Origin of the sequence: Halorhodospira sp. M38 (genome assembly GCF_022227985.1) — a bacterium.
In the GTDB taxonomy this organism is placed as follows: domain Bacteria; phylum Pseudomonadota; class Gammaproteobacteria; order Nitrococcales; family Halorhodospiraceae; genus Halorhodospira; species Halorhodospira halophila_A.
Genome location: NZ_JAJNQP010000002.1, coordinates 167,777 through 225,447, shown reverse-complemented (window position 1 = coordinate 225,447; position 57,671 = coordinate 167,777). Strand labels below are relative to the sequence as shown.

Below are 57,671 nucleotides of genomic sequence, written 5' to 3'. Positions count from 1 at the left end.
CGCGGTGGAAGTCGGTTACCCGCGCAGCCGAGAAAGCCCCGGGGTGGCCGCGTCGATGCCACTGGGCCTTGTGCAGACGGCACAAGTCCCGGAACCAGGTCCGATGCTGCTCGGGGGAGCTTGCTATGGAGGTCTCGAGTGCGCCGCGGCCGCCGTAGGCACGCATTGACCGCCGGAGCTGCTGCCGGGTGTTGCGGCTCCGGCTAGCCAGGTAATCGTCCAGGTCCGTGTAAGCCGACAAATCCACGTAGTAGTAGGGAGTGCGGCCGGCCTCGTGCATTCGAACCGGGAGATCATTCAAGTGCCTCGGAAGCCGTTCGGCCAGATGGGCGTCCATCCAGCCGAGCGAGAACTCATCCCAGTCGCGCCGGTCTTCCAGCAAGTGGACAATCAGTCGTCGCAGGGCCTGAAGCTCACCGCCCGCCGGGCATAGCGGAGCGTTGTGCTCAGGCAGCAGTTGGCACAATTGCGGATCGCCGCTTTCGTTCAACCATAGCGTTCGGGCCCGGAATAGGCTGCGCCGCCGCCCGGGCCCCTTGCCGAGCATGGCCATCGTCGGCTGACCGCCTTCCAGGGTGAGCCAGGTCGGCAGGGTCTCTACCGGGCTTGTCTCGGCCAGGGCCTGTTGCCAAACAGGGTCGAGAAAGGGTGAGCAGCCCGAACGGTTGGCCAGCGCGGCCCAGTCGTCCGCCACGGCCGCCCAGCCTCCTTCGGTGGACGTCGGGCTAGTGTCCACAGATTTCGCTGCCAGTGCCTTCAAGCCCTTCCCCCGACCTGTTCACCCCGGCCGCCCGGGTGATGAACGGCCCTACCTGAATATAGATCGGTGCTACGCTTTTGCTTAGGAACCCTCCGAGGTCTGTCTGATGACACCCTCCGTCCCGCGAGTTTCTGTGGTCATGCCGGCCCGTAATTGCTCCCCTTTTATCGCCGAGGCCATCGACAGTGTCCTGAGCCAGGAGGAGGACAGTCTGGAGGTTCTGGTCGTTGACGACGGCTCAACGGATGAGACCGCAGCGATCGCGGCCTCGTACGGCGAACCGGTGCGGGTGCTGCATACGTCGAAGCCGGGTTCCGGGGCCGCCGCAGCCCGCAACGTTGGCTTACGGGCTGCCGCCGGGGAGTGCATTGCCTTCCTGGACGGGGACGACGTCTGGTTGCCGGGTAAGCTGGCGTGGCAGCAGCGGGTGCTGGCCGACCACCTTTCAGTCGAGCTCGTGTGCGCCCGCGGTGCGCGCTGGGAGGTTGAAGATGCCGCCGCCGGTTGGCGGCCGTGTATCCCGCCAATGCAGGAGCTGCGTTATTACCCGTCCGGGTGGCTCTACACCTGGCTACTCCTGCGCCCGGCTTGGGTTTGGACCTCGACCGTGATGCTGCGCCGTTCCCTGTTCGAGCGGGTCGGGTACTTTGACGAGACCCTGCGCCTCGGCCAGGACTACGACTACTGGTTGCGCTGTTCCCGGGAAACGCCGATCCGCCGGATTGCCCATGTCATGGCCCTGTATCGCCAGCACCCGGGCAACGCCACCCGCACTCCGCGCGCGCGGAATTTCGAACTGGAGATCCTGGAGCGCGCCCTGGACCGGTGGGGGCCTACAGACGCGGAGGGAGGGGCGGTGGGGGCGGGTGCGCTGCGTCGCCGCCGCGCCGCCCTCCATTTCCGTTTTGCTTACCAGCACTTCTGGGCTGGTAATGCGCGCCTGGCAGCTCCATCTTTCTATCGAGCCCTGATAGGCAATCCCATGGCTTGGCGGGTATGGTGCTATGCGCTGCTTGCCACGGTATCGCGGCTGGTAGGGTGGTGCCCCTCACGCTCCGGCGTGACTTGACCTATATGAGGATCTCTCGCGCGTGCGGGTGGCCGAGGAACCCGGTCGGGCTGGCGGACAGCCCGTAAGCCCCCGATTGGAAGACGGCGACTAGGTCGCCGACCTGAGCTACGGGGAGCTCGACCCGGTCGGCGAGGATGTCCAGCGGCGTGCATAGCGGGCCTACCACTGATGCGATTTCGGCTTCCGGCTCCCTCATGCGGGTGGCAATGGCCACGGGATAGTTCTTGCGCAGGACTTGGCCGAGATTGCCGGAAGCCGCCAGGTGGTGGTGCATGCCCCCGTCGGTGACCAGGAAAACCTGTCCGCGGGAACTCTTGCGGTCAATGATCCGGGTCAGGTATACCCCGGCTTCCCCAACCAGGTACCGACCCAGTTCGAGGATGATCCGGGCCTGCGGCAGACGTTCCCGGCAAACGGCCATGCGTCTGTGAAGATTTTCGGAAATGGCCGCCAGATCGACCGGTTGCTCACCGGGGAAGTAGGGGATGCCCAGTCCTCCGCCGATGTTGAGCAGGCGCAGAGGGCCCGGGGCCTGGTCGGCCAGGCGGTAAGCCAAGTCAAAGATAGCGTCCTGGGTGGCGATCAGCGCCTCGGCGCGCAGGCTCTGGGATCCGGCGAAGATCTGCAGGCCCTGGAAGTGGGCGCCCGAGCCGGCGACTTCGCGCAGCAGATCCGGCATCTGTTCGGCATCGATGCCGAAGGGCCTCGCCCCGCCGCCCATACGCATACCGGACGACTTAAGTTCGAAATCCGGGTTCACCCGCAGGGCGATCTGCGGTGTGATCCCCAAAGTGTCGGCCTGAGTCAGGATACGACTGAATTCATTTTCGGATTCGACGCTCAGGATCACCCCGGCGCTAATCGCCGCGGCAAGCTCCGCGTCGCGTTTCCCCGGCCCTGCGAAGCTGATATCCCGTGCGGGGATTCCGGTAGACAGGGCGAGTTTCAGTTCGCTCAGTGATGCAACATCCAGCCCATCGACACGCCGACCGAGGTGCTCGACCAGTCCGGGTAACGGGTTGGCTTTGATCGCATAATGGAGATGCACGTCCTCGGGGAGATGGGCTCGCAGCGCGTCCACGCGCTGGTCCACCATGGCCCGGCCGTAGATGAAAGCCGGTGTCCCGCCCGCCTGCGTGACCAGGGTCTCCACGTCGGTACCGCCGACGCACAGGTGGTCATTGACGACGGTGAAGATCTCCATGCAGGCGAGGTCGCTGACATGGGGGGTCATGACCGTTCTCCGGCAGCCGGTGGGTTAGCGTTCAGTGTTTGACGTAGACCGGCACGGTCGATCTTGCCGTTGGCGTTGCGTGGCAGGGGGGCGGTCTGCAGGCGTATCTGGGTCGGCACCATATAGGCAGGCAGACGTTCGCGGCAACGCGTGAGGATCTGCTCCGGCGTGGCTCCCGCCGTCTGGCCGACCAGCGCGATGGCTTCGCCGAGCCGATCGTCCGGGATCCCCAAGGCTGCATGTTCCCCCAGCCCCGGGAGGCCGTCCAGGACCTCTTCAATTTCCAGCGGGCTGACGCGGAAACCGGAGGTCTTGATCATCTCGTCGCGGCGGCCGACGAAGTAAAGAAAACCGTCGGCGTCGGCGTATACGGTGTCCCCGGACCAAACGGCTAGCTCCGCCAGAGGCGCCTGAGCGGGCCGTCCGGGTGCCGGGCGAAAACGTGCGGCGGTCGCCTCCGGGGCGTTCCAGTAGCCCTGGCTGACCAGTGGGCCGCGGTGAACCAGTTCCCCGGGCTCGAGGGGCATGCACGGGGAGCCGTCCGGGCGGACGACCCCGATTTCTGCGTTGGGGATGGCTCGACCCATGGAGCCGGGACGTTGATCGATCTCCTCCGGGGGCAGGTAGGTGGAGCGAAAGGCCTCGGTCAGCCCGTACATCAGGAAGGGGCGGGCGCCGGGAAGGCGGGCACGCAGTTTGGCTAGGGCTGAGGTCGGCAGCGCCCCGCCGGAGTTCGTGAAATAGCGCAGGTTCGATGCCGCTTCGGCGGGCCAGTCCAGCTGCGCCAGCTCGACCCATAACGGAGGCACAGCGGCTAGACCGGTAATGCCGTGGCGTGCCACTGCGCAGACGACATCCCGGGCCAGCAGGTGATTGAGCAGCACCGCTTCGGCACCGACGGCCAGGGCGGTAGTCAACTGGCTCAAGCCGTAGTCGAAGCTCAGCGGCAGTACACAGAGGATGCGGTCCTCGGCGGTGTTCTCCAGGTATTCGCTGACACTCTCGGCACCGGTCACTAGGTTGCGATGGTTGAGCACCACGCCCTTGGGGCGGCCGGTGCTGCCAGAGGTATAAAGCAGCGCAGCCAGGTCCGTTTCGATCCTTTGCGGGCAGCAGCCACCGGTGGGCCAGTCTCCCCAGGGGCGGATCGCGGGCAGTGATGGTTCGGTTTGATCGCTGCGCGGCTCGGTAAGAAGCGCATGGCGAAGGTGCGTGCAGGCTTGCAGCGCGTCCTTGAGCTCCTGGTAGCGAACGCCTGAGGTGACCAGCACGCTCGCCCCGGAGTCCTTGACGACATGTCGAACCTGGGCTGGACGGAGCTGGGGGTTGATCGGGACCGCGATGCCTCCGGCTGCGCTCGCTGCGAACAGCGCGACTACCGACTCGGGCCGCTTTTCGAGGAAAATTGCCACCCGCTCGTCCCGTCCCAGACCCAGCGCGTTGAGCCCGCGTGCAGCGTACTCCACCGCTGTGGCCAGCTCGGCGTAGGTCCAGCGCTGCGCGCCCTGGCGCAGCGCCACGGCCTGTGGATTCAGAGTCGCGGTGTGCAGGAGCAGATCGTGGAGCAGGCGGGGCATGGGTCAGGCTCCGAGTCGCTCGGTGGTAGGTAGGGATGACGGCGCTGCAGCGGGCACCGGCATGGTTGCGGAGCTGCGGTCGTCACGCAGCTCGCGGCGCAGAATGATGGCCGCGGCGACGAAGGCGAAGTAGAGGTCGAAATAAGCCAGGCTCAGGAATGCCCCGGCCACGGCGTAAGCAACAATGCCGAGTCCGATGGCCCAGGCCCACTCGGCAATCCAAAGCGTATGCGTTGCCCTGCGCGCCTCAAGGAAGATCCGGGTCAGGCTCCAGAGGGTGAACCCGAGAATACCCAGGAACAAAGCCAAACCGACGAATCCCAAGTTGCCGAGGGTCTGGAAATAGATGCTGTGTACGGCCCGGCGTTGGACATCGGGGTTGTCACCGCTGTAGTAACTGAGCCAGAGGGCATCGGGCAGGCGCTGGGTGCCGAATCCGGAGCCGGTCAGGGGCGCCTCCTTGGCGATGTTCCAAGCAACGTTCCAGGCTTCGATGCGCCCCTGTGCCGAGGCGTCTTCTTCGTAGTGGACAAGCCGCTCCCATTGAGCAGCCATTCGATCGGGTACCGTGACGCCGACGACGCCTACACCGAAGACCGCCAAGGCGACCATGGTCAGCTTGAAGCGCATGCCAAGAAAGAGCAGAGGGGCGACCACCGCCAGAGCCACCCAGGCGCCCCGCGAGTGGGTGCCCACGACCGCCGCAGCAGTTAGCCAAAAGCCGGCGTAGAGCGCCAGCCCGATGGGGCGCCGAAGTCGCTCCCAGCCGGGGACCCGGATGGGCAGGGCAAACCGGCCCTGGTAGACCTGGCGGGCGAGGATAAGCAGCAAGGGCAGGATCATGGCCAGGGCTAGGCCGATGTCGGTATTGCCGCCGATGAAGGTCCCGGCTGGCCCGAGCACCATGTCCGAGAAACCGGTGCGCAGGGCGAACAGCCCGCCCTTGATTCCGTAGTAGCCGACCGACAAAGCCAGAACGGCCATGAGCGCTGTGGTCCGCTCGCGGCCGGTGACCAAGATGATGGCCACCAGGGTCATGAGCATGATCTTGATGCGGATGTCCCACAGCATGTAGGCGTCGTCCGGCAACCAGGAGAAGAGGAAGGTCACGATCGTGAAGTGCCCGATGAACAGCAGCAGGAGCACCATCTCCGGCGTAGCCGGGGGGAGGCGTCGCTCTCGGGCGTAGAGCATGGCCACGAGGGTCACGCTGCCGACCAGCATGGCCAGGGGCGCATCGGCCAGCGGCCCCCAGCTGATGCGGTGCGGGTTCATGAGACCCACCCAGTACCAACCCAGTACACCGGTCCAGGGCCTGACCAGAATCACTGGGATCAGGCCGGCGAGAATGGCGCCGAAAATCAGATCGCGTAGCGGAATGACGGTCGCTCCTCGATGCCGGCCGGCACTCGGGCGCGGCTGCCCTGCCCCGGGCCGGGTCGGCACGGATGCGCCTTGAGTAAAGATAGGACAGGAATCCCGCTGCGGTGGTCTATCTCTCGACTAAGCTTCCCAGTCATGGGAGCGCTGCGCAGGCTCATCGCCGCTGTGCCCCCTCGTGAGGCCGCAGGCCGAAGAGGAAAGCCTTTGTATGCACTCGATCCAGCGGTGTCTGCTCTCTCTGACCACACGCCGTGAACGCTGGCTGGCCGCGGCGCTATTCGGTGCGGTGGTGGTCAACTCCTTGGTTCAGGCAGTCAGTGTGGCGTCGGTGATGCCGTTCCTGTCGGTGCTCGGGGATCCATCGGTCATTGATCGCAACGAGTGGCTCGGGCGGGCTTATGACGGGTTGGGGTTTGCAGACCCCCAAGTGTTCCTGGTTTTCCTTGGTGGCGTTTCGTTCCTGCTGATCATGGTCGGCAACGCGCTGCAGGCGACGACCGTGTGGGGGACGACGCACTTCTCGCACAGCCTCCAGTACGCGCTTTCGCAGCGTTTGCTGGGCGATTTCCTGTGTCGTCCCTACGCGTTTTTTCTCGGGCGTAATTCGACCGAGCTCTCGAAGTCCGTGCTCGAAGAGACCCGGCAGGTGGTGGAAGGGGCGGTTCTGCCGGCGCTGCGGGTTGCCAGCCAGTTGGTGCTTGTGGTGGCCATGGTGCTGCTATTGCTGGTTATCGATCCGTGGCTGGCCATGATCGTGGCCGCCGCGTTCGCCGGTATCTACAGTGGCATTTACATGGGTGTCCGGGCCTGGCTAAGGCGTATCGGAGACGCCCGTCTGGAGGCCAACCGGCTTCGCTTCCTGGCTGTGGGGGAGGCGTTCGCTGGTGCCAAGGAAATTCGTCTGCTCGCGCGCGAGCCTGTCTACCTCGAGCGCTATCGCGATGCCGCCCGGGACTATGCCCGGCACCAGGCCAACGCCAGCGTGGCTGCCGATCTTCCACTTTACGCCATCGAGGCCATTGCTTTCGGTGGCGTGATCCTGCTGGTGCTCTACCTGCTGGGCGGTGAGGGGCTTGCGTATGCGCTACCCGTTATCGGTGTTTATGCTCTGGCTGCCAAGCGCCTGGTGCCGGCGTTCCAGACGATCTTCCACGGGGTCAGTCGGATCCGCTTTACCATGCCGGCCGTTGAACGGTTGCTTGCCGAGCTGGGTGAGCGCCCCGACACGGTGCCGCTCCTTCGATCCGGGGACGAGTTGCACCCCCTCGTCCCGGGCAGTGCAGTCAGGCTGGTGGGGGTGACGTACCGTTATCCCGGCGCAAACCGGCCGGCGGTGGAGGACCTGAACCTAGAGGTTCCGGCTAACGCGACCGTCGGTCTGGTTGGGCCGTCCGGGGCGGGCAAGAGCACAGTGATCGACCTTTTGCTCGGTCTGCTCGAGCCGCAGACCGGTCAGCTCACCGTCGACGGGGTGCCCGTGACCCCCGGGAATCACCGCTGCTGGCAAGCTGCCGTGGGCTATGTCCCGCAGCACATCTTTCTGGCCGACGACACTGTGGCGGGGAACATCGCCCTGGGCGTGGCCCCGGAGGCCATTGATCCGGAGGCGGTCGAGCGGGCATCGCGCCTGGCGAATCTGCACGAATTCGTCATGACTGAACTGGCTGACGGCTATGCCACCCGGGTCGGTGAGCGTGGCATGCGTCTGTCCGGGGGGCAGCGACAGCGGATCGGTATTGCCCGTGCCCTCTATCGGGACCCGCCGGTGCTGGTTTTCGACGAGGCCACCAGCGCTCTGGATAACGCCACTGAACGGGCCGTTATGGAAGCCGTCCATAACCTCGCCCATCGCAAGACGATCATCTTGGTAGCTCACCGACTCTCAACGGTTAAGTCTTGCGAGTGCATTTTCGTACTCGAGCGTGGCCGCGTGGTGGAAGCGGGTACCTGGGAGGCCCTAAGTCGGGAAGGGGAACGGTTCCGGAGACTCGCCGGTGTGGGGTAGTGCACCGGCACGTCCGCCCGCCCGCCCGCCGGTTCGAATGCCGGGATTGATCGGGGCCCTGCGCCCGATGGCGAGTCTGCTTGCCCCAGGCGGATGGCGCGGTCGCTTGTCGATCCTCGTCTATCATCGCGTGCTTCCCTCAGCGGACCCGTTGCGCCCGTACGACCCGGAGGTGGCTGCTTTCCGGAGTCAGATGGAGCTGGTCTCGACTCTGTTCCAGGTGCTGCCCCTGGCCGAGGCGGTGCGTCGGCTGCGTGCGGATCGGTTGCCGCCACGAGCGCTGTGTATCACCTTCGACGACGGCTATGCGGATAACTGCGAAGTGGCGTTGCCAATCCTGCGCGAACTGGAGCTGCCTGCCACTTTCTTCATTGCCGTGGGGTATCTGGACGGCGGCGTGATGTTCAACGACCGGCTCATCGAAGCCTTCAGGGGGGTTCCGGTAGGGCCTTTGGATCTCTCGGCCGTGGATCTTGGGCAACGGGTTCTCCTTGAGGGGGATGCAGATCGTCTTCGGTTAATCGGGGAAGTGATCCAGGCCGTCAAGCACCTCGACGACGATGAGCGCAATGAGCGGGTCGAGGCCCTCGTAAAAGGGCTGAGCGGAGTGTCGGTGGCCAGTCCCATGATGGGACGGGATCAGCTGCGGGCGCTGGTAGGCGCAGGGATGGAGGTTGGTGGACATACCCGTAACCATCCGATCCTGAGCCGGGTGAGTCGTACCCGGGCTAGGGCGGAGATCGGTCAGGGGCGGGAGGAACTGGAATCGATCCTGGGCTGCCCCGTACGCCTGTTCGCCTATCCCAACGGTCATCCAGGCCGGGACTATGGGCCCCACCATGTGGCTATGGTCCGGGCCTGTGGCTTCGAGGCGGCGGTCTCGATGGTCGCGGGGGTCTCGGGTCGGCGCACGGACCCCTATCAGCTGGCCCGTTTCACCCCTTGGTCGCGGCACCCGGCAGCATTCGCCGGCCGTTTGGTGCACAATCTCACGCGACTGTACGTTCCCTGACCGCAAGGCGCGTTCTCCGGGCGTTGTAGGGCGCCGGGCGGGGAGCCGGCGTGGTGTTAGGGTGTGCTGCGAGGAGGTGCTGAGCCGCGTTCATGGGAAAGCTTCCCCCGTCCCCGAGGGTGCTCGCCTGGTGCGCCTGGCTGTCCCTGGCCGGGATCCTCTATCTAACGCTGTTGCCGTTCCAGTTCGGTGAGGTCTCGCTGGCAAGGGCCTGGGAGATCTACCTGAGTATCTCGGTGCCCGAGCCCGCCAGTATCAACTACCCGCAGTGGTTCGCCAACGTCGTCATGTTTTTGCCATTGGGCTTCTTCTGGGCGGCCTGGCTCGGCTGGCGGGTACGTCGGCGCGTAGGCCGCCTGGTGGTGGTGGCAGGGGTCGCCCTGTTGGCACTGGCCGTGACGTGCGTGGTCGAGTTTCTGCAGATCTGGTTGCCGTACCGGTATCCGGCAATCGCCGACATCTCTGCCAACTTCCTTGGTGGGGTGCTGGGCGGTGTGCTCTGGCTGCTGCTGTGGCCCCGTTTCGAGGCTGCGGTCGCCGCAGGCCGGACCGCTCAGGAGGGTCGCCTCCGCCGTCAGCTATGCCACGCGGCTGAGGGCGTCGAGCGCGCTCGCGAACCGCTGCGCAGGGCGCTGGTCTGGATCTGCCCTGGCTACATACTGCTCCTGGTGGCTTTTCATCACGGGTTCGGGCCCTACCATCTTGAGGGAGAGTGGGCCTGGGAGCGTCGCTCCGTGATCCGCTGGATACCGTTCTACGCCCACTACCACGTGTCGGAGTGGGCCGCTCTGCGCAGCGTCCTTGCACACTTGGCCCTCTACATCCCCGTGGGGGGAGCCGTATGGCTGCTCAGCCGTCGCCCCGCTCAGCGATTCGGACAACTCGGCCTGATGGCAGCGCTCTGTGCGGGGTTGGTAGCCACCGGTATGGAGGCGGGCAAACTCTTCCTCGTCACCGGGCGTCCGGACACCTCGGGGGTGGTGATTGCGGTGGTGGCAGCGGTCACCACGGCTTGGTTGCTTGGTGCGCTGTCGCGGCAGAACCCAGCGCTCAGGGGTGGATCGCCTCCGGGGGGGCGGTCAGACCGGTGAAGAGCACCCCATGACGGCGTTGTAATTCCGCTTCCAGGCTGCAGGGTACATCGGTCTTGTACTCTAGGGCACCGATATCCGCCGGTGCCCGACGTGGTCGGCCGCAGAAGTCGTGGTCCGTGATCAACGTTGATGAACCGCGGGCGACGATCGGTGATTCGTCGAGCAGGGCGAGATTGCCGAAAGCCGGCGCCACCATCCAGTTCTCGAATCGGGCGAGGCCCTTGGCCGGGCGCCGCTCACCCATCCAGTCCAGGCCGGTAAGGGTGCGCTCCACGAGCCACTCGGCCCCGTGGCCCTGCGTTTCAGGCAGGCGATTGCGAATGCTCGGGAGATAGTTGGCTACGCCGAGCTGCCCGCTGTATAGGTTGTGGCTCTCCTCTAGCTGGGCCCCATCCCGCGACCAGACCGTGCCGGTGAGCAGGTTGTGTGTGATGTGGGCTCGGGTTTGGGGAAAGCGGGCCTGGATCCCGTAGGCGTCATAGATCGTGTTGTGGGCAATCAGCACGTTTTCCGAACGGGTCACATAGACGCCGGGTCCATTGGGGCAATTGAGGATGATGTTGTTGGTCATCCGGCTGTCCCGCACCTCGGGGCAGTCATTGTCTGCGCAGAACTCCAAGCCGCGACGATCGAAGAAAGCCTGTTCGGTGCCGCCGCTGCCGAAGGCCAGGCCCAGCCGCTGTCCGCCCTGGTGGCGCCATTCACAGATCACCACGTTCCGGTCGAAGACCGCCTGCCGGGCGCCGCCCTTGACGAAGGCCGCCGTGGAGTTGCGCCCGCGCCGTTCCGCCACATGGCCAATGTCAGTTATGAAGTTCTCGGTGATCTGCCACCCCTTGCCCCCGACGACGTCGATGGGGACGAGCGGGTAGCGTGTATTCCGCGGACCGTCATTGACGAAGATGTTGCGGTGGATCCGGACGTGGTCCGGGAAACGGCGTGGATCCCCCTCGCCGTTGCCCTTGATGGCAGCGTGGAAGTTCTGGAAACGGTTGCCCTCGACGACCGTGTGATCGGCACCGGCAACGATGTGCAGCGCATGATTGGCCTGCGCGCCGCCTTGGAAATCTAGATCGCGAAAGTGCCAGTGGGCCCCGTAGACCTTGAACTGGGTGACGCCGTCGGCGCGAATCTGTGCCCCCCCGGGAAGCAGGGCCTGGACCGTGATCGGGGCCTGCTCGCTGCCGCTCTGTCGCAGTGTCTGGCGGCTTAGGGAGTACTCGCCGTCGCGAAGCACGATGGTGTCGCCGGCAGCGGCACTGCGCAGCGCGTCGGCGAGCTCTTCTCCGCTGGTAACCGTGCGCAGTTCGGCCTGGCAGAGGCCGGCGGCCAGCATCAGGGGGGCAACCAATGCCCAATGTAACCAATCCCGCAGGCCCCTGGCCATGGTGCTTCCCCCGAGGTTGTCGCCCTGCAGGAACTGCGTGCCGGGCAAGGTGTTGGCGAGCTGCTTCAATGAGGAGGTTAGGTGCCGATCGGGGGGGGCGCAAGGCGATGGGTGCGGAAAGGGATGAGTTCTCGCTGCGGTGGTATCGCCGCTTCACGGCCCGCGGGGCGGCTCTGGATGATGATGCCGGCATTGCCGGCTGGACCCCCACCGGCCTGGCAGCGCGCAGTCGCCAGTTCCGCGCCCACTGGTCGCTCGTCCAGCCGCCGGGCGAGCGTTGGCTGGATATCGGCTGCGGTGCCGGGACGTACTGCCGGCACCTGCACAACGAGGGGCGGGAGGTCGTCGGCGTCGATTATGCCGAGCCCTCGCTGCGCAAGGCGCGGGATCGTGCGCCAGCCGGGGTGGGGTGGCTGGTTGCCGATGCCCGCGCCTTACCGTTTCCGGCGGCGACCTTCGACGGCGTGCTCTGCTTCGGGGTTATGCAGGCCCTCTCGGTGGCGGGCCGTCGATGCGCCCTGTCGGAGATGGCAAGAGTCGTTCGTCCCGGTGGTGAGGTCTGGGTCGATGCCCTGAATGGAGCCTGCTTTCCGCACGTGTGGGCGGAATGGCGTCGGCGGCTTCAGCGGCGTGCGCCGCATTTGCGCTACGACCGCCGTGCCGGGCTGCGCGAGGCAATGGTCGCGGCGGGGCTCGAACCCCTGGAATGTCATTGGTTGCCTTTGCTGCCGCCATCCTGGGCACGTGGGCAGGAGTGGGTCGAGGGGGCATGGTTGCGCAGGCTCTTGGATGCTTCGCCGCGTCTGGCGAGTCGCCTCAGCCACTCCTACATCCTCCGTGCCTGGGTGCCGCGGTAAGGGTGCCGCTGTCGAGAGGGTTTACAGCGGGATATCGCCGCCCCGGGGTATGTTTGAAAGAGCTCGAAAAATCATGGGCCTATCCAGGGCTATTAACCTGGCATAAGGATTGCTAAAAGGTGTCCTAGGAGTCTCCCGGCGGGTGCGCCTTGCGGTGGGTCGGTGTCCCCCAGCCGGGACGTACTATAGTTCGGCAAAGGCCGTGATCGAATCCGGCTGAGAGCCGTTCGGCGGTGGTTTTCCGCTCAACCCTGAGGAGCTTTCCAGATGGTCGATCGTGTCCCTCGTGACTCTGTGCAGTCCCCTGAAGACCAGGGGCTTGGCGGTGCAGGGCGGAGCCGAAGGCGGTTCAACAAGGCGGCGCTCGCCAGTGCCCCGCTGCTGTTGACACTGCACAGCCAGCCCCTGCGCGCAGCGGCTAATTGCACGATCTCCGGCTGGGTCTCCGCCAATGTCTCCCGCCATCCGGACGGTCCTGAGCCCTGCGGCGGCTACACCCCGGGCTACTGGCAGGGACCGGCCTCGGCTCGGCAATACCCGGAGTGGGGCGAGCAACGGGAGGAGCTGATCAATTCCTCGTTCGGTTTCCCCGGGTTGCCGTCCTATACCCTGATCGCCGGTGGCGGACCGGGGAGAGGTGGCGGTTTCGAATACCTGACCCTGCACGACGCCGTGCGGGGTCCGGGGCAGAGCCGAGTTGCCGAGTTCAATGGTATGACTGAAAGGCAGCTGCTGCGCTTTGGTACGGCGACGCTGCTCAATGCCCGCTACCTTATGGATTTCCCCCTGACCGAGGCGCAGGTCATCGACATCGTAACGACCACGCTGTTGACCGGCTCCTATACCACCGCTGCCGGGGATACGCTCACCGCCCCGCAGGTCCACTACTTCCTGGAGAACACCATGGATGGCCAGCAAAGCTGGGGCAGTTACGCGTGACGGGGGAGCGCCAGGCTGGGTGCTGGCCGGCGTTGAGTTGGAGATGCGGGATCTGGGCGGTGAGGTGGTCATCTTCCACGCTGGGTCCGGACAGACCCATTGCCTGGCCGGGTTGGTGGCTCGTCTGTTCCGGATTCTGGCCAGAGAGGAGCGACCTCGGGGCACCGAAGCGCTGATGGCCACACTCCGTGGCGTCGATGATCCGCCCTTTGCAGATGCCGATGCGCTTGAAGCCCTGGAGTGGCTGCGCGCGCGGGGCGTGATCAGGGGGGAGCGGGGATGGAAGTAGCGCGGATGCCGGCCGCTGAGGTCCGACAACGCCTGTCCGGGCCGGGGCTCGACCTGCGGACCGGCTCTCTGACCCTGCGGATCCGCTCATCCATCTCCAGAGTCGCGGAGGGAATCCGGCAGCTCTACGCCGATTTCCCGGTGGCGGACGGGGGTGGTTTCGTCGACTTCCAGTGCCAGATCCGCGCACCGCACGGGGTTCGACGCTTCTACCGTCGCCAGGTGTGCTTTCTGTTCGAGCACCGTGAGGTCTTCCGCCCGCTGCCCTACGCCCAGGCCTTCCCGATGCTGGAGTGGGGCATGAATTGGTGCATGGCGACCCAGATCCGGCACCAGCTGGTTCTGCACGCTGCAGCGTTGGAGCGCGATGGTCGTGCGCTGGTGCTCACGGGTCCTCCGGGATCGGGTAAAAGTACTCTTTGCGCAGCCCTCAGCCAGCGCGGCTGGCGGCTGCTCAGCGATGAAACCACGCTGCTCGATCCGGAGACGGGTTGCGTTACCGGACCAGTGCGTCCGATCAGCCTCAAGAACGCCTCGGTGGAAGCAATCCGCGCCTTTGCGCCGCATGCCTGGTTGAGTGCGCCGTGCCACGACACCCTCAAGGGGACGGTGGTTCACATGCGTCCGCCGCCCGAGAGCGTCACCCGCATGACCGAGTCCGCCCTGCCGGGTTGGGTGATTTTCCCTCGCTACCGTGCCGGCGCAGCCACGCGCTGGCGGATTCGCAGCCCCGGGCGGGTGCTGCTGGGACTCGCGGCCAATGCGTTCAACTACCCCGTCCTGGGAAGGCGCGCTTTCCATGCCCTGGTGGACGTCGCCGAACAGGTCGATGCCTGGGATCTGACCTACAGCGACTTGGAGCAGGTCGTGGGGGACATCGATGCCCAGACGGCCTGAACCGAGTAAATGGCTCTGTCGCGGTCTCGGCAACCCCCGATGCCTGCCGGAGTGGTCGGAAGCCCGATGGTCTGGCGTCATTGCGGCCGGCCGCGAGACCGCGCTACTCGGTGCGCTCTGGGAACAGGCCCGGCGAGCGGGGGTGGCGGAGCGGTTACCCCCTTCGGTGGTGCGTCACCTGCGTGGTGCCGGGTGGGCTGCCGAGACACAGGCCGAGGCCCTGCGCTGGGAGTTGCGTCAACTCGAAGAGGGGGTTCTGCAGGGGCTGTCACCGCCCGTGGCGCTTAAGGGGGCGGCCTATCTCATCGCCGGCCTGCCTCATGCCGCGGGCCGGGTCTGTCACGACATCGATCTGCTCTTTCCCCGCGACAGCGTCGAGCGTGCCGAGCAATTGCTCTTCTTCGAGGGCTGGCAGAGTGGTCACCACAGTGAATACGACGATCGCTACTACCGGGAGTGGATGCACGAGTTGCCACCCCTGGTTCACGGCCGTCGCGGAACCACGCTCGACCTGCACTACAATATTCTCCCCGAGACCTTTGCAGTGCGGGTCGATCCCCGGCGGCTGTTCGACCGAACCGAGCCAGTGTCCGGCTGGCGAACGCGTATCCTGGCGCCGCCACACCTGGTCCTGCATGCGGTCGCCCACCTCCTCGCCGAGACCGAGTGGGAGGGTGCCTTGCGAAACCTTTACGACATCCACGCCCTGCTGGTGCATTTCGAAGCCGAGGTCGGTGCGCCCTTCTGGGCAGATCTGCTGGAGGAGTCCCGGGAGCTGGGCCTAGCGCGCTTGCTGGAGGCGGCCCTCGTTGCGGTGCAGGACTGGTTCGCCACACCGGTGCCGCCATCGGTGAATACCGCGATGGCTGCCCACAGGCCGGCCTGGCCTTATCGCAGTGCATGGCGCAGGCTGCTCCGCACTGGTCTGCGCACACGCGCTGACTCCGTTCCGGGCAGGCGCGCCGTGGCGGGCTGGTTGTTATTCCTGAGGGGGCACTGGCTGAAGATGCCGCCGCTGTTGCTGCTGCGCCACCTGCTGTATAAGGCGCGGCAGGCGCGGGCGGAAACCCACCTACCCCCACCGGTCCCAGATGCCGAAAACCACGGGTGATACTGCCATGTCCGCTAGCGCCGGAAGCATCTCTGCTTCAACCATCTTCGACCGACGTCGGGCCGTGATCCTGGCCGGCGGGTCGGGGACGCGCCTGTGGCCATTATCCCGTAGCACCATGCCCAAGCAACTGCTCGCCCTGACCAGTGAACGCACGCTGCTCCAGGAGACCGCTGCCCGCCTTTTGCCCGCGGTGTTGGCTCGGCACATCACCACGGTCACCCACATGGATCACCGTTTCGAGGTCATGGGTCAGCTGCATGAACTTGACCCCGTCCTCGCTGACGGTGTGCTCACCGAGCCGGTGGCGCGCAATACACTGCCAGCCGTGGCCTGGGCCGTGGCGCGCATCGCCGTCGATGAGCCGGATGCGGTGGTCGGGGTGTTTCCTTCCGATCATCGAATCGCCGACCTCGAGGCGTTCCGGCACGCCTGGTCGGCTGCCGAGCAGGCAGCCGATGCCGGCGGGCTTACGCTGCTCGGGGTAACCCCAACCGGTCCGGCCACCGGCTTCGGCTACATCCAGACCGGCGCGCCGGTCCTGCCTGGGGTCCGGGCCGTTGCACGGTTCGTCGAAAAACCGGATGCAGAGACCGCGGCTGGTTTCCTGCAGGAGGGGGGGTATCTCTGGAACGTCGGCGTGTTCGTCTTCCGTGCCGATCGCTTCCTCGATCTGCTCGCGGTCTATCAGCCGGAGCTGACAGCGGCCGTTTTGGATTGGGCGCAGCGCGGAGCCGCTCCCGAGCCCCGCTGCTACGCTGCCCTGCCGGATCTTTCGGTGGATTGCGGCGTGCTCGAGCCTGCCGCGGGCGCCGCGCTTGTCGTCCCCGTGGATCTCGGTTGGAGTGATCTCGGCAGCTGGGAGGCGCTCTATCAGGAGCGACCCAAGGATGAGGCCGGCAATGTGGCCCACGGCGCGGTCCTGCCCGTCGAGACCCGGGACAGTCTGCTCTGGAGCAATGACGGCACCCTAGTGGCCTCCTACGGGGTAACCGGACTGGCCGTGGTGCAGACACGCGACGCCACCCTAGTCTGTCCACGCCAGCGCCTTTCGGAGCTCAAGGCGCTGGTAGGACGGGTGCGTGAGACCCGCCGCGAGCTCACCGAGGCCCACGTCACCGTAGCGCGGCCCTGGGGCAGTTATACGACCCTGGAGTCTGGACACCGCTACAAGCTCAAGCGGATTGTTGTGAATCCGGGCTGTAAGCTCTCGTTGCAGATGCACCACCACCGCTCGGAGCATTGGGTCGTCATCGCCGGTACGGCCCGGGTCATCAACGGCGACGAAGAGATGTTCCTTGAGGAGAATCAGTCCACCTATGTCCCGGCGACGCGCATCCACCGCCTCGAGAATCCGGGTCGGATCCCGTTGCAGATCATCGAGATCCAGACCGGTCCGTATCTGGAGGAGGACGATATCCTGCGCTTTGAGGATATCTACGGGCGCCTGCCGCCGCTTCCTGCCGCGGCCGGTTGAGCCCCGGCCGCGTTTCCTGGGCGGTGGGTCAGCCGCGGGTGATGGCCGCGGGAGTCGCTGCGCTGCCGCTCTGCCAGCGCCAAGTGTCGCGCATCATGGCGGACAGATCGCGCCTTGCCCGCCACCCGAGTTCCCGCTCGGCCCGGGTCGGATCGGCCCAGCAAGCGGCGATGTCACCAGGTCGTCTGTTGACGATCCGGCACGGGACTTGGCGGCCCGAGGCTTGCTCGAAAGCCGATACGATCTCCAGGACCGAGTAGCCCTCACCCCGGCCCAGATTCCAGATGCCCACACCGGGGCGTCGCGCAGTGGCCTCCAGTGCCCGGAGGTGGCCCTCGGCCAGATCCATGACGTGGATGTAATCGCGGACTCCGGTTCCGTCCGCGGTGGGGTAGTCGGCGCCAAAGATCGATAGGGCAGGGCGCAGACCGGCTGCCACCTGGGAGACGTAGGGGAGAAGATTGGCCGGCTCGCCGCCCGGATCTTCACCAATCTGCCCGCTCTCGTGGGCCCCGGCCGGGTTGAAGTAGCGCAGGATGCCGATGGCCCAGCGCGGATCGCTTTGCGCAAGGTCGAAAAGCATGTGTTCGACCATGTGCTTGCTACGCCCGTAGGGGTTGGTGACGGCGCCGGTGGGGGCATCCTCGCGGACTGGGACCTCGGCCGGATCGCCGTAGACCGTTGCCGAAGAGCTGAATATGAGCCGAAATACGCCGGCGGCCTGCATGGCCTGGCACAGCTGCAGGGTACCGAGAACGTTGTTGTTGTAGTAGGCGAGGGGCGCGCGGGTGCTCTCGGCAACGGCCTTGAGCCCGGCGAAGTGCAGGACGGCGTCGAAGCGGCGGGTTTGGAGGCAGCGGGCGAGCGCCGTTCGGTCGCGCAAGTCCGCGCGGACGACCTCCACGCGCTCGCCGGTGATAGCAGTGATGCGGGCGATCGTAGTCGGGGCGCTGTTCGTGAAGTTATCGAGGATCGTGACCCGGTGACCCGCCTGCAGGATTGCCACGACGGTGTGGCTGCCGATGTATCCTGCTCCACCCGTGACCAGGAAATGCATGACTCCATCCCTCCGGGACGTCCACTTTTGGCAGAAGCTTAGCAGCGCCGGTGGAAAATGCCCGGGCGAAATAAAATTGCCGGATCGCGTGGCAAGGAGGGGATCCTTGTGCTCAACTTAATTCAGCGTCGCGTATGAACGCGGCTGACAGCATGAGGATCTCTCCATGGGTTCACGGTTTCGGGCCCGTCCCACGCTCTGGCTGGCCGTATTGCTTCTCGGTGCCTCGCTGACCGCCTGTGGTGGTCCGGGCAAGGCACCGCCGGTGGTGGCCGATCGGACACTGGATCAGTACATCATTGGCCCCGGGGACACTCTGACGATCTCGGTCTGGCGCAACCCCGAGCTCTCCATGAGTGTGCCGGTCCGTCCGGATGGGCAGATCTCCACGCCGCTGGTGGAGGATCTGCAGGCCAGCGGGGTGACTCCTACCCAGTTGGCCCGGGCTATGGAGGATGAGCTGGCCAATTACCTTCGCGATCCCGTAGTAACCGTCATCGTTACCGGTTTTGCCGGGCCGTACGAGCGGCAGATCCGGGTCATCGGCCAGGCGGCTCAGCCGCAGGCCCTGCAGTACCGAGAGAATATGACGGTCATGGACGTCCTGATTGCCGTGGGAGGCATGACCGATTTCGCGGCTGGTAATCGAGCAGTGATTGTTCGGCAGGAAAACGGACGCCGGACGGAGTACCGGGTGCGGCTCGATGACCTCCTCAATGCTGGGGATATCCGCGCCAATGTCGATATGGTTCCCGGAGATATCCTGATTATCCCAGAGCGCTTCTTTTAGTTTCTGGAAAGTGCCCGATTGATGCCGGGCTTTCTTCGTTCAGCGTAAGGGCGGCGGTTTGCCCGGGGGATTGCGGTGAATGTATTTGGTCATACCGTACCGCGCCACGTCCTGACCCTGGCCGGCCTCGAGGCGGTGGTACTTCTGCTATGCCTCTATCTGGCTTTCCTGCTTCAGCCCGAGCTCTGGAGCGTGGAGGGCGTGGCGCGTTTTCAGGTGGAGATGGCCGTGGTGGCCGCCGCCGGTGTCTTCCTTATGCTCCTCTTCGGGCTCTACGACCCCGAGCAGATCGGCATGAATCAGGGCCTGCTCATGGTTGCCCTGCGACTGGCGGTGGCGCTGCTGATACTTGGCGGGGTTATGTGGGTCGCACTACGCGCCTTCCCGCAACTGGCGGTCGCCAGCCATGCGGTGGCGCTCGGGCTGGGGCTCGCTTTCGTGGGGCTCTTGGCCAAGCGCAGCATCTATCGGGAAATCGTCCGGGTTACCGCGCGGAACCGACGGGTGCTGGTGCTCGGGGCAGGCAGCCGAGCCGCGACGGTGCTGGAGCCGCTGGCCGATGGTGGCACCGGTGCGTTGCCTTACCGTGTGGTTGGCTTCGTGGCCGGGTCTGCGGTCGGCTCCGTCGCCGTCGACGAGGGGCGGCTCCTTCGTCTGGCTCCCGGGCAGCGACTCCTCGACCTGGCGATCGCCCATGGCGCCAACGAGGTCGTCGTTGCCGTGCGCGATCGGCGCGGTGGACAGCTACCTATCAAGGAGCTGCTCGACTGTAAGCTTTACGGGCTGGGTGTGACCGACCTGTCCACATTCCTCGAGCGTGAGCGCCGTCGCCTCTATCTGGACTCGCTCAACACCAGCTGGTTGGTATTCGGGCGAGGTTTCCGCCAGGGATGGGGGCGCGCGACCATCAAGCGGGGGTTCGATCTCGTCGCAAGCAGCCTGCTACTGCTTGTCACCCTGCCTGTGATGTTGGTGACGGCGGTGGCGATCAGGCTCGACAGCAGAGGCCCAGTCTTCTACCGCCAGGAGCGGGTCGGGCATCGCGGGCAGGTCTTTCAGGTCTACAAGTTCCGCAGCATGCGTCCGGACGCCGAAGGGGACGGGGTGGCCCGCTGGGCCCGCGCCGACGACGATCGCGTGACCCGTGTGGGCCGGCTGATCCGTACATTGCGCATCGATGAGTTGCCGCAGATCTATAATGTCCTTCGCGGGGATATGTCCTTTGTCGGCCCACGCCCCGAGCGCCCGAGTTTTGTCGAACAGCTCAGCGAACAGATCCCGTATTTCCCGGCTCGGCAGAGCATACGCCCAGGTATTACCGGCTGGGCGCAGGTCTGCTACCCCTACGGTGCGTCGGTGGAAGACGCCCGGGAAAAGCTACAGTACGATCTGTACTATCTGAAGAATCACTCGTTGTTTCTCGATCTGGTGATCCTGATCGAGACGGTACGTGTCGTACTCTTCGGCCGCGGCGCGCGGTAGGCGGTCATCGAGCCAATGCCTGTCTTCAGCCCCCTGTCAGCAGCGATCGCCTTTCTGGCGCTGGCGGCTATCGTGGCATGGCGCTGGCGCTTGCGCCCCGGTGCTCCTTGGCTGGTCCTTGCCTCTCTGGTGACCGCACTCTGGGCCGCGGAGATCGCCTACAACGCCGCTCAGGGCGGGGGCGAAGGGATCCCGATGGGCGGGGTGCTGGAGCTTGGCCGGGGCCTGAGCTGGGTGGTGGTGCTCTTTGTGTTGCTGCTGGGATTGCGCGCCCAACGCCAACAGGTCTCCCTTCGGATCCGCGGTCTACTCTTCGCCGGGGTGTTGGCTATCCTCTTTCCCGCGGTCTGGCCCGGGGCGGATTACGGCGGGAGCTGGCACGCCGTGGCGGTGGTGCTGCTCGCCGTCAGCGGGCTGGTGTTGGTCGAGCAGCTCTACCGCAATACGCCCCTGCAGCGGCGCTGGGAGATCAAGGGGGTATGCCTGGCGCTGGGCGCGATCTTCGCTTTTGACCTGTTTCTGTTCGCTGACCTGGTGCTGTTCCAGGGGGCCGACCCGGTGATCTGGCACGCACGCGGTGCGGTCAATGCCCTGGTGGTGCCGCTGCTCGCCCTCTCTGCAGGCCGTATCACACCGGGTGAAGCCACTCCCGCGGTGTCGCGGCGACTGGTTTTTCACACGGTCGCCTTGCTCGGGGTTGGTGTCTACCTGCTCGGTGTGGGCGTGGCCGCCTATTTCCTGCGCCATATCGGTGGCGACTGGGGGGGGCTGCTGCAGGTGGTGCTGCTCTTCGGCGCTGGACTGCTCTTGGCGCTGATCTTTCTTTCCGGCAGTTTCCGTGCTTGGTTGCGGGTGATTTTGGCCAAGTACCTGTTCCGCTACCGGTACGATTATCGCCATGAGTGGCTGCGCCTGACCCGGGCGCTCAGCGAGGGGGATGCCCGAGAGCCCTTTGCCCCTCGGGCGGTGCAGGCCATTGCAGAGACGGTCGACAGTCCGGGAGGCCTGCTCTGGGTCGAAGACCGCGAAGGACACTATGCGTTGGAGGGGGCGTTCAACGCCGGGAATCCGCATTATCCGCCGGAACCCCCGGATGGCCCTCTGGTGCGTTTCATGGCCGAGACAGGATGGGTCATTGATCTGCCGGAGTACCGTGCCGACCCTTCGATTTACGGCGACCTAACGCTGCCGGATTGGCTGGATAAGGGGCAACGGCACTGGGCCGTGATCCCGCTGCTGCTCAATGAGGCACTGATCGGTTTCGTGGTGCTGGACAGGCCCCGGGCTCCGCGGCCGATCGACTGGGAGGATCGCGATCTGCTCAAGACCGCCGGTCGGCAGCTGGCGGTTTACGTGGCGTTGATCCGCAGCGACGAGGCGCTGCTGGAAGCGCGTCAATTCGAAGCCTTCCACCGCCTGTCGGCGTTTCTCGTTCACGACTTGAAGAACGTCTCCGCTCAACTGGCGCTGATTCAGTCCAACGCGGCCCGGCATCAGGACAATCCGGCGTTCGTGTCGAGCGCCTTCGCCACCGTGGGTCATGCCCGCGAGCGTCTTGAACGAACCCTGTCGCAGCTGCGCAACGGGCGGACGGAGTCGATCGGGCGCCTGCAACCGGTGGAGCTGGGAACGCTCTTGGCCGAGGTGGTATGCCGCCGTGCCGAGCGGCAGCCGGTGCCGGAGCTGACCGTGGCGGAGCCTGTGACGGTTATGGCCGAGCGCGAACGGCTGCTGGAGGTGCTGGAACACCTGGTCCGCAACGCCCAGGAGGCGACCCCTGTGCAGGGTTGGGTCCGGGTTGAAGTGGGTGGTCTGACGGATTGGGCCTATATTGCTATTCAGGACAGTGGGGTCGGGATGGATGATGCGTTCCTGCGCGAACGGCTGTTTCGGCCATTCCAGACCACGAAGGGTAACGCCGGGATGGGCATCGGCGTGTACGAGGCGCGCGAGTACGTCCGGCGGATCGGTGGACGCATCGAGGTTCAGAGCGCCCCCGGGCGCGGGAGTTGCTTCACCATCCGTCTGCCGGCCCGCAGGGTGGGGGCGGCGGTGCAGATGGCTGGCTAAAGGTTCAGGGGGGAGAAGGGAGATGAGAGGCAGGGAGCAGTGCAAGCTTCTGATTGTCGAGGACGACGCCGGGCTCCAGGATCAGCTCCGCTGGTGTCTAGATGGCTACGAGGTCCTGCAGGCGCAGGACCGGGCGTCGGCCATGGAGCTGGTGCGCCGCTGCCGGCCGGCCCTGGTCTCGCTGGATCTGGGGTTGCCACCCGACCCGGCCAATGCCTCCGAGGGGCTGGCGTTGCTCGACGAGATCCTCGTCGAGGCACCGCAGACCAAGGTGGTCGTGGTGACTGGCAATGGCGAGCGTGAGAATGCCCTGCGGGCGGTGGCCCGGGGTGCCTACGACTTCTATGTCAAGCCAGTGGACGCCGATCTGTTGCGTCACATCCTCGATCGCGCGGCCCGCCTGTACGCACTGGAAGAGGAGAACCGCCGCCTGTCGGCCCGTATCGGTGCCGGGCTCGACGGCGTGATCACCGGAGATCCGGGCATGCTGCGCGTCTGCCGGACCATCGAGCGGATTGCGCCGGCCGAGGCGACCGTGCTGCTCCTCGGCGAGAGCGGGACTGGCAAGGAGGTGCTGGCCCGTGCCCTGCATCAGCACAGCACCCGCCATGCGGCGCGGATGGTGGCCATCAACTGCGCCGCTATCCCGGAGAATCTTCTGGAGAGCGAACTCTTCGGCTACGAGCGCGGCGCCTTTACGGGCGCAACCCGGCAGACCCCGGGGCGGATCGAGTGCGCCGACGGCGGCACCCTCTTTCTCGACGAGATCGGCGACTTGCCCTTGAGCTTGCAGGCGAAAATGCTGCGGTTCCTGCAGGGACGCACCGTTGAGCGCCTCGGTGGTCGTACAGAGATCCCCGTGGACGTCCGTGTGATCTGTGCCACCCACCAGGACTTGGTCGGCATGATCCGTGCCGGGACGTTCCGGGAGGACCTGTACTACAGGATTGCCGAACTGGACGTGACGATTCCCCCGCTGCGCGAGCGGATTGGGGATGCGGCGTTACTGGCACATACCCTGCTCGAACGTTTCGCCCGCGAACACCGCAAGCGCATCCGGGGCTTCACCGCGGAGGCGCTTACCGCGCTGGAGGCCCATCCGTGGCCCGGGAATGTTCGAGAGCTCGAGAACGTCATTCGCCGGGCGGTGATCCTCAGCGATGGTGCGCGCATCGACAGCGAGGCGCTCGGCCTCGACGAGGGGATGGCCGCAGACGATCACGGTCTGCGCCTGCGCGCCGTTCGTGATGAGGCTGAGCAACAGGCGTTGGCCCGGGCGCTGGGCCGCTGCAATGGCAATATCGCACAGGCTGCGGGGGTACTGGGCATAACCCGGCCGACCCTTTATAGCCTCCTGGACAAGTACGGGCTGAGGTAGATGAGCATGGCGTGGCGAAAGGGTGGGTGGCGGACGATGGCGGCGGCGGGCGTGCTGACTCTGGGGCTGGCGGGCTGTGAGGGCATCGGTACTGTGAGCGAAGCCGAGTACCTGGAGCGGGCTGAACGCCACCTGGAGGGAGGGCGATACGAGTCGGCAGTGATCGAATACCGCAATGCCCTCCAGCAAAATCCTGCCCCGGAAACGCGGGCTCTGCTGGGGGTGGCGTACCTCGGTCAGGGGCGACTGGACGCGGCCGCGGGGCACCTGATGCGGAGCCTGGAAGATGGAGTCGACCCGGACCGCTATAGCATCGATACCGGTCGCCTGCTCCTGGAGCTGGGGCGGCCGGCGGAGATCGCCAGGCTTCCCCGTCCGACGCCGGAGGCCGACGATGAAGCCCGTTGGCAGGCGCTTCTGGCTCTAGGGGCCTTCGCCCAGGGCGACACTCTGGCTGGTCGGGATCTTCTGCAACGGGCCGAGGACGCCGCGTCGTCCGACGAGCCGGCCGAACTCGCTCTAGCGTACGCCTATGCGGCGCTCTATGCCGGTGACCCGGTATCGGCGCAGGCGGCCGTGGACCGAGTCCTCGCCGGCGATAGCCGTTTCGCCACGGCCTGGGCCCTCCAGGGCGATCTGGCCCACTGGCGGGGCGAGCGCGAGGCAGCGGCGGAGGCTTACCAGCGCGCAATTGACCTGCGGCCGGCGCGGGTGATCGAGCGTTACAAACGGGTCATGGTGCTGATCGAGGATGGTCAACTGGATGAAGCGGAGGCGGCGGCGCGCGATCTGACTGAGCGGGCTAGCGCTTATCCGGGCGGGCATTTTGCTCTTGGGCTCGTCCACTTCGAGCGCGGCCAGGCGCTCGAGGCGCGGCCGCATCTGGAGCAGGCCTTGGCCCGGCACCGCAATTTCCGCCCCGCGATGCCGTACCTGGCTGCGCTGCACATCCAGTCCGGCAATTTTTCGCAGGCTGAGCACCATCTTGAGCGGTTCGCCGCCGCCGGCGGACACACGGCCATGTCCTATGGGCTGCTGGCCGAGTTGCGGGTGGCGCAGGGTCGCCCGGAAGAGGCGCGCGAGATCCTGCGCCGCGCCGTGGCCGAGCGGCCGGGTCTGATTGATGCCTTTGCCCCCGTGCTGGCTGCCCTCTACCTGGATACCGGAGAGACGGAGCGCGGGATCGATACGCTGACCCGGGCGATGGAAAACCGGCCGGAGGCGCCGGCTCTCCAGCAGCTGCTCGGTGTGGCGTTGCTGCGCTACGGCGAGCCGGGCCAGGTCCGCGGGCTGCTGGGGCCCGCGGCCAGCGAGGACGCGGAGGGTATCGAGGCTGCCCTGGCTCGGCAGCGGCTGGAGGACGGCCGTTTCGCCGATGCCCTGGCCCTTGGCCAGGCCGTGCGCGATCAGGCCCCGGATCGCTCTCAGGGCTATACGCTGGTCGGTGCCGCCCATCTGGGTATGGGACAGGAAGAGGAGGCTCTGGCAGCGTTCGCCGACGGGCTGCGCCGGATCCCCGGCAATCCGGCGCTGGGAATGAATCTAGCCATGTTGCAGTTGCAGCGGGGTGAAGTGGAGGCGGCGCGCAGCGCGTTACTTGAGGTCCAGGAGCACCACCCGGGGCATCCGGAGTCAGCTCTCCAGCTAGCGCGCATGGAATCCGAGGTCGGTGGTGACGAGGCTGCGGGTCGGGACTGGCTCGAGCGGGCCGTAGCGGGGCACCCGGAGGCCCTTGAGCCGCACTTGGTGTTGGCTCGCCACCATCTGCGGGCGGGGGCCCCGGAAAAGGCGGGCGCCGTCCTGGATGCTGCCCGGGATCACCATCCAGCCCGGCCGGAGTTGCTCTTTGCGCGCGCTGATGTCTTCGAGCGGGCTGGCGACTACCGAGCCGCCGTGGCAGCTTTTGAAAGGCTTATCGACGCGGTGCCGGACCACAGTGCGGCTCATTTCCGGGTGGCGCGCAACCTCAATCGCCTGGGGGAGTTGGATGCCGCCGAGGCGCATATGCGTGCCTGGCTCGACCGTGCCCCGGAAGATGGACGGGCGCGGCATGTGTTGGGCTCCATGCTCATCGCAGCCGAGCGCTTCGCCGCTGCCGAAGCGATCTACCGCGAGCAGGTCGCTCGCGAGGGGCGTGACACCGTGGCCCTACACAATCTCGCCTGGCTACTGCGTGAGGCCGATCCGGAGGAGGCCGTGGGCTATGCCGAGCAAGCCGCCGCATTGGCACCCGGCGCTGCGAACGTCATGGAGACCTACGGTACGCTGCTCTACCGGCTTGCCGACCACGAGCGGGCAGCGGAGGTCCTCGGGCGGGCCCGTGAGCTTGCTCCGGACGCGCCGCGGATCGGCGTTCAGCTGGCACGGACCTACCAGGCCCTCGGTGATCTTGATCGGGCTGAGGGGCTTCTGCGCGGCGTGCTCGAAGAGCATGCCGAGTTCCCTGCGCGTGCCGAGGCCGAGGCGCTGCTTGAATCCCTCGGCTCCGCTGGTTGATTGCCCCCGTCTAACCTGGAGCGCAATGCGCTCCCGCGAACGCCCCCGTCTTTAGGGGGCGTTTTCGTTGGGGTTGTCGGACGCCTTTACAGGCGGCCATTCCGATTCCCGCGAAGAGTCGGGATGGCCGCGGCCTTTCGATAAAAACACTTCAGGAACAATCGGCTAACGGGTCCGTGTGGCCGGGTGCCCAGATGGCACGCCTTCTGCATTCAGGATGTGGGCGACCCCGTTCGCCCCCTTGAACAGGAGATTAAGCCGTGAAACTGCAAAGAGCGTTTCTAACTTCAGTACTGGGTCTAGCGCTGGCGGCGCCGGCCTGGGCCGGGGATCCTTTCATCATCGATGTCGGTCAGGATTTCTCCGGCAATGACCGGACCACCACGGGCCAGATCCGGACCCTGGCGGTCAGCGATAGCCTGGCGACGTCGTTCTACTTCGTTGAAACCGCCGATGAGCCTGTCCAACCCTTGGGAGCTTCAATCGAATCCGGCACCCGGGTCGCTGATACGAATATCCAGAGCCTCATGGACAGCTACGGCTTCCAGGCCGGCACCTTCACCGCCATCGACGGTACGACAGAGGTAGAGTTCCGCAATCCCGATCCGTCTCAGGACCGGAACGTGGTGAACCTTAACTTCCTCACTGGTGAGGGTGGAATTCAGGGTCGCAACGGCTTTTCCTCGGAGGACTGGTTCATCGATGGAGAAGGCTGGGGTCTGACCTATGACTATCAGATCTTCGGGCAGGTGACCAATGGTGGAGTCTTCTACGACGACGGCTTCGTGAACGTCTACTACGAGGACGGCGACAGTGGGGACCGAACCCAGGTGCTGCGCATGCTGGTCGAGCGTTCGGACCTGCAGCTGGGCAACCTCGATATCTTCGGCCGGGTCGTGTACGAAGACTTCGACTTCAGTGAAGAGTTCGTGCAGAACTTCTTCCGGGATGTTGGCACCGGCAAGACCTTCTACGAGCTGGCGTCCGAGGAAGAAGGCCTGATGATCCCGGTCAGCTGGCGCTTCGACGGCAACATCGATCCGCCGCTGCCGACCGACGATCAGCTGGTGGCTTTCGAGTCGGAGGATGGCACCTCGGTGCTGGTCCGCCAGTCCGAACAGGACGGGACCTTCCGCTACGAGGTTCCGGAGCCGAGTGTCCTGCTGATGATGGGCTCGGGACTGGTGCTGCTCGGCCTGGCGCTGCGGGTCGGGCGGCGCGAGGACGAGGAGGTGGCGTACTGATCCTCGCAGGTCCTCCATCTTCAACAAGGCGATAAACGGCCGCCCCCAGGGGCGGCCGTCTCTTCAATCAGCCCCGCGGTCTTGCCCGGCGGTGCGACAGGGCGATCAACAATGCTGGAAGCACCACCAAATCCACCAGCCAAGCAATAAGCAGACCGAAGGCGGTCAACAGTCCAAAGGCCTGGGTCGGTTGGAAATCGGAAAGGCCCACCAGCAGGAACTGACCCACCAGCACCACGGTGGTCGCTGTGACTGCGCGGCCGGCCTGCCGGCTACTGCGTGCAACCGCCCATACCGCGGAAGCCCCGGCCCGTCGGCGTCGCAGATAGCCGTGCAGTAAATGGATGGTATCGTCCACCGCGATGCCGACCGCAACGCTGGCGATCATGGCCGTGGCCATGTCCAGCCAGATACCCAGCAGGCCCATCAACGCAAAGATCAGGGCCAGGGGCGCCAGATTGGGCAGCATGCTCAGGGTGGCCAGGCGCACCGAGCGCCACATCAACCACATGAGCCCGAAGATCAGCACGACGACAGCCAGCAGGCTGTGCAGCTGGCCCTGGATCAGAAGACGCTCCTGGTCGGCGAAGAGTCTTCCCATACCGGCCAGGTCCCACTCGAGGTCGGCCGGAGGGTTCGTCGCTAGATGGGCCTCAAGGTCGTCGATCAGGGTGTTCAAGGCGCGGGCGCCGTGGGCATTGAGGTTGAGCAACAGACGCGCTTGGCGCAGTTCGGGGTCGACGACATCGAACAGATCCCGGCCGTCATGGATGAACAGGTACTGCGCAATGAGCCGGTGGTCGTCGGGTAGGCCGCGGTAATCGGGGTCGCCGTCGTGGAAGGCCCAGTGCATCTCCGCCACGAGATCGGGCAGAGACAGGCTGTAATCCACCTCCGGGCGGTCGTCCAGCCAGGTCTGGACATCTTGAATAGCCCGGAGACGCTCGGGTTTGGTGAGAGCGTCCGGTGCTTCGGCGCGGAAGACCACCTCGAGCGGCATGACTCCGGAGAGCCGGGTCTCGATGCGGGCCGTGGCGCGGCTGATCGGGTGGTCATCGGCGAAGAAAGCGTAAAGGTCGGTCTCGACGGTCACGTGGCGGATCTGGGGCAGGGCCAGGGCGAACAGCAGCACGGCGCCCGCCAGGACCCAGCCCGTGCGGCGGACAGCTAGCCGGGTGGTGGCCGCCGTCCATCGGTCAAGCCGGGGCAGGGCGCCGCGCTGGTGCCAGGTGCCCCGATCGAAGCGGAGGATGAGCGGCGGAAGCAGTCCGAGCACGCAGAGCGCGGCAACGATGATCCCGGCGGCGGCGATCAGACCGAAGCTGCCGACGGGCTGAATGGGGCTGACCCCCAGCGATGCCAATCCGGCCGCGGTGGTCAGGGCCATGAAGCCGATCGGGCGCCGGACGCTGGCCAGGGCTGCCTCCAGGCGCGCCGAGCCGGTGAGCCCACGGCGGGCGTAGTGGGCCACGGCATTGAACAGGTGCATCAGCATCGCCACGGTCAGGGCGGTGAGTAGCGGCGGGACGATGGCCGTGATCAGCGTGAACGGCTTGCCGAGAACGGCGAGGAGGCCGACGGCCAGGCCGGTTACGGCACTGATGGTGACGGTGGCGAGGATCAGCACGAGGTGGCGACGGAAAAGCCACCAGAGCAGCATCAGGCCAATACCCAGTGTCCCGGGTATGAGCAGGGCCAGGTCGCCAGTCATGGCTCTTAGCTGGGCTACGTCGAGGGCGATGTGGCCGCCTACTGCGGTTAACTCGTCAGATAGTTGGTGGTGATCGATCGCCTCGCGGACGGCACGTTCTAGGTTCAGGCGCTGCAGGCTGTTATCCAGGGCATGGGGTCGGACCACCAACGCCAGGGCCCGGCCGTCTCGCGAGATGAGCAGATCCGGTGCAAAAGGGTCGTCCAGCGCGCGTGTCTGCCAGGCCTCGGGCGGCCCATCAGCAAGCTGGTTGACCGGGATCAGCCGTTCGACGGCGAAGCCCCCCTCAATGGGCCGGATGTGGTCAGTGCTCGTCACCCCAAGGACGCGCTCCACGGCATTTATGCGTTCCAGGGTTTGACTCAGCCTATGGAAGCCTTCGAGGAAACGGGGCGTGAACAGGGCCTCACCCTCGAACAAGGCCACCAGAACCTGTTCCTGCGGGAAGGCTTCGCGCACCTCTCGATCGAAGACCACTGCAGGTGCATCGGCTGGAAAGTAGGCCTCCGGTGCGTTGTCCAGCTCCAGGTGCCATAGCAACGGTGCGGGCAGGAGCATGAGCAGACCCAGCAGGGCCAGGGCGACCCGGGGGTGGTGAAGCATGCTGAAGTTCATAGGCGTGTTCTCCAGCCGAATACCACCATCCGGCGGTCACGGTAGAAACCGCCCAGACTGTCTTCGTCGCCATCGAACCAGTGCACGCCCAGGTAGGGTTCGTGGGGCTCAGCTGCGATCCAGGCCAGTTCGGGGTTGAGATAGAGGTCGTGGCGATCGAGGCCGACAACGCCACGCAGTCGGGCACGCAGGCGGTTGTACAGGTAAAGGTCCTCGATCTCGCCGGTGAGGTAGTAAGCCGCCTTGCGGTCCAGCACGCCGTCGGCCTCCAGTAGGTGCTCGCCGCCGAGTTGTGCGGTGACCCGCAGATCCCGGCCGCCGGGGAAGACCTCGGTTCCTGCAACCCAATCGAACCCGGGGACCGTGTCGTAGCGCAGGGCGCCGGGGCTCGGGCGTCGGGTGACCGGGACCTCGCTCAGCCACGCCCCCTCCAGTCGCCACGTCCAGCCGCCGCGAACCCAGGCGAGATCACCGCCGGCCACCCAGGTGCGTGGGTAGGCAGCCTCGAGGGTGCCGCTGCCCGGGTCATCGTCGCGCCAGCGGTAGTAAGGCTGCGAGTGGCGCACGCGTTGCGCAGTGGCCGCGTAGTCTGCTCCGCGGCCTTCGCGGCTGATGCGTACACCCGTGCCTGCGCCGCTAGTGCTCGCCTCTCTGAGCCGCGCATTACGGACTTGCTCCGGCGGCAGATCATTCGGCGAGGTGCCGAGGATGCGCCCCCGGGTCCGGTCCACGGGATGCCATATGCTGTCTCGTGCCGGGAGTTCCGCCGGTCGGAACGCAGGAAGGAGGGCGACGTCGAGCTTCCATGGCCCCTGGAAGCCTTCCCAGCGCACTGCGAGGCTGGCTCGGCGGCGCTCGGTCTGCTCATCCAGAGCGAAACGGGTCAGATCCTTGGTGCTGAGCCGATCGGTGGGCGGGATCTCGTCGACGCGGCCCCAGAGGACGGTCTGGGTGCCGACCGTCAGGCGCCAGTCGTCGGCACGATAGCGCAGCCAGGTCTCGTCGTAATCTGCATCCGCGCGCGCAAAACGGGTGTCGTCGCCGCCGCCGCCTTGTGCTGCGGCGTCGATTCGGGCCCCCAGCCGCAACTCCCAGCGCGCCCCGAGGGGTCGTTCGGCGCTGGCTACGGCACGTCCCGTTAGGATGGCGTCCGTCCCCCGGTGGCTGCTGCCCAGCACACCAGCCTCGGCCCAGGCGGGGTCGAGGCGCAGGCGCCAGGGTGAAGGGGCAGGCGGCGGGAGGTCGGCTTTCTCCTCGGTGGGAGCCGTTCCATCAAAGCGCAATGTTTCCGCCGGGGTCGGCGAAGGCGCCGAGATCAGCATGATCGCCAGCGCCAACGGAGCTAGGGGGCGGTGTGACCGGTTAGGGGCGGTAGCGTCTCTCCCGGGCCGGGTCAGCCAGAGCCCGGGTCCGGAATAGCTCGCGGGGCAAACCCTGGTCATAGATCACTTCCTCCACGCTGAGGGTCGTGGTCGTGCCCCGCTCCAGGTGTTGCATGGTGCTCTCGGTGACGGTCCAGTAGCCCTGGATGCGCTCGATGGCCTGGACCTCGAAACGTTTCATGGGCGTATCGCTGCCATCGCCGAAGAGGTCGATGCGCAGCGGGATCAGGATCTCCGGGTGCACCCAGCTGAGACGGCGGGTGTAGACCGAGTTGTCCGGGGAAACCGGGATGCTCTCGAGGAGCTTGACTGGCGTCCCCTGGTATAGATCGTCACCGAGGAGCCGGTGTGTGTCCTTTTCCGGTGGGCGGTCTTCCAGATCCTCGAAGAACAGATCGGACTGGACGAAACTGCCGCCTCGGTTCTCGCTGCTGATGCGCCGGACCCGGTCCGCAGCGGGGAGGTAGAGCCACTGATCGGTGCTGCCGTCAGCGTGGTTGTGAACCAGCAGTGCTGTGCCGTCGATATTCGCCGGGCGGGTGAAGCGGATCAGCTCCAGGCGCTCACCGTCGCCAGGGGTTAGCCGATACTCGTAACTCTCGCGGACCCGTTCGCGTCGCCCGCCGCTGAGGGTCATCGTCCCGCGCGTGACGGCGTCGGCGCCTTCGGGCCTCTCATGGACCGCCGTGGCCAGCTCGTGGCCGGCGTCCTCGTCCGTCCAGGCCGGTGCGGCGGTGAACAACCCGAGGGTCGTGAACAGGACAAGGCAGGCGATGCGGGGCCATAGCGTGCATTCAAGGGCGCTGGGCATGGTCGTCTCCGATGCTAGAAAAAGAGGAGGCCCGCGAGCGCGCCAGATAGCGCCGTGCCAGGTGCAGCTTCAGGCGCTGCCAGGGGTGGCGATTGCCGCCGGGACGCCAGGTACGCGCAAGGCGCTGACGGTACGCGTCATATTGCGTGCCGCGGGGTGCCCAGCGCAGCGGGCCGCGTCCGAGCAGGACCTTGAGTACCTCCGTGCCCATGACGCCGGCGCACAGCTGGCACGCCATCGCGGTCGACGGGCCGCGTCCGGCCCCCAGATTCACCGCGCCGGCGTCGGCCAGATAGCCCATGTGCAGCCCTGCAGGGGCCAGCCCCACCATGAATCGAAGCGCCTGCTCTTCGAAGTCCAGATGGTCTCCCAAGTCGAAATAGGCATCGAAGGGCATGCTTGCCGGATGAAAGTTGAGCAGGGCTACGCCCATGCCCAGCGGGGCGGCGGTCAGCGCGGGCACGCCGAGCGCCGCTGCCCGGGAGAACGTTTGGCGCCGTATGTCGAAGGCGAAGAAGTCCAGCCCGTCGACATATACATCGGCGTCGGTGAGGAAGGCGTCCAGGTTGTCGGCATTCACTCCCGCGGGGAACAGATCGATCTCTAGTTCCGGATTGATCTCCCGGGCCAGCTCCGCGAGCACTTCGACCTTGGTCCTGCCGAGTGCCGGCAGGGTGGCACCGACCTGGCGGTTGAGGTTGTTTTGCTCGAACCGGTCCGGATCGGCGATCCGGAAACGGGTGATCCCGAGACGGGTCAGCGTGAGCAAGTGAGCACCGCCCACCCCGCCGAGGCCGGCGATCGCCACCCGCGCCCGGCGCAGCTGCTGCTGTTCCTCCGCAGTCACCCAGCCAAGCGTGCGCTGGAAGGCCGTCGAGTAGTCGAAGACGGAGGGTTCGTCAGCCGGCTGCATCGCAGGATCCTGCCGAGTGATTGGCGCACCGCTTCGGCGAAAGTCCGTGCTCGGCCATGCGGTAAAGAGGAGCCAGAATTCGTGATGCCTCGATAGTGGCAAGGACCTCGGGGCGATGGATGTAATAGGCGGCACGTCGCCCGCGGTGCTCGAAATCGTCGCTGATGCGGCGGAAGTGGAGTCCGTAGCGGGCCACGAAGTGAGCCAGGCGCGGCTCCATGATGGCGAAGACGTGATCACGCCCGAGCTGTCCGGAGAGGACCGCCGCTGCTGTGAACAGGCTGGCCGAGATCAGCGGGAAGGTCCGTCGTTGAACCATCGGAAACTGCAGGGCATCGATGTCCCCAAGCGGTGTGCGTGGCTCTCCGGTGCGCCTACGAAAGTGGCGGTGAACGGCCAGTCTCGATACCTCGCAGACGCGCTCAGGTGGCAGTCGACCGGGGTGCAGTGGCGTGTCGTGCAGCGCTGCGGTACAGGACGGCTCCATCGGTAGATTGGGTCGCCGGGGATCCGGCTCGCCGGGGATGACCCGCACGCAGCCGGCTACCCTGCCGCTTGGCCTGTGCCACAGCAGGGCGTGGCAGGCGCGGGCGTCATAGGCATCACGCTCCTCGCGCTCGGGGAACCGCTCTGCGGCCTCAAAACCGAACTCCTCGCAGTAAACCTGGTAGCGCAGGCGTGCGATCGCTCGTCGGCGGTTTTCGGTATCGGCTGTATGGATATCGAAGTAGCGCGCAAAGGCCCGGCATAACAAGGACCGGTTCATGGGGCTCCCTTGGTCAAGGCGTCGCTGCGGCGCCGGGCGTTCGGCGCGCCTGCGCCACCGGGCCTCGGTCAGGGGCAATCTGCACCGCTCCCCGTTAACAGGATGTTAGGGCACGGCGGAATTCGTTGCCACTTCTATACTGCTTGCTAAGGCGATCCGGAGGCGGGGGCTTGGTGGTGCCCCCGCCGCGTTCACGGGAGGGGAGGGGGGGCATGGAACAGTTCTACCAGGAGACCCTGCAACAGCTGCGCGCGGTCTGGCGACGCCGCTGGTGGATTCTGCCGGTGGCTTGGCTGATCTGTCTTCTGGGCTGGGCGTACATCTACACCCTGCCTGACAGCTACCAGGCATCGAGCCGGGTCTTCGTGAACTCGCAGACGGTCCTTGATCCATTGCTGCGCGGCATGACGGTTCGGCCAGATACCGAGCAGCGCATGCGGATCATGAGCACCACGCTTCTCAGCGACGACAATCTGGCGCAGATCGCCCGCCAGGCGGATCTGGATATCCTGCTCGGCGGCGAGGACAGTGCCGAGCTGACCCGGTTGCTGCGCAGCGGGATCGAGTTCCGCAGCGGTAATCGGGACAATATCTACAGCATCTCTTACAGCCACAACAATCCTGAGGTGGCCTACCGGGTCGTGCGCGAGACCGCCAACCTCTTCATGGAGCGCGGCCTCGGGGATTCGCGGATCGATCTGCTCAGTTCCCGGGAGTTCATCGAGCGTCAGCTGGAACGTTACGAGGCCCAGCTGCGCGACAAGGAACGGGAGATCGAGCAGTTCAAGCGCGACAACGCGGCTCACCTGAGTAGTGGCGGTGATTACTATGCCCGACTGGAGCGTGCGCGGGAACAGCTCAATCAGGCGCAGCTTGAGCGCGACGAGGCGGTTCAGCGGGTCGAGACGCTGCTCGGTCGCCTCCGGGGCGGTGGCGCCGAGTTCGCTAATCCCCAGCTTGATGAGCGCATCAACCGGTTGGAAGGGCAGCTCGATGAGCTGCGTCGCGCCTACACGGAACGCCATCCGGACGTCGTGCAGACCCGGCGCATTCTGGCGGAACTGCTGGAGCAGCGGTCGCAGGAGGCCAGTGAGTTCGCGGTGGGTGGGGTGCCGATGGCAGGGACTGATTCGCCGTTTCAGCTGGCCCTGGCCGAGGCGGAGAGTCGGGCCGCTTCGCTGGAGACCCGAGTCCGTGAGCATCGGCGCCGGGTGGACGCGCTGGAGTCGGCGGTGGACCGGGTGCCGGCCGTGGAATCGGAGTATACCGCGCTGACCCGGAATTACGACGTTCTGCGTCAGAACCACCGGGAGTTGCTGGCGACCCGCGAACGGGCGGTGATTACCGGGTCGGTGGAGACCGAAACCGACGCCGTGGATTTTCGCGTTCTGGAGCCGCCGCGGCTGCCGACCAGCCCGGCTGCCCCGGACCGCCCCGTTCTGGCCAGCGCCATCCTGCTCTTGGGGTTGGCCGCAGGTAGCGGCTTCGCCTTCCTCCTCGCCCAGTTACGCGGGACGGTCAGCAGTACCGCGCAGCTTGCCGAGCTGGCCGGGCGCCCGGTACTCGGGACGGTCAGCCGCGTCTCGACCCCGGAGCGTCTGCAACGCCGGCGCGCCGAGTTGCTGGTCTTTTTCGCCGCAATGGCCGCGCTCTTGGGTGTTTACGGGGTGGTTCTCGCCGTCTTTCTGACCGTCTAAGGGGGGCACACACGGATGAGTATTATCGAGCGGGCGCTGGAGAAGCGGCGCCGATCCCATGGCGGCGCAGGTGTCGAGCCGCCGGCCTTGGCGTCCCTCCACGCGAGGGTGGGCACCGAAGAGCCCGTCGCCCAATCAGGCGTCGCCGACCGCCCGAGTCCGGCGCCAGCAAATCCTGACGTTACGCTGGATTTCGCCTGGCTGCGACGCCAAGGCGTCATGGTGCCTGGGGAGCAGCGCAGCGGGCTGGCGGAGGAGTTCCGTATCCTGAAACGCCCCCTACTGGACAATGCCTTCGGGCGGGCCGGCGAGCCCATGGTCGACAAGGGTCGTTTGATCATGGTCACCAGTGCCGTCCCCGGCGAGGGCAAGACCTTTTGCACCATGAACCTGGCGTTGAGCATGGCTCTGGAGGTCGATCGCACGGTTCTGCTGGTCGATGCCGATGTTGCGCGGCCCAGTCTGCCCAGGTGCCTGGGTATACAGGCGGATCGCGGTCTTATGGATGTCCTTACGGAACCTGGGGTGGGGCTCGGTGATGTGCTGCTGCGCACTCAGGTGCCGAATCTGACCATTCTGCCCGCCGGTCGTCCCCACGGGCGATCCACGGAGCTGTTGGCCGGGCAGGGCATGCTGGATCTCCTGGACGAGCTGTACCACCGGTATCCCGACCGGGTCATCCTCTTTGACTCGCCGCCGCTGATCGCCACCAGCGAGCCCAGTGTCCTGGCGCGCAGCATGGGACAGATCCTGCTGGTGGTGGAGGCCGAGCACACCCCCCGCGTCGCAGTGGCCCGGGCTGCGGAGCTGCTCGCTGGCTGTGACGTGGTGCTGACGATGATGAACAAGGCAAGTCCGACGCCGGGTGCCGGGTACGGCGGCTACTACGGCGGGTACGCAGCGGCTGGCGGCAGCGATCCCCGTGGGCGTTAACTACCGCATCCCGGGCGGGCCACTCGGTTGCGTGCTAGTGATGTCGCTGCTGCTGTCGTCGGCCGGGGCTGCTGCCGAGGGGGTGTGGAGCTTCACGCCCCGTGTGACTATCGGTGCCGAGATTACCGACAACGCTCGGTTTGCCCCCCGGGGTGAGGAACGCGGTGATGGTATCGGGGTCCTGGAACCCGGCCTCTCTTTGAGCGGGGAAGGGGCGCGCACCAGCCTCGACCTGGATTACGCCTGGGACAATCGGTACCGGATCCGGGATACGGAACGGGATCGCAGTGTCCACAGCCTCCGCGGGCGAGGGCGCTATGAGGTGCTTGCCGATGCAGTTTTCATCGAGGGGGCCATCTTCCGCGATATCCAAGCTGATTCTCTGCTCGAGCCTATCAGTTCGGAGAACCTGGAGGAGCGCACCCGGTATCGGCTCAGCCCCTTTTGGCGGGCCCGTTACGGCAGCTTGGCCGAACAGGAGCTGCGCTACATCTATGAAGAGCTCCGCTATCACCAGTCCGATCGTGAGGGTACCCAGGCTCACCGTGGGCGCTACCGGCTGAGCAGTGGTAGTGCCTTCAACCGGCCGGACTGGTCGCTGATGCTCTCCTATGACGAAAACCGTTACGACCGCAGTGCTTCGGTCGAGCGCTACGACGCCGCCTTCAGCGGCGGCTATCGCCTCGGCCGTGCCGTGCGCCTGGGCGGGACAGTGGCGCAGGGCCGCATTAATTCGGCGGATCAGGAGTTTGATGTCGATTCCTGGCGAGCGGAGTTTGGCTGGCGGCCCACCCGAGCCACGGGGATCGGTGCCAGCTACGGCGAGACCCGCTTTGGGGATGCCGATGCCCGCGAGGTGCGGGGCCTGAGTGTCACGCATCGTACCCGCCGCGCCACGTTGCTTCTTAGCTACGACGAGGGCGTGACCGACTTTGGCCAGACGCTCGACGATGATCTGTTGGCGCTGCTGGAGCGCCGCGGGCAGTGGACGGATGCGGAGCGGCGCGAGCTAGATCGCTTGCTGGAGATCATCGATCCGAATCTTGCCCGGATCCTGCGCGAAATCGATGAGCTGATCGTACCCGAGGTTGCTTTCACCGAGACCTGGCGTGCGCGTTGGCTGTACGACACTGGTCGTTCCACGTTCGCTCTCGGCTTGCGTCAGCGGGAGATCGATGACCGTTTCATCTTTGATAGCCGGCCGGATGAGCGGCTGGAGCAGGAGCGTTCCGTCGACGGCTCCTGGGTCTGGTCCCTCGGTCCGCGTACCGATCTGACCGCCCGGCTCGGTGTTGCGCGCACCGAGGTGGCTCGTGCGCAGCAACCTGACACTCGCCTAGACGAGTGGCGAGCCGGGGTTGGGTTGAACCGCGAGCTCGGGTCGCGTGCGACCGGTCGGGTCGAGTACCAGTATCGACATAACGAGCGCAGTGGGGCCTTCGACGACGAGCGGCGTGAGAACCGCTTGTTGACCCGGCTGCGTATGGAGTTCTAGACCGCATGTACGAGGACTTTTACGGATTACGCGATAAACCCTTTGCTCTCAGTCCCGATCCCCGTTTCTTCTACGGCAGCAAGGGCCACCGGCGGGCCATGGCGTATCTGGAATACGGCCTGCAGCAGGAGGAGGGGTTCATCGTGATCACCGGAGAGGTGGGGGCCGGCAAGACCACGCTGGTGCGCAGCCTCTTCCAGTCTTTGAGTGGCAAACCGGTGGTGGCCGCCCAACTGGTCAGCACGCAGCTCGATGCCGACAGCCTGCTGCGCGCAGTGTGTCTGGCGTTCGGGCTGGAGGTGCCCGGCGGCGATAAGGCGCTGCAGCTACGCCAGCTGGAGCACTTCCTGCACCGAACCCGCGCCGACGGGCGCCGGGCGCTGGTGGTCGTCGATGAGGCACAAAATCTGGACATGCGGGCGGTTGAGGAGCTGCGCATGCTCTCCAATTTCCAATCGGACCACGGTGCGCTGCTGCAGAGCTTCCTGCTCGGTCAGCCGGAGTTTCGCCGGATCCTGCGTAGTTCGCAGATGCAGCAGCTGCGTCAACGGGTGATTGCGACCTACCACCTCGGGCCGATGGATGCGGGGGATACTCGGGCCTATATCGAGCACCGGCTAACGCGCGCCGGCTGGGTCGGTGATCCGCAGCTGCGAGACGACGCATGGGTGGAGATCCACGCCTATACTTCCGGCATTCCGCGGCAGGTCAATACCTTCTGTGACCGCCTGTTGCTCATGGGATACATGGAGGATTGCCACGACTTCGGAGCCGAGCAGGTCCGCTCCGTGGTGGCCGAGATGCAGGACGATCTGGGGGGTGGCCGTGCCACCGATGCGGCCGAGGCGGGTGCGGCGGCGGGCGACTGGGCGACGGCACCGGAGGTCGTGACGGAGGGGGTCGAGGAGCGGTTGCGACGGATCGAGCGGTACCTCGGCATCAATTACAAGCTGCTGCAGCAGTCAGTGAACGTCCAGCGTGAGGATCAGAAGCGCCTGGGCGAGCGGCTCGAGAGACTGGAGCGATACTTGGTATCGAGCCATCGGTTGATGCGCCAGGTCGGGTCAACGATCAAAAAAGCACTGGGTGTGCCTCGAGAGCTGTCGTAAGGCGGTGCCCGGGCGGGGAGGGGGGATGGATCGGTCTGCGGGAGTGCTTAACGCCCTGACGGTGGATGTAGAGGAATATTTCCAGGTGCTGGCCATGGCACCCTATGTTCCGCGTGCCCGTTGGGAGACCTCCCCGTCGCGGTTGGCCTGGGCCCTGGAGCGGGTGCTGGGTCTCTGCGCCGAGGTGGGGGTCCAGGGGACCTTTTTCACGCTGGGGTGGGTGGCAGAACGGCATCCGGACCTGGTCCGGCGGATCGTGGCTGAGGGCCACGAAGTGGCCAGCCACGGCTACGGCCATCAGCGGGTCGGCGACATGACGCCGCGCGCCTTCCGAAGGGACGTGCATTACGCCAGGGTGTTGCTCGAGGATATCGTCGGTGAAGCGGTCATCGGGTACCGTGCCCCGGCCTTTTCGCTTGGACGGCATACGCCCTGGGCGGTGCCCATCCTGGCCGAGACCGGGCACCGATACAGTTCCAGTGTGTATCCGGTTCGCCACGACCACTACGGCGATCCCGATGCGCCGCGCTGGCCCTATCGCTCCGGCGAGGAGCAACCGCTGCTCGAGGTGCCCCTGACAACCCTGCGGCTCTTCGGTCGCAATTGGCCGGTGGCCGGCGGCGGCTACTTCCGTCTGCTGCCGTATGCCGCGTCACGGGCCGCGCTGGGACGGGTCAACGCCACCGAGGGCAAGCCGGCGGTCTTCTATATCCACCCCTGGGAGCTCGATCCAGGCCAGCCGCGTATCCCCGGGGTCGGAGGTCGCACGCGCTTTCGTCACTACCTGAACCTGCACCGCACGGAGAACCGCTTGCGACGCCTGCTTTGCGAATTCCGATGGGGGCGCATGGATCAGGTGTTTGCTCGGGAGTTGGCGCGCATTCCCGGTCCGCCGGGGCGCGCGGCAGCAGCCGCCGCCAGGGCGGCTTGACTCGTGGTCCAGCCAACCGACGGTGGCCCGCTCCGGGTGGTGCCTCTGGACGAACAGCGTTTCCCTGACTGGGACGCCTTCGTCGAAGGTCATCCGCAGGCGACGTTCTTCCATCGTGCCGGGTGGGCACGGGTGCTGAACCAGGTCTTTGGTCATGAGCCCCATTACCTGCTCGCCGAGCGCGATGGTCGGGTGGAGGGGGTCTTGCCCCTGGCTCGTGTGCGGAGTCGGCTCTTCGGCGATGCGCTGATATCGACCCCGTTCTGCGTTTACGGCGGCCTGGTCGCGGAGAATGAGGCGACTGTCGCGGCCCTGGATCAGGCCGCCTGCGAGCACGCCGAGGCGCTGGGGGTGGATCACCTGGAATACCGGCATACCCGGCGCCGCTTTCCCGCGCGTCCGGCGCGCACGGATCTTTATGCCACCTTTCGCCGGCCGATTGCCCCTGATGCCGAGAGCAATCTGCTCGCCATACCGCGCAAACAAAGGCGAATGGTGCGTCAGGGTATCAAGTCCGGCCTGCGCAGCGACTGGGATGCCGATGCCTCGCGGTTCTATCCGATCTACGCCGGCAGCGTCCATCGGCTTGGGACGCCGGTTTTCCCCCGCAGGTACTTTCGGATCCTCAAGGAGGTGTTCGGCGAGGACTGCCGCATCCTGACCGCCTCCAAGGGGCGGGAGCCGCTTGCCAGTGTGCTTGCATTCTATTTCCGGGACGAGGTGCTGCCCTACTACGGCGGCGGGCTTCCCGAGGCCCGAAAGGCCGCCGCCTACGATTTTCTGTATTGGGAATTGATGCGTCGCGGCTGTGAGGCGGGAGCCCAGATATTCGATTTCGGGCGCAGCAAACAAGGGACTGGAGCCTTCAGCTTCAAGCGTAACTGGGGGTTCGAGCCTGAGCCGCTGGCCTACGAGTACCACTTGGTTCGGGGGAGCGGGATTCCCGACCACAATCCGCTCAACCCGCGGTACCAGCGCGCCATCCGTTGGTGGCGGCGGCTGCCGTTGCCGGTGGCCAACCTGCTGGGCCCGTTGGTCATTCGCAGTCTGGCGTAGGAGGTATGCGTGGCCGACATCCTCTATCTGGTGCATCGTCTGCCCTGGCCCCCGGACAAGGGCGACAAGATCCGCTCTCACCATCTACTGCGCCACCTGGCCGAGCGTCATCGCGTGCACCTGGGCACCTTCATCGACGATCCGGCGGATTGGGACCTGGTGCCGGCGGTGCGCCGACTCTGTGCCAGTCTCTGTGTCAGGCCATTGCCACCGGCACGGGTCCGCTTCCGGGCCCTGACCGGGCTGCTGAATGGCGAGCCCTTGACGCTGCCCTGGTACCGAGACCGTTACCTGCGGCGGTGGGTCCGCCAGACCCTCGACGGGCATTGGATCCGGGCGGCGGTAGCCTTTTCTTCGACGATGGGGCAATACCTGCCGCCGCGGAGTAGCGGGGTCCTGCGCGTGGTCGACTTCGTGGACGTGGATTCGGACAAGTGGCGGCAGTATGCCGAGCATCAGCGAGGGGCCATGGCCGCCGTGTATCGGCGCGAAAGCCGTCGTTTGTTTGAGTATGAGCGCGCACTGGCCGGTTCGGCCGATGCCTGTTTGTTCGTCTCGGAACAGGAGGTGGCGACCTTCCGCAGCCTGGTGCCCGAATGTGCGAACCGCGTTCACGCGGTGGCCAATGGCGTCGACGCCCACTACTTCGATCCGGAGCATGCCGGCCCCTGTCCCTATGCCGAGGGTCGTCCGGTGCTCGTCTTCACCGGGGCTATGGACTATTGGCCCAACGTGGACGCCGTCGGTTGGTTCGCCGACGAGGTGCTCCCTCGGTTGCGCCGGGAGTGGCCGGGACTGGTGTTCGCCGTCGTCGGGAGCCGGCCGAGTGCGCCGGTTCGGGCGCTGGCGCAGCGCCCTGGGGTGTTGGTGACCGGGGGCGTGCCGGATATACGGCCCTGGATGGCCCATGCCGATGTCGTCGTGGCGCCCCTGCGGCTGGCGCGGGGCGTTCAGAACAAGGTCCTGGAAGCCATGGCCATGGCTCGGCCGGTTGTCGCCACGCCACAGGCGCTGGAAGGGATTCGCGCGCGGCCGGGCGTCGAAGTGGCTGCGGCCGAGGCCGAGGCCGAGGCCTTTGCCGCAGCGGTGACCGCACGCCTGGGCGGCGGGGCCGGTTTGATGGGCCAGGCGGCGCGGCGGCGTATCCTCAGCGATTACAGCTGGGCTGGCAGCCTCGCTGCCGTGGATCGCTTGGTTGAGGGTCCGTCGCCGGTCGACGGCCGTCTGTGGGCTGCGCTCCATGTCGGTTGAACCGCGGTGGGCTGCCTGGGGGCCGGCACTGCTTGCGCTGGGGGCGGGGCTGATTGTACTGGCCGGCGTATTCTACCCGACGTTCCGCGAGATGGTGGCCATCTGGGCACGGTCCGAAACCTTCGCGCACGGCTTTCTGATCGGGCCCATCGTCCTTTTGCTCACCTACCGCCTTCGTGATCGGTTGGCTCGCCTGACTCCGCAGCTGGCCCCCGGTGCGCTGGTGGCGCTGGCGGGGCTGGTTCTGGTCTGGGTGCTGGGCGCGCTGGTCGATGTAGCCTCGGTGCGGCAGTTTTCCGCCGTGTTGATGATCCCGGCGCTGGTCTGGCTGTTGCTGGGCAGCGAGGTGGCACGGGTGGTTCGTTTTCCCTTGGCGTACCTGCTTTTTGCCGTGCCGTTCGGTGAGTTCTTGGTCTCTCCCCTGATGTCGTTGACCGCCGATTTCACCGTGGCTGCCGTGCGTCTCTCTGGCGTTCCTGTGCACCGTGCAGGGCTGGATTTCGAGTTGCCCACCGGCAGTTGGTCCGTGGTCGAGGCGTGCAGCGGAGTCCGTTACCTGATCGCGAGCTTGGCTCTCGGTGCGCTTTATGCCTATCTGGTCTATCGCAATCCCTGGCGTCGGGCCCTATTCATGGTGGCTGCTGCACTGGTGCCCATCGTCGCCAACGGTCTTCGGGCCTACGGGATTGTCATGCTCGGCCATGCCAGCGATATGGAACTGGCGGCGGGAGTGGACCACCTGATCTACGGCTGGGCCTTCTTCGCGCTTGTGACGGGGCTGCTGTTCTGGGTTGGGACGCGTTGGCGGGAGCAGGGCGCGGTCGTGGCGCTGTCGGGACCTTCGCCGAGGGGGAGGGTGGCCCCTCGGCGGCGCTTCGCGGCCCTCGCGGTCGCTGCGATACTCCTTGCGGGCGGGCCTTGGTATGCCGACCGGTTGAACCAGCGCGATCTGGGTCCGGTGGCCGGGCTGGGCGACGGGCCGGTGGCTCCATCGGGATGGGCCCCTGGAGAGGGAGAGCTGGTTTTGTGGCAGCCGGGCTATCACCACGCCCGAGCCGAGCGCCGCGGGGTGGTGGTGGCCGGGGGTGCGCCAGCTGTAGGTCTGCATATCGGTTATTACCGGGCGCAGCATCGGTACGGCAAGATGGTCGGTTGGGAGAATACGCTGGCCGGGCGGGAGCGCCCCGAATGGCGTCAGCAGGGGAGCGGCCGGGCCGATGTGGCGGGGTGGCCGGCGGCAACGCGAATGCAGTTGATGGGCCCGGATCGCGAGCTGGAGGTCTGGCGCTGGTACTGGGTCGGTGGGCGGCTGACGACCGTCCCGCACGAGGTGAAGGCACGTGAGGCCCTCCTGCGTCTGGTCGGTAGGCGCGATGATGCCGCCCTGATCGTGCTTTACGCGGACCCCGGCGATGATCCGAAGGCGGCGCGGGAAGCCCTGCACGCCTATGCGGTCGCGGCGCTGCCGGAGATCCTCGATCAGCTTGACGCGGCGCGTCGTCAGTGATGGTGGTCGGCACGGCGGGGCGCATGGGGCGCCGGGATCCGCGGCCTCTGGTGGCGCACCTGATCTACCGGCTGGATTACGGTGGTCTCGAGCAGGTGCTGGTGGAGTTGCTGCGTTGGCTGCCGGCGGAGCGTTTCCGGCACGTGGTCATTTGTCTGGATGGGTTCGATCCGGCGTTCCGCACCCGTTTGCCTCGGGCGGTGTCGGTCTACGCCCTGCACAAGCCGCCGGGCTGGGGGCTCGGCACGCAGTGGCGGCTCGCTCGGCTCCTGCGGCGGTTGCGGCCGGATATCCTGCACAGTGCCAATCTGGCCGCCCTGGAGGGTCAGCCCGTGGCCGCGCTCGCCGGCGTTCCGGTACGGATCCACGCCGAACATGGCTGGGATATGTCCGATCTGCGCGGTGACAGCCGGCGACGGCGGATCTGGCGCCGGCTGTTGAGCCCTTGGGTGCACGCCCACGTGGCTGTTTCCGGGCATCTTGCCGACTATCTGACCGATCGAGTGGGGATCCCCGCTGAACGGGTGCATACCATCCGCAATGGTGTCGACTGCGCGCGGTTTACCCCTAAGCCGCGGCGGTCCTCTTGGCCGGTCTATACCATCGGAAGTGTCGGCCGCCTGGTTGCGGTCAAGGATCAGCAGCGTCTGGTGGTGGCGTTCTCCCGGCTGAAGCAGATCTTGCCCGAGCTTTTTCCTGGTCTTCGGCTGGTGATCCTCGGCGAGGGACCGCAACGCACTGCCCTTGAAGAGGTCGTCGCGGCCGCCGGGCTGGGTGCACAGGTAGCGCTGCCGGGCAATCGGGAGGATGTCTCTGCCGAGCTTCGGCGGATGGACCTGTTCGTGTTGCCGTCGCTGGCGGAGGGTATCCCGATGACGGTTCTCGAGGCTATGGCCACCGGGGTGCCGGTTGTGGCCTCGCGGGTAGGCGGTGTGCCGGAGGTGGTGCTCGAGGGCGTGACCGGCACGCTTGTTCCCCCGGCGGACACTGGGGCGCTGACCGCCGCGCTGGCCGGTTATGTGCTCGACCCCTCGCGCGGTCGTAGCCAGGGCAAGGCCGGTCGGCAGAGGGTGCTGCAACACTTGGATGTGGCAGGAATGGCCGGAGCCTACGAAACTCTGTACGAGAGGCTGCTGTGCCACCGCCGTCCGCGTGCTCACAGCATCCCAGGGGAGGTGAGCTAGATCGTGTGCGGACTGACCGGAGTGCTGGATCCCGACGCGACGGATCTCGCCGGGACGGGAGAACTGGTGGCGCGGATGACGGCGTCCCTTGCGCACCGCGGTCCGGACGAGAGCGGTGTGCACCGTGAGCCGGGGCTGGCGCTGGGCCACCAGCGCCTGTCGATCATCGACCTCGCCAATGGTCAGCAGCCCCTGGCCAATGACGATGGAACCGTGCTCACCGCCTACAACGGCGAGATCTACAACCATGCCCAATTGCGGGCCGAGCTGCAGCAGTTCGGGTACCGGTTCAGAACCCGCTGCGATACCGAGGTCATCGTCCACGCCTGGGATCGGTGGGGTGAGGCGTGCGTGAAGCGGTTCCGCGGCATGTTCGCCCTTGCGGTATGGGACCGGCGGTGCCAGACGCTATTCCTGGCCCGGGACCGGCTCGGAATCAAGCCCCTGTGCTATGCCGAACTGGCTGATGGCCGACTGCTATTCGGCTCCGAGATCAAGGCCCTTCTGGCTTGTCCGGATCTGTCGCGGGAACTGGATCCGGCGGCGGTGGAGGAGTATTTCGCGCTGGGTTATGTGGCGGACCCGCGCAGCATCTATCGGGCCGTTCGCAAGTTGCCGGCCGGGCACACGCTCACCGTGGTGCGGGGGCGTGCCGTGGGGGAGCCGCGCTCCTACTGGGATGTCACATTCGCCGCAGATGACCGCTTGTCGGAGGCGAGAGCCGTCGTGACCCTCGGTGAACAGCTGGAAGAAGCCGTCCGCATCCGGATGCTGGCGGACGTGCCCCTGGGAGCCTTCCTCTCCGGCGGTATCGACTCCAGCGCTGTGGTCTCGTTCATGGGGGAGACTTCGCGAGGCCCGGTTGACGCCTGCTCCATCGGTTTCGGCAATCACCGTCTCAGCGAACTCGATGTGGCCCAACAGGTTGCGAGGCACCTGGGTGTACGCCATCACGTGCAGCAGGTGGATGGTGATGCCCTGGCGGGCCATATCGATCGGATGGCGTGGCTATTCGACGAGCCCTTTGCCGATAGCTCCGCACTGCCTACTGATGCGGTCAGTCGCGTAGCCAAGCAGCGGGTTACTGTGGCGCTTTCCGGGGATGGTGGCGACGAGGTGCTGGGCGGCTACCGGCGGTATCGCGGGTACGCCCGCGAGGCGCGGGTCCGGGCCCGTCTTCCCCAGGCCCTGCGGCGGGGGGTGTTCGGCTCCTTGGCCCGCTGGTACCCGCGGGCCCATCGAGCGCCCCGCCTTCTGCGTGCCCGGGCCACGTTCGAGGCCCTGGCCGCCGATCCGGTCGCCGGTTACCTGCGCAGCGTTAGCCTCAGCGACGATGACAGCCGTCGGCGGCTATTCTCTCCCAGCATGCATCGTGCTCTGCAGGGCTACCATGCCGTCGAAGTGCTTTGCCGCCATGCCGATGCCGCGCCGCGCCACGATCCGTTGGCCTTCGCGCAGTACCTGGATCTCAAGACCTGGCTGCCGGGCGATATCCTCACGAAGGTGGATCGAGCGAGTATGGCCCATGGGCTCGAGGTCCGGGTTCCGTTGCTGGATCACCAGCTGGTGGAGTGGGCGGTGACGCTGCCGGCGCACCTCAAGGTCCGGGGCGGTACAGGCAAGTACCTGCTCAAGAGAGCCCTTCAGGATCGGCTGCCGTCGCAGATCCTCCATCGCCGCAAGCAGGGCTTCGAAATACCGCTGGCTGAATGGTTGCGCGGTCCGCTGCGCGGGCGCCTGCAAAACGCACTTGAAGGGGAGCGGCTGGCCGATTGCGGGTGGTTCGATCGGGTTCAGGTGCAGCGTCTGTTCGAGGCGCATCAGCGGGGGCGGGCCGATCACGGTAGGCTGCTGTGGTCGCTGTTGATGTTCGATGCCTTCCTCGGCCGTCGATCCGGAGCTGCCCGGTGAGGGGCCTGCCTCCGGTGTTGGTGCGGCGCCTCCTGCTGCCGCTGCACGAGCGTCTGCGCGGCCGTTCGACCCTCCGTGAGCTGGCCCTAATGCGGGGTCGGGAACGGGATGCCGCTGCCTTTGACGTTTACTGCCTTGAGCGCCTGGAAGCCTTGCTACGGCACGCCGCGCGGCATGTGCCGCACTACCGGGAAGCGGTGTGCGGCGCTCCGCGCCCGGCGCTGACCGATTTCCCGGTCCTGGAACGGCATACGGTTCGGTCACGGGGCCGGGCGTTGTGCAGCGAGGTTCCTACAGCGCCGCTACTGCCCGCCAGCACTGGCGGATCAACGGGAACCCCGATGCAGTTCTGGACCGACCGGGTCAAAGAGACGCGACACAACGCGCAGAAGCTGCGCTTCCGGCTCTGGTATGGCGTCCATCCAGGGGAGCGGCAGGTCGATTTCTGGGGGTCGCCCATCGAACTCGGCCGCTCCTCTCGTTTACGCCGATTCAAGGATCGGTACCTGCTCAACCAAGTCATCTGTTCCGCCCATGACCTGAGCCCAGGCCGCATCGAGGCCTATGCCCGTTTCCTGGGAGGGTTTCGCCCCCGGTTGGTTTACGGCTACCCCACCGTGATCGACCGGGTCGCCCGGTATATCGCGGCGGCCCCGGAATCGGTGGCGGGGTGGCAACCACGCGTGGTGGTTTCTACCTCGGAGATGCTCTATCCCCAGCAACGCGCCACGATCGCCGAGGTGCTGAAATGCCCCGTGGCCAACGAGTACGGTGCCCGGGATGGTGGGCTGATCGCCCACGAGTGCCCGGCGGGGTCGCTGCACATCGCCGCCGATCACGCCTACGTGGAGGTCGCCGACGCAGACGCCGACGGTGTCGGCGACCTGCTCGTCACCAACCTGGATGGATACGGCATGCCGCTGATCCGCTACCGGGTGGGAGATCGGGGGCGACTCGGGACCGGCGGTTGTGCGTGCGGCTCCGTTTTGCCGGTCCTTGACCTGCTCGAGGGCCGCAGGAACGACTTCCTGCTCGGCTGTGCCGGGCGCCGGATACACGGCTCTGCCGCCAATTACGTCCTCCGCGAGGTGCCCGGCGTGATTCAGTATCGCCTTCGTCAGCGCGCTGACTGCAGCCTCGAGGTTCAGCTGGTCACCACGGAGGAGTGGGATGCGGCGCGCACCCAGCGCATCCGGGAAGGCCTGCTCACTATGCTCGGGATGCCGGTGCCCGTACGCATCGAGCATGTGGCGGCCATCGAGCCGACGCCGGCCGGCAAGTATCGCTGGGTCGAGAGTGAGGCACTGGAGCCATGAAGATCCTGTACCACCATCGCACCCGGGGAGAAGACGCACAGGGGATCCATATCCGCGCCCTGTGCGCGGCATTCCGCGAGCTGGGCCACCAGGTGGTGCTGGTGGGGCCGCCGAGGCGGCGCTCCGCGGCTTTGTTCCCCCCGGGTGGTGCGTCGCCCGGCACAGGCGTGGCCGACGCGAGGCCTTCGCTGGCCGGCTTGGTCATCCCCCACTGGTTCTACGAGTTGCTCGCCCTGGCCTATAACACGGTTGCTGTGCCCGTTTTGCTCGCTCAGGCGCTGCGCCACCGGCCCGGCTTGATCTACGAGCGCTACGCCCTGTTCTCCCTGGCAGGACTCTGCGTGGCCCGGGTGGTGCGTCGGCCCTTCATCCTCGAGGTCAACGCACCGCTGAGCCTGGAACTGCGTCAGCACGGCCACCTTTGGCTGCGTGGCCTGGCGCAGCGGGTCGAGGATTTCCTTTGTCGGTCGGCCACGCGCACTGTGGTGGTCAGCCAGGCCATGGCCGAGATCCTTAAGAATCGCGGGATTCCCGCGGAACGCCTGCTGGTGATGCCCAATGGCGTTGACCAGGACCGGTTCCATGCCGGGGTCGACGGGGAGTCCGTGCGATCGCGGTTAAGGCTAACGGGGTGTCGGGTGGTGGGGTTCGTCGGCTGGGTTCGCCGCTGGCACGGCGTGGATGGCTTGATGGCTGCCCTCGCTCCGCGCCTGCGGCGTGACCCTGGCCTGCGTCTGCTCGTTGTGGGCGATGGCCCGGCGCTGCCAGATTTGCGCGCGCGGGCACGGCAACTGGGAGTTGAGGACCGCGTCTGCTTCGCCGGGGCGGTGTCGCAGGAAGAGGTCCCGGCCTATATCGCCGCCCTGGATATAGCCGTCCAGCCCGCCGTTACCGAGTACGCCTCGCCGATCAAGCTCTTTGAGTACCTGGCCCTAGGGTGCCCGGTGGTTGCGCCGGATCAGGCGAATATCCGCGAGTTGATCCGGCCCGGTGTGACTGCCGAGGTCTTCCCCCCTGGGGATTGGGGGGTGTTAGGGGTGCGCCTCGAGGAGCTCCTGGATGACCCGCAGCGGTGTCGGCAGTTGGGAGAACGCGGTGCGGCCTCGATCCCGGAGCACGGCTATACCTGGCGGGCCAACGCCGAGCGCGTCCTCGCGGCGGTGGAAGCAGGTGGCTCGTTGCCGGTTACGGAGGGGCTGTGACCCGGACGGGCGGCAACGGCAGCGGGGTGCTCCCGGGGGGGGGCTGTGTTGTCGTGCTCAGTCGGGTCTTCCCCAATGCCGCTCAGCCGGCCTATGGGGTGTTCGTGCGTGAGCGCATGTTTCGAGTGGCTGCCCACTTACCGATCACTGTGGTGGCACCGGTACCGTGGTTCCCGGGGCAGGGTTTGATTCGCCGCTGGCGCCCCGGCTATCGCCCGCCGGTGCCGCGGTACGAAGAGCAGGCAGGTGTGGCTGTCTACCACCCGCGGTTCCTCTCCTTTCCGGGCATGCTCAAGGGTCTAGATGGGCTATTTCTGGCCCTGGGCGCGCTGCCGGTACTGCGCCGGTTGCGCCGCGCTGGTGCACTTGATCTGATCGATGCCCATTTCGTCTATCCGGACGGGGTGGCGGCTTGGTTGCTGGGGCGCTGGTTTGGATGCCCGCACACCATCACGCTGCGGGGCACGATCCAGCGCATCTCACGCACCCGCTTACGCCGCTGGTTGGCCCGCCGGGCGATGCTGACGGCCGCGCGGGTGTTTTCCGTCTCCCGGTCGCTTCGCCGAGTGGCCCTGAGCATGGGGGTGCCCCCGTGGCAGGTCGAGGTGGTCGCAAACGGGGTCAACCTATCCCGATTCCGCCCCCTGGATCGCAGCGAATGCCGCTCGGCACTGGGATTGCCCCTGGATGCGCGGGTGCTGATTACGGTGGGAACCCTGAACGAGCGCAAGGGGTTCCACCGGGTCATCGAACAGATGCCGACCCTGCTCGGCCGAGAGCCGCGGCTACACTACCTCGCCGTCGGCGGTGGCAGTCCTGACGGGGATGATGCCGAGCGTCTGCAGCTGCTGGCGCTTCGACAGGGCGTTGCAGACCGGGTGCATTTCGTTGGGGCCGTGGCACCGAAGGACCTGTCGACCTACTACTCGGCGGCCGACGTCTTCGTCCTAGCGACCCGGTTCGAGGGGTGGGCCAACGTGCTTCTCGAGGCGGCGGCCTGTGGCCTGCCGGTGGTGACCACCGAGGTGGGGGGCAATGCCGAGGTTATTCGAGATCCGGCAGTGGGGGTGTTGGTGCCTTTTGGCGATGCCAGGGCGCTTCGCGAGGCGATTCTCCGGGCTCTGCGGGAGCCGTGGGATCAAAGGGCGATCCTGGCTCACGCCAGGGCTAACGCCTGGGAGAGTCGCATACCCGCCCTGGTCGAGCGTCTGGAGGGCCTGGCGCAGCGCCGCCCGCGTCCTGTTGCACCGCCGGTGCGGACGTTATGACGGCCCCAGCCATCGATGCCGACTGGCTGACGCCACTGGTGGCGGGGCTGGCGAGTTATCTGCGGACGGACGGGGGGCTGCGCGAGCCCGGTGGGGCGGAGCTGACGCCGCCCGGGCACTACGGCCAAGTCTTTACGGCGCTGGCGCTCCACGAACGGCCGGAACTGGGGGATTGGCGTCTACCGCTGCGCTACTGGCAGGGGCTGCCTAAGGGCCAGCGGGGGCATGAGCCGTTCAATCGCCTGGGTTTGCGGTTGCTCGAGCGCTCCCTTGCAAGTTCTGGCGCCGCGGAGGTGGATCTGCGCCGGGTCCGGCGGGCTGCTGAAGCTTGCTCACTCGGCCGGCGATACGTCTCCAACAACTGGGCGCTGCTCGCGGCGACGGTGCGCCTGCTGGAGGCCGCCACCGCCCGGGAGCGGCATCGTCGGCTCCGGCAGCTGCTGCATTGGGTGCGACGCTGGAGCACCCCCGCCGGGGGGTTCATCGATTTTCCGTCGCGGCCAGGTACCAGGGTAACGACGCCCCCTGCTTACCATTTTAAGGCGCTCCTTTGTCTCTGGATCGCTTACAGCCGCTCGGCCGATGCCGAAGTCGCCGCCCATCTGCGGCGGATGCTGGAGTGGGTCGGCCTATTCCTGACCCCTGCGGGTTATTGCGGTGGTCTGGGGCGGAGCAATCACGCGCTCTACGCCGACGCGTGCCTGCTGACCGTCCTGAACGGCGCTGCGGGGGCGGCCGCCGGGGAGTGGGGTCTGGCTGCAAGCGCGATGCGCGAGCGCCTGGAACGGCAACGTCGTCCGGATGGCCTGTTCTGGCTGACGCCTGCACGTTGTGCCGGTGCGGTCGGGGGATGGGACCACTATATGCATCTCAGTGTCTACAACGCCTGGGCCGCGGGTCTGTGGTGCGCTGTAGCCGCTGGTCATCCTGATCTGACGCCTACCGAGGTGCAGTGGCCTGAACACCCGTGGCCGGAACCGGGCGGGTGCCGGTTCGATCACGTTGCGGGTGTTGTCAGGCAGCGGGGCGATCGCTGGGATCTGGTGATCAGCCTCGGTGGTCAGCCTGTCCAAGGGTATAGTTGCCACGAGGCGGACCTGCGCAGCCTTGGCGTGCAGCCGGTACACCTGGAGCTTGATGGTTCGCCGTGGTTGCTGCCGCTGTCCCGTGGCCCGGGGAGAGGGTTGGTGCGGGAACCTGGAAGCGCCGGCGGGCAGCCGCTGGTCATCGATCAGGGGCATTGCTATGCCGGGCTTCACTACACGGATGTCGGGTGGCGGGCGACAGAGTCCGGCCTGCACTGGTGGGGCGAGGGGGTGCCAGAGGCGCTCTGGCGGCAGGTCGGCGCGGGTTGGTTCGGACGCCTGCGCGAGGCGGTAGACTGGCGATGGCTCGGGGGTTGGCTGGCGCGCCGGGCAGCCGTGTCGCCGGATCGGCTCGACGGGCATCGCTGGCGCCTGGAAATGATGTGGGATGGGCGTCGGCGGCTCCTACAGGCTTGGTGTACCCTCTATCCGCGGCCAGGGTCAGAGGCACATGTGCTGATTCCGCGGGGATTTCCCGTGCGGCCGGGCGAAACAGCGGGGTCCAGTCTGGGGCAGCGCAAGGGCGGTGCGTATGAGGTTCACCCGTGGCCGGTCACAGAGCCTGCCGATTTCACCTGGCACGTCACCGCGGAGGAGAAGAAGGCGGCGATCCCCTCTGCGCGTCATGGCGACGAATCCACGGGGCGGGCAGCCCGCTGAGTTTCCGGGAGCCATAACGGGAAAACCCGAGACAGCCGGCCTGCACAAGGCAGGCGGCTGTCCCGGGGTCCCGGTCCCGTGCACGCGGGGTCGACGGCGCCGTTACTTGGCGTCGTCGTCCGGCGACACCTTGTCGGAGAGCTTCTGCGAGTACTCACCGAGCACTGGCACCTCCCAATCCTTGCTCTGGAAGGCGTTGAAGGCCATGAACAGCAGGCCGATCAGACCCACCCAGAACACCAGGGGCATCCCGGCAAAGGCGGCGTTGAGAATCGCCACGCAGATCCAGACCACAGCGATCACCGCGGAGATCGCCAGCGACTGAGCGGCGTGGAAACGCACGAACGGATCGGCCCGATCGAGGAGCAGGAAGATCGCACCCGTGACGGGACCACCGACGTAGGAGAGGCCAGCGGCAAAGTGGCGCGGCAGCCCGGAGTTGCCGAGGAAGACCTCGCTGCTCTCGCTGCTCTTGCTGGCGCTGGAGGCCGCGGAACCCGTTGCGGCGGAGCTGCTCGCCTTGCTGGCGGTGCTGCTCGTGCTCTTGCTGGCACCGCTCTGCTCAGCGGCGGTCTCCACGGTGCCGGACTTGGCCGCCTCGGATTTGGCGGTGCCGGCCTTGGTCGTGCTGCCTGTGGATTTGGTGGTGCTGCTCTTGCTGCCCGTTTCCGAGGTTTTCTTGGTCGATTTGTCGTTCATGTCCTCGCTCATTCTGGACACCTCCATATCAATGCCCCTTCAGGGCGACTCATACCCCCGGCCCGTCGTCACAATACCGAGGAGCGATAACCTCCGCAAACTGCAAGTCCGGGCCGCCGTTGTTGATTTCCGCAGGTAACCACCAATTTATGCGGCCCATCGGTTGCCTGATGAAACGAATGTTCAGGCGAAACCCGGTGGGTTCCATTGATCCATCATGCGCTCTCTTGCCACATCCAATCGTTTCGACATCAGCGCTGAGAACCGTTTCAGGATCTGATAGCCGAAAGCCGGATCCGACTCGCAGCGTTCGATAATCGCCGCGCCGTCGAACTCCAGCAATTCGGTCGCGTCCTCGGCCCGGGCGTTGAAGTTCCAGCGATACGGGGGGATCAGCCAGGACCAGCCCAGGATCTGATCGGTCCCCAGGCGCTGTACCTCCAGCGTCGGGCCGCTGATGGCCGGGACCTCCAGCACGATGCCGCCGGCGCGGATCAGGTAGAACGCCCGTGCGGCGTCGCCGTGGCGGAACAGGACCTCGTCCTGTTCGAGCGTGCGCGGGCTGGCACACTCGGCCAGGAACTCCACGTGGGCACGCTCCAGTCCCTTGAAAAACTCCTGATCAGACAGGATGTTGGCGATGGATGCGGGCATGGTGCGTGCCTCCTGGGGCGGATGCTCCGCCGCCGCCGGCCCCGTGCCCGGCCGATCGACGGGAACGGCTCAGCTTGCCATGCGCGATGGCCCTTCGGACCATCGGCGCTCTTCGCGCTCCCCACTGTAAAGGTAATCCCGTGTCAAAGGCACTGCGTCTTGCTGCCGCGCCAGCTGGAGTTGCAGGACCATCATACCGCGCCAGCGGAAAGCGGCCTCACTGACGGCCAGGTAGAACTCCCACATGCGGCAGAACGATTCGCTCTTGGCGGTGGCGACGCGGTCGCGGATGCGCTGGAAGCGTGCCTGCCAGTGGGCCAGCGTGTAGGCGTAGTGGAGTCGGAGGACCTCGATATCCGTGGTGCGAATGCCCACGCGCTCCACCGAACTCATGACCTCAGAGGTGGCCGGGATGTAACCGCCCGGGAAGATGTAGCGTCGTATCCACGGGCTGGTGAACCCCGGTGGGTTGAAGCGGCCGATGGTGTGGACGAGCGCCACCCCATCGTCGGTCAACAGCCGACGGACGGTGTCGAAATAGGTATCGTAGAAGGGCACGCCCACGTGCTCGAACATGCCGACACTGACGATGCGCTCGAACGGTCCGGTCACGTCGCGGTAGTCCTGCAGCCGGATCTCGACGCGGTCGGCCACGCCCGCCTGCCGGACGCGTTCCTGCGCCAGGCGCTGCTGCTCGCTCGACAGGGTCAGGCCCACCACTTCGACCTGTTCATGGCGGGCCAGGTGGATCGCCATCGAACCCCAGCCACAGCCGATATCGAGCACGCGGTCGCCGGGCCGCAGGCACAGCTTGCGGCGGATGTGGGCGGCCTTGGCGCGCTGCGCCGACTCGAGGTCCATGTCCGGATCCTCGAAGTAGGCGCAGGAGTAGTGCATATCGGCGTCCAGGAAGTTCTGGAACAGCCAGTCGTCCAGGTCGTAATGGGAGGCGATGTTCCGCCGCGCCGCGGCCGCTCGGTTCCACTGCTGCAGCGGGCGCGCGGCCCACAGCAGCCAGGCCTTGACGCCGCGGGCGCGTGGTGGCGGGAAGTTGTTCAGCAGCACCTCGAGGACGCCGAGCAGCCCGCCTTCACCGGGGCTCCAGTCGCCGTCCATGTAGGTCTGGCCGAGCATGAACTCCGAATCGAGGGCGATGCGCCGCAGGGTGCGCCGGCGATGGATGTGCATCACCCCGTGCGGCGGGCCGCCGTCCCCGTAGGCGCACTGCTCTCCGTCGTCATAGCGCAGCTCCAGGGTCCCGCGACGGATTCGTCGACCAAGTCGTTGTTCTACCCATTTCATCGACACGACTCCATGATGTCTGTCTGGGCGACCCGGTTCCGGAGGCCGGACACACGGCACTCCTCCCAGTTTGGCTCAGGAATCCAAGGGTGTTGCAGGGGGTGGCCGGGACGCAGGCGCGCACCCCCGTGCGCCGTATCGCCGCGCCTAGCGGCGCAGTGCGCGTCGGGCGCGGACGAGGCTGCGGTACCAGTCGCGCCGGGGCAGCGGCACCGGCGTCGGGCGGCGGCTGAGCAGGCTCACCTGGCTGGCCTGCTCGCTGAGCTGCTGCCCGCGGGAGATGGTCGCCAGAACCCGCTCGCGGGCGCCGTAGGTCTCGGTCAGGAACCGCCTCCCGTCCTCGGTGAGTTCCACGTGGTAGTGGCGGACCAGGGCAAGTGCCAGCTGCTCAGCGGAGCGGCTCAGGTCCTCTTCGACGCTGGCGGCCATCGCCTCGCCGAGGTCGCGTTTCTCCCGGGCGCTCATGCCCGGCTCGAGGCCGCCAAGGTAGCTCGCGTTGGTAGCCCCCAGTCCGCGTTGGACCTCGGGCCGGGAGAGCTGGATGTGCGGTTCCAGGGCCAGCGCGGTCTCAACGGCCAGGTGCCGGGCTCGGTGGGGGGTCAGATCGCGCACCTGCTCGCGGGGGCGGCGGGGCTGCGCGTCGCTGCGCAACCACTCCAGCCCTTCGTCGCGCAGGTGACGCATGATCTGCTGGCAGACGGTCTGCCGGGCGTCCTCGTCCAGGGCGACCGTCCGCTCGACGATGCGCAGGCCCCGGCCGCCCCGGCTGGTGCGCAGTCGCTGCGGATCCCCGGGCAGGGTTCCGGCAAGGTCGTTCCAGCGCTCGGTGGCCTTAAGTAGTTCCGCGTGGGCGGTGCCGAGGGTGACCAGGGCCTCTCGGGCCGAGCGGTAGAGCGACAGCGCCGTGCCCAGGGTGTCCGCGGTGCGTGCCAGGCGCTCGCGGCTGGCCCGGTCCAGGGCCCGGCGTTGCTCCAGGGCCTGCAGACGGTCGATGCGCATCTGCAGGTCGTCCATGGCGGCCATGACGCGTTCCAGCAGTTTATTGGAAGGCAACTCTTCGGGGACCAGCTCGTAGGGCAGGGCGTCGGCCTCGATCAGCCAGGCGGCCAGTGCGCGGATGCGGTTGTCGCTGGCGGCCTGGGCCAGGCGATAGCGGCTGCGTGCGGTCTCCAGGGCCTCCAGGGCGCGGGCAAGCTGCCATCGCCCGCGGTAGGTGAACGTGAGGATGGGGATCTCGCGGCCGTTGATCAGCTCGAAGGCCAGCCCGAGCATATCCTCCACGTCGCCCATGGTGATCAGCAGCGGGTTATCCTCCTCGAAACCCGCCAGTACGCGTTCGATAAAGGCCTCGTTGCGCGCGATGCCGGCTCGTAGCTGGGGCACTCCACCGAGGAAGCGCTCGCGCAGGGCGCTGGCGGCCAGTGGGGCCTCCGGCCGGATCTGCTGGTACGCGGTATCGAAGAGTTCCTCGTGCTGGGCGTTGAGGTCCCGGATGCGGGTGAACAAGCCCGAGCGGCGGTAGCTCTCAATACGCGCGAGGACCTCGCCGAGCTGGCGATCGCCGGTGAGGTCCTGGCAGGCCAGGCCGATCCCGGCCGGTGAGAGGTCAACCCGGCGCAGGAGCTGGCGGGCTGCTTCGCTGCGCCGCGCCTGGCCGCTGAGGCCGGCCACATGGAGATCCCGGCTGGCCAGGATCAGGTCGCCGAGGTGATCGATGGTGCTGGATACATCGGCCTGGGCGCGTTCCTGGGCCGGCCCCCAGGTGCTGTCGTAGACGATCTTGGCCAGCAGGCCGATCAGGCCGGAGAGGATGGTGAAGGTCGTGAAGTAGATCAGCAGCTGGGTGTGGGGGGGATGACCGTAGGCCACCCAGTAGCCGCCGGTCAGCCCCAGGCCGGTGACCGGGCCGGCGGTCCAGGCCAGGCTGAGCAGCGAGCGGGAGATGCGCACCCGGCGCACGGCCCGGGACCATTGCTCCAGGCGCTCATTGGCCTCCCGATCCAGTGAAACGCCGGGAGGGGGAGGGTCGTCGCCCTCGCCGGAGTCACGGTCGGGCGGCTTGCGGGGCCAGGGGATCAGTCGCACGAGGTGGGTGTTCTTTTCAACGATAACGGTTGCGGTATTCCTGCAGCAAAGGCGCTGCGAGATCAAGCGGTATCGCATAACTGATCCCGCTCGGCTGGCGCATGGCGGCCTCGCGTCCCTCTTGGGCGAAGACCCGGTTGATGACGGCATACACCTCTCCGGTGGCCGGATCGTAAACCGGGCTGCCGCTGTTGCCCGGGTAGGCGGTGCCGTCGATCTGAAACGCCAGTGGCGCCGTTGCCTGGCGGAGGCGGGTGATCTGCTCCGGCGAGAGCTCGCCGCCGTGGCGCACCGGAAGTGCCAGCGGCGTCCTCGCAGAGACAATACCTGTGTGGGTGGCTGGGTAGAATCCGAGGATCATGCCGATCGGAAATCCGGTATAGGCGACCGGGTCGCCGATACGAAGTTGTCCCGAATCGGACGCCAAGGTCAAAGCCGGCAGGGGGGTACCACTGATGCGCAGCACGGCCAAGTCGTGCTGGGGGCTCTCGGCCACCACTTCCGCCTCGCGCATGCTC

46 protein-coding genes (2 of these 46 running past the window's edge) are annotated in these 57,671 nt (G+C 66.5%); 30 read left to right on the top strand and 16 right to left on the bottom strand.

Features of this window, described 5'->3' with window-relative positions; translation table 11 throughout:
- Window positions 1-694, bottom strand: the 5' portion of a protein-coding gene (locus LRA98_RS13115) for a GNAT family N-acetyltransferase (RefSeq protein ID WP_238632939.1). It extends 401 nt beyond the left edge of the window; 694 of the gene's 1,095 nt are visible here — the first part of the coding sequence; it begins with the start codon at window positions 692-694; its stop codon lies off the left edge, out of view.
- A gap of 172 nt (window positions 695-866) precedes the next feature.
- On the opposite strand from LRA98_RS13115, the gene LRA98_RS02660 reads away from it, so the two are divergent.
- Window positions 867-1,829 (top strand): glycosyltransferase family 2 protein, encoded by a 963-nt coding sequence (locus LRA98_RS02660; RefSeq protein WP_201241992.1) that lies wholly within the window; start codon window positions 867-869, stop codon window positions 1,827-1,829.
- A gap of 1 nt (window position 1,830) precedes the next feature.
- Here the strand turns inward: LRA98_RS02660 and LRA98_RS02655 are convergent, their stop codons facing one another.
- From LRA98_RS02655 to LRA98_RS02645, 3 genes are read right to left on the bottom strand one after another with little or no spacing between them, the layout of a single operon-like run.
- Window positions 1,831-3,066, bottom strand: coding sequence for a pyridoxal-dependent decarboxylase, exosortase A system-associated (locus LRA98_RS02655; protein ID WP_238632941.1), 1,236 nt, complete (start codon window positions 3,064-3,066; stop codon window positions 1,831-1,833).
- Window positions 3,063-4,643 carry an acyl-CoA ligase (AMP-forming), exosortase A system-associated gene (locus tag LRA98_RS02650; protein WP_238632942.1) on the bottom strand — a complete coding sequence of 527 codons (1,581 nt, stop codon included), beginning with the start codon at window positions 4,641-4,643 and terminating at the stop codon, window positions 3,063-3,065. Before LRA98_RS02650 ends, LRA98_RS02655 begins: the two co-directional genes overlap by 4 nt.
- A 3-nt stretch (window positions 4,644-4,646) precedes the next feature.
- Window positions 4,647-5,972, bottom strand: a complete 1,326-nt coding sequence (locus LRA98_RS02645; RefSeq protein WP_238632943.1) for a putative O-glycosylation ligase, exosortase A system-associated — start codon at window positions 5,970-5,972, stop codon at window positions 4,647-4,649.
- A 262-nt stretch (window positions 5,973-6,234) separates the two neighbouring features.
- On the opposite strand from LRA98_RS02645, the gene LRA98_RS02640 reads away from it, so the two are divergent.
- The 3 genes from LRA98_RS02640 (at window position 6,235) to LRA98_RS02630 (ending at window position 10,134) form a co-directional block, all read left to right on the top strand.
- Window positions 6,235-8,031, top strand: a complete 1,797-nt coding sequence (locus tag LRA98_RS02640) for an ABC transporter ATP-binding protein (protein ID WP_238632944.1) — start codon at window positions 6,235-6,237, stop codon at window positions 8,029-8,031.
- Between the two features lie 37 nt (window positions 8,032-8,068).
- Window positions 8,069-9,043: a polysaccharide deacetylase family protein gene (locus tag LRA98_RS02635; protein ID WP_443134936.1), complete on the top strand. Its 975-nt coding sequence runs from the start codon at window positions 8,069-8,071 to the stop codon at window positions 9,041-9,043.
- 92 nt (window positions 9,044-9,135) lie between these two features.
- Window positions 9,136-10,134: a VanZ family protein gene (locus LRA98_RS02630; protein WP_238632946.1), complete on the top strand. Its 999-nt coding sequence runs from the start codon at window positions 9,136-9,138 to the stop codon at window positions 10,132-10,134.
- Here the strand turns inward: LRA98_RS02630 and LRA98_RS02625 are convergent.
- Window positions 10,094-11,524, bottom strand: a complete 1,431-nt coding sequence (locus LRA98_RS02625; protein ID WP_238632947.1) for a right-handed parallel beta-helix repeat-containing protein — start codon at window positions 11,522-11,524, stop codon at window positions 10,094-10,096. The genes LRA98_RS02630 and LRA98_RS02625 overlap by 41 nt on opposite strands.
- 107 nt (window positions 11,525-11,631) lie before the next feature.
- On the opposite strand from LRA98_RS02625, the gene LRA98_RS02620 reads away from it, so the two are divergent.
- The 6 genes from LRA98_RS02620 to LRA98_RS02595 all read left to right on the top strand — a co-directional run bounded on the left by LRA98_RS02620 (window position 11,632) and on the right by LRA98_RS02595 (window position 17,093).
- Entirely contained in the window at window positions 11,632-12,381 is a 750-nt protein-coding gene (locus LRA98_RS02620) for a class I SAM-dependent methyltransferase (RefSeq protein WP_201241998.1), read from the top strand.
- Window positions 12,382-12,648: 267 nt separating this feature from the next.
- Complete coding sequence (locus LRA98_RS02615; RefSeq protein ID WP_201241999.1) at window positions 12,649-13,320, top strand: hypothetical protein; 672 nt, start codon at window positions 12,649-12,651, stop codon at window positions 13,318-13,320.
- A complete protein-coding gene (locus LRA98_RS02610; protein ID WP_238640823.1) occupies window positions 13,289-13,609 on the top strand; it encodes an HPr-rel-A system PqqD family peptide chaperone in 321 nt (106 codons plus the stop codon). Before LRA98_RS02615 ends, LRA98_RS02610 begins: the two co-directional genes overlap by 32 nt.
- A complete protein-coding gene (locus tag LRA98_RS02605; protein WP_238632948.1) occupies window positions 13,600-14,505 on the top strand; it encodes an HprK-related kinase A in 906 nt (301 codons plus the stop codon). Before LRA98_RS02610 ends, LRA98_RS02605 begins: the two co-directional genes overlap by 10 nt.
- Complete coding sequence (locus LRA98_RS02600; protein ID WP_238632949.1) at window positions 14,489-15,616, top strand: nucleotidyltransferase domain-containing protein; 1,128 nt, start codon at window positions 14,489-14,491, stop codon at window positions 15,614-15,616. The genes LRA98_RS02605 and LRA98_RS02600 overlap by 17 nt, the downstream gene beginning before the upstream one ends.
- A complete protein-coding gene (locus tag LRA98_RS02595) occupies window positions 15,597-17,093 on the top strand; it encodes a mannose-1-phosphate guanylyltransferase/mannose-6-phosphate isomerase (protein WP_443134935.1) in 1,497 nt (498 codons plus the stop codon). Before LRA98_RS02600 ends, LRA98_RS02595 begins: the two co-directional genes overlap by 20 nt.
- Before the next feature lie 28 nt (window positions 17,094-17,121).
- Here LRA98_RS02595 and galE read toward each other — a convergent pair whose 3' ends face one another.
- Window positions 17,122-18,150: a UDP-glucose 4-epimerase GalE gene (galE, locus tag LRA98_RS02590; protein WP_238632951.1), complete on the bottom strand. Its 1,029-nt coding sequence runs from the start codon at window positions 18,148-18,150 to the stop codon at window positions 17,122-17,124.
- A gap of 166 nt (window positions 18,151-18,316) precedes the next feature.
- Between galE and LRA98_RS02585 the strand changes: the two genes are divergently transcribed.
- From LRA98_RS02585 to LRA98_RS02560, 6 genes are all read left to right on the top strand, one after another.
- Window positions 18,317-18,940, top strand: a complete 624-nt coding sequence (locus LRA98_RS02585; protein ID WP_201242005.1) for an XrtA/PEP-CTERM system exopolysaccharide export protein — start codon at window positions 18,317-18,319, stop codon at window positions 18,938-18,940.
- 75 nt (window positions 18,941-19,015) lie between these two features.
- Window positions 19,016-20,422, top strand: coding sequence for a TIGR03013 family XrtA/PEP-CTERM system glycosyltransferase (locus tag LRA98_RS02580; protein WP_238632952.1), 1,407 nt, complete (start codon window positions 19,016-19,018; stop codon window positions 20,420-20,422).
- Window positions 20,423-20,437: 15 nt separating this feature from the next.
- A complete protein-coding gene (gene prsK / locus LRA98_RS02575; protein ID WP_238632953.1) occupies window positions 20,438-22,492 on the top strand; it encodes an XrtA/PEP-CTERM system histidine kinase PrsK in 2,055 nt (684 codons plus the stop codon).
- A 22-nt stretch (window positions 22,493-22,514) separates the two neighbouring features.
- Window positions 22,515-23,870 carry a PEP-CTERM-box response regulator transcription factor gene (prsR, locus tag LRA98_RS02570; protein WP_201242008.1) on the top strand — a complete coding sequence of 452 codons (1,356 nt, stop codon included), beginning with the start codon at window positions 22,515-22,517 and terminating at the stop codon, window positions 23,868-23,870.
- Window positions 23,871-23,876: 6 nt separating this feature from the next.
- Window positions 23,877-26,366, top strand: coding sequence for an XrtA/PEP-CTERM system TPR-repeat protein PrsT (gene prsT, locus LRA98_RS02565; protein WP_238632954.1), 2,490 nt, complete (start codon window positions 23,877-23,879; stop codon window positions 26,364-26,366).
- A gap of 260 nt (window positions 26,367-26,626) precedes the next feature.
- The gene (locus LRA98_RS02560) at window positions 26,627-27,610 is read left to right on the top strand and encodes a PEP-CTERM sorting domain-containing protein (RefSeq protein ID WP_238632955.1); all 984 of its coding nucleotides are present in this window, start codon (window positions 26,627-26,629) and stop codon (window positions 27,608-27,610) included.
- 67 nt (window positions 27,611-27,677) lie between these two features.
- Here the strand turns inward: LRA98_RS02560 and LRA98_RS02555 are convergent, their stop codons facing one another.
- From LRA98_RS02555 to LRA98_RS02535, 5 genes are read right to left on the bottom strand one after another with little or no spacing between them, the layout of a single operon-like run.
- Window positions 27,678-29,936: an efflux RND transporter permease subunit gene (locus tag LRA98_RS02555; protein WP_238632956.1), complete on the bottom strand. Its 2,259-nt coding sequence runs from the start codon at window positions 29,934-29,936 to the stop codon at window positions 27,678-27,680.
- Complete coding sequence (locus tag LRA98_RS02550; RefSeq protein ID WP_238632957.1) at window positions 29,933-31,258, bottom strand: hypothetical protein; 1,326 nt, start codon at window positions 31,256-31,258, stop codon at window positions 29,933-29,935. Before LRA98_RS02550 ends, LRA98_RS02555 begins: the two co-directional genes overlap by 4 nt.
- Window positions 31,259-31,298: 40 nt before the next feature.
- Complete coding sequence (locus tag LRA98_RS02545) at window positions 31,299-32,129, bottom strand: outer membrane lipoprotein-sorting protein (RefSeq protein ID WP_201242013.1); 831 nt, start codon at window positions 32,127-32,129, stop codon at window positions 31,299-31,301.
- Window positions 32,113-33,042 carry a ThiF family adenylyltransferase gene (locus tag LRA98_RS02540; RefSeq protein WP_201242014.1) on the bottom strand — a complete coding sequence of 310 codons (930 nt, stop codon included), beginning with the start codon at window positions 33,040-33,042 and terminating at the stop codon, window positions 32,113-32,115. Before LRA98_RS02540 ends, LRA98_RS02545 begins: the two co-directional genes overlap by 17 nt.
- Window positions 33,029-33,808 (bottom strand): PEP-CTERM/exosortase system-associated acyltransferase, encoded by a 780-nt coding sequence (locus tag LRA98_RS02535; protein WP_201242015.1) that lies wholly within the window; start codon window positions 33,806-33,808, stop codon window positions 33,029-33,031. Before LRA98_RS02535 ends, LRA98_RS02540 begins: the two co-directional genes overlap by 14 nt.
- Before the next feature lie 212 nt (window positions 33,809-34,020).
- Between LRA98_RS02535 and LRA98_RS02530 the strand changes: the two genes are divergently transcribed.
- Genes LRA98_RS02530 through LRA98_RS02465 form a run of 14 tightly spaced genes read left to right on the top strand, consistent with a single transcriptional unit; the run spans window position 34,021 to window position 52,413 of the window.
- Window positions 34,021-35,505, top strand: a complete 1,485-nt coding sequence (locus LRA98_RS02530; RefSeq protein ID WP_238632958.1) for an XrtA system polysaccharide chain length determinant — start codon at window positions 34,021-34,023, stop codon at window positions 35,503-35,505.
- A gap of 15 nt (window positions 35,506-35,520) precedes the next feature.
- Window positions 35,521-36,438: an XrtA-associated tyrosine autokinase gene (locus tag LRA98_RS02525; RefSeq protein ID WP_238632959.1), complete on the top strand. Its 918-nt coding sequence runs from the start codon at window positions 35,521-35,523 to the stop codon at window positions 36,436-36,438.
- Window positions 36,428-37,933: a TIGR03016 family PEP-CTERM system-associated outer membrane protein gene (locus LRA98_RS02520; protein ID WP_238640821.1), complete on the top strand. Its 1,506-nt coding sequence runs from the start codon at window positions 36,428-36,430 to the stop codon at window positions 37,931-37,933. Before LRA98_RS02525 ends, LRA98_RS02520 begins: the two co-directional genes overlap by 11 nt.
- Before the next feature lie 5 nt (window positions 37,934-37,938).
- Window positions 37,939-39,042 carry an XrtA/PEP-CTERM system-associated ATPase gene (locus LRA98_RS02515; RefSeq protein ID WP_238632961.1) on the top strand — a complete coding sequence of 368 codons (1,104 nt, stop codon included), beginning with the start codon at window positions 37,939-37,941 and terminating at the stop codon, window positions 39,040-39,042.
- Window positions 39,043-39,067: 25 nt separating this feature from the next.
- Entirely contained in the window at window positions 39,068-39,973 is a 906-nt protein-coding gene (locus tag LRA98_RS02510; protein ID WP_238632962.1) for an XrtA system polysaccharide deacetylase, read from the top strand.
- Window positions 39,974-39,976: 3 nt separating this feature from the next.
- Window positions 39,977-41,029 carry a FemAB family XrtA/PEP-CTERM system-associated protein gene (locus LRA98_RS02505; protein WP_443134934.1) on the top strand — a complete coding sequence of 351 codons (1,053 nt, stop codon included), beginning with the start codon at window positions 39,977-39,979 and terminating at the stop codon, window positions 41,027-41,029.
- 9 nt (window positions 41,030-41,038) lie between these two features.
- Window positions 41,039-42,280 (top strand): TIGR03087 family PEP-CTERM/XrtA system glycosyltransferase, encoded by a 1,242-nt coding sequence (locus LRA98_RS02500; RefSeq protein WP_201242296.1) that lies wholly within the window; start codon window positions 41,039-41,041, stop codon window positions 42,278-42,280.
- Window positions 42,270-43,787 carry an exosortase A gene (gene xrtA / locus LRA98_RS02495; protein ID WP_238632963.1) on the top strand — a complete coding sequence of 506 codons (1,518 nt, stop codon included), beginning with the start codon at window positions 42,270-42,272 and terminating at the stop codon, window positions 43,785-43,787. The genes LRA98_RS02500 and xrtA overlap by 11 nt, the downstream gene beginning before the upstream one ends.
- Window positions 43,787-44,971, top strand: coding sequence for a TIGR03088 family PEP-CTERM/XrtA system glycosyltransferase (locus LRA98_RS02490; RefSeq protein ID WP_238632964.1), 1,185 nt, complete (start codon window positions 43,787-43,789; stop codon window positions 44,969-44,971). Before xrtA ends, LRA98_RS02490 begins: the two co-directional genes overlap by 1 nt.
- Window positions 44,972-44,974: 3 nt before the next feature.
- Window positions 44,975-46,882, top strand: coding sequence for an XrtA/PEP-CTERM system amidotransferase (locus tag LRA98_RS02485; protein ID WP_201242293.1), 1,908 nt, complete (start codon window positions 44,975-44,977; stop codon window positions 46,880-46,882).
- A gap of 5 nt (window positions 46,883-46,887) precedes the next feature.
- The gene (locus tag LRA98_RS02480) at window positions 46,888-48,198 is read left to right on the top strand and encodes a phenylacetate--CoA ligase family protein (protein WP_207189787.1); all 1,311 of its coding nucleotides are present in this window, start codon (window positions 46,888-46,890) and stop codon (window positions 48,196-48,198) included.
- On the top strand, window positions 48,195-49,400 hold the full coding sequence (locus LRA98_RS02475) for a glycosyltransferase family 4 protein (protein WP_238632966.1): 1,206 nt from the start codon (window positions 48,195-48,197) through the stop codon (window positions 49,398-49,400). Before LRA98_RS02480 ends, LRA98_RS02475 begins: the two co-directional genes overlap by 4 nt.
- The gene (locus tag LRA98_RS02470) at window positions 49,397-50,668 is read left to right on the top strand and encodes a glycosyltransferase (RefSeq protein ID WP_238632967.1); all 1,272 of its coding nucleotides are present in this window, start codon (window positions 49,397-49,399) and stop codon (window positions 50,666-50,668) included. Before LRA98_RS02475 ends, LRA98_RS02470 begins: the two co-directional genes overlap by 4 nt.
- Window positions 50,665-52,413, top strand: a complete 1,749-nt coding sequence (locus tag LRA98_RS02465) for a hypothetical protein (protein ID WP_238632968.1) — start codon at window positions 50,665-50,667, stop codon at window positions 52,411-52,413. The genes LRA98_RS02470 and LRA98_RS02465 overlap by 4 nt, the downstream gene beginning before the upstream one ends.
- 102 nt (window positions 52,414-52,515) lie before the next feature.
- Here the strand turns inward: LRA98_RS02465 and LRA98_RS02460 are convergent, their stop codons facing one another.
- The 5 genes from LRA98_RS02460 to LRA98_RS02440 form a co-directional block, all read right to left on the bottom strand.
- The gene (locus LRA98_RS02460) at window positions 52,516-53,124 is read right to left on the bottom strand and encodes a DUF4870 domain-containing protein (protein WP_238632969.1); all 609 of its coding nucleotides are present in this window, start codon (window positions 53,122-53,124) and stop codon (window positions 52,516-52,518) included.
- 171 nt (window positions 53,125-53,295) lie between these two features.
- Window positions 53,296-53,766 carry a Crp/Fnr family transcriptional regulator gene (locus LRA98_RS02455; RefSeq protein WP_238632970.1) on the bottom strand — a complete coding sequence of 157 codons (471 nt, stop codon included), beginning with the start codon at window positions 53,764-53,766 and terminating at the stop codon, window positions 53,296-53,298.
- Window positions 53,767-53,835: 69 nt separating this feature from the next.
- The gene (locus tag LRA98_RS02450; RefSeq protein WP_238632971.1) at window positions 53,836-55,068 is read right to left on the bottom strand and encodes an SAM-dependent methyltransferase; all 1,233 of its coding nucleotides are present in this window, start codon (window positions 55,066-55,068) and stop codon (window positions 53,836-53,838) included.
- 147 nt (window positions 55,069-55,215) lie between these two features.
- Complete coding sequence (locus tag LRA98_RS02445; RefSeq protein WP_238632972.1) at window positions 55,216-57,153, bottom strand: hypothetical protein; 1,938 nt, start codon at window positions 57,151-57,153, stop codon at window positions 55,216-55,218.
- Between the two features lie 16 nt (window positions 57,154-57,169).
- On the bottom strand, window positions 57,170-57,671 hold the 3' portion of the coding sequence (locus tag LRA98_RS02440; protein WP_238632973.1) for a S1C family serine protease. The gene runs 323 nt beyond the window's last position; 502 of the gene's 825 nt are visible here — the last part of the coding sequence; the start codon falls outside the window, past its right edge; the stop codon is at window positions 57,170-57,172.

Coding starts and splice junctions, on each gene's coding strand:
- LRA98_RS02550 (WP_238632957.1), bottom strand. CDS start 31,258: ATGCTGATCTCGGCGCCTTCGCCGACCCCGGCGGAAACATTGCGCTTT.
- LRA98_RS02455 (WP_238632970.1), bottom strand. CDS start 53,766: ATGCCCGCATCCATCGCCAACATCCTGTCTGATCAGGAGTTTTTCAAG.
- LRA98_RS02615 (WP_201241999.1), top strand. CDS start 12,649: ATGGTCGATCGTGTCCCTCGTGACTCTGTGCAGTCCCCTGAAGACCAG.
- LRA98_RS02610 (WP_238640823.1), top strand. CDS start 13,289: ATGGCCAGCAAAGCTGGGGCAGTTACGCGTGACGGGGGAGCGCCAGGC.
- LRA98_RS02630 (WP_238632946.1), top strand. CDS start 9,136: ATGGGAAAGCTTCCCCCGTCCCCGAGGGTGCTCGCCTGGTGCGCCTGG.
- LRA98_RS02555 (WP_238632956.1), bottom strand. CDS start 29,936: ATGAACTTCAGCATGCTTCACCACCCCCGGGTCGCCCTGGCCCTGCTG.
- LRA98_RS02475 (WP_238632966.1), top strand. CDS start 48,195: ATGAAGATCCTGTACCACCATCGCACCCGGGGAGAAGACGCACAGGGG.
- galE (WP_238632951.1), bottom strand. CDS start 18,150: ATGCATTTCCTGGTCACGGGTGGAGCAGGATACATCGGCAGCCACACC.
- LRA98_RS02620 (WP_201241998.1), top strand. CDS start 11,632: ATGGGTGCGGAAAGGGATGAGTTCTCGCTGCGGTGGTATCGCCGCTTC.
- prsT (WP_238632954.1), top strand. CDS start 23,877: ATGGCGTGGCGAAAGGGTGGGTGGCGGACGATGGCGGCGGCGGGCGTG.
- LRA98_RS02660 (WP_201241992.1), top strand. CDS start 867: ATGACACCCTCCGTCCCGCGAGTTTCTGTGGTCATGCCGGCCCGTAAT.
- LRA98_RS02595 (WP_443134935.1), top strand. CDS start 15,597: ATGCCGAAAACCACGGGTGATACTGCCATGTCCGCTAGCGCCGGAAGC.
- prsR (WP_201242008.1), top strand. CDS start 22,515: ATGAGAGGCAGGGAGCAGTGCAAGCTTCTGATTGTCGAGGACGACGCC.
- LRA98_RS02510 (WP_238632962.1), top strand. CDS start 39,068: ATGGATCGGTCTGCGGGAGTGCTTAACGCCCTGACGGTGGATGTAGAG.
- LRA98_RS02540 (WP_201242014.1), bottom strand. CDS start 33,042: ATGCAGCCGGCTGACGAACCCTCCGTCTTCGACTACTCGACGGCCTTC.
- LRA98_RS02655 (WP_238632941.1), bottom strand. CDS start 3,066: ATGACCCCCCATGTCAGCGACCTCGCCTGCATGGAGATCTTCACCGTC.
- prsK (WP_238632953.1), top strand. CDS start 20,438: ATGCCTGTCTTCAGCCCCCTGTCAGCAGCGATCGCCTTTCTGGCGCTG.
- LRA98_RS02490 (WP_238632964.1), top strand. CDS start 43,787: ATGGTGGTCGGCACGGCGGGGCGCATGGGGCGCCGGGATCCGCGGCCT.
- LRA98_RS02515 (WP_238632961.1), top strand. CDS start 37,939: ATGTACGAGGACTTTTACGGATTACGCGATAAACCCTTTGCTCTCAGT.
- LRA98_RS02585 (WP_201242005.1), top strand. CDS start 18,317: ATGGGTTCACGGTTTCGGGCCCGTCCCACGCTCTGGCTGGCCGTATTG.
- LRA98_RS02635 (WP_443134936.1), top strand. CDS start 8,069: ATGCCGGGATTGATCGGGGCCCTGCGCCCGATGGCGAGTCTGCTTGCC.
- LRA98_RS02530 (WP_238632958.1), top strand. CDS start 34,021: ATGGAACAGTTCTACCAGGAGACCCTGCAACAGCTGCGCGCGGTCTGG.
- xrtA (WP_238632963.1), top strand. CDS start 42,270: ATGTCGGTTGAACCGCGGTGGGCTGCCTGGGGGCCGGCACTGCTTGCG.
- LRA98_RS02450 (WP_238632971.1), bottom strand. CDS start 55,068: ATGAAATGGGTAGAACAACGACTTGGTCGACGAATCCGTCGCGGGACC.
- LRA98_RS02600 (WP_238632949.1), top strand. CDS start 14,489: ATGCCCAGACGGCCTGAACCGAGTAAATGGCTCTGTCGCGGTCTCGGC.
- LRA98_RS02640 (WP_238632944.1), top strand. CDS start 6,235: ATGCACTCGATCCAGCGGTGTCTGCTCTCTCTGACCACACGCCGTGAA.
- LRA98_RS02605 (WP_238632948.1), top strand. CDS start 13,600: ATGGAAGTAGCGCGGATGCCGGCCGCTGAGGTCCGACAACGCCTGTCC.
- LRA98_RS02465 (WP_238632968.1), top strand. CDS start 50,665: ATGACGGCCCCAGCCATCGATGCCGACTGGCTGACGCCACTGGTGGCG.
- LRA98_RS02625 (WP_238632947.1), bottom strand. CDS start 11,524: ATGGCCAGGGGCCTGCGGGATTGGTTACATTGGGCATTGGTTGCCCCC.
- LRA98_RS02650 (WP_238632942.1), bottom strand. CDS start 4,643: ATGCCCCGCCTGCTCCACGATCTGCTCCTGCACACCGCGACTCTGAAT.
- LRA98_RS02460 (WP_238632969.1), bottom strand. CDS start 53,124: ATGAGCGAGGACATGAACGACAAATCGACCAAGAAAACCTCGGAAACG.
- LRA98_RS02525 (WP_238632959.1), top strand. CDS start 35,521: ATGAGTATTATCGAGCGGGCGCTGGAGAAGCGGCGCCGATCCCATGGC.
- LRA98_RS02545 (WP_201242013.1), bottom strand. CDS start 32,129: ATGCCCAGCGCCCTTGAATGCACGCTATGGCCCCGCATCGCCTGCCTT.
- LRA98_RS02535 (WP_201242015.1), bottom strand. CDS start 33,808: ATGAACCGGTCCTTGTTATGCCGGGCCTTTGCGCGCTACTTCGATATC.